Annotated in this window: 49 protein-coding genes (2 of these 49 only partly in view); 23 read left to right on the top strand and 26 right to left on the bottom strand. The window is 64.7% G+C overall.

The features are described from left to right. Positions 1–1,257, bottom strand: the 5' portion of a protein-coding gene (locus KUF59_RS02185; protein ID WP_212456138.1) for a xanthine dehydrogenase family protein molybdopterin-binding subunit. Its footprint begins 927 nt before the window's first position; 1,257 of the gene's 2,184 nt are visible here — the first part of the coding sequence; the start codon lies at positions 1,255–1,257; its stop codon lies beyond the left edge, outside the window. Between the two features lie 10 nt (positions 1,258–1,267). Further along, positions 1,268–1,717: a (2Fe-2S)-binding protein gene (locus KUF59_RS02190; RefSeq protein WP_212456137.1), complete on the bottom strand. Its 450-nt coding sequence runs from the start codon at positions 1,715–1,717 to the stop codon at positions 1,268–1,270. A 354-nt stretch (positions 1,718–2,071) separates the two neighbouring features. On the opposite strand from KUF59_RS02190, the gene KUF59_RS02195 reads away from it, so the two are divergent. Continuing rightward, a complete protein-coding gene (locus KUF59_RS02195; RefSeq protein WP_212456136.1) occupies positions 2,072–3,643 on the top strand; it encodes an alkaline phosphatase family protein in 1,572 nt (523 codons plus the stop codon). A gap of 139 nt (positions 3,644–3,782) precedes the next feature. On the opposite strand, the gene KUF59_RS02200 is transcribed toward KUF59_RS02195, so the two are convergent. Next, positions 3,783–4,997 carry an EAL domain-containing response regulator gene (locus KUF59_RS02200; protein WP_212456135.1) on the bottom strand — a complete coding sequence of 405 codons (1,215 nt, stop codon included), beginning with the start codon at positions 4,995–4,997 and terminating at the stop codon, positions 3,783–3,785. A gap of 563 nt (positions 4,998–5,560) precedes the next feature. Continuing rightward, a complete protein-coding gene (locus KUF59_RS02205; RefSeq protein ID WP_212456134.1) occupies positions 5,561–6,724 on the bottom strand; it encodes a hypothetical protein in 1,164 nt (387 codons plus the stop codon). A gap of 342 nt (positions 6,725–7,066) precedes the next feature. Between KUF59_RS02205 and KUF59_RS02210 the strand changes: the two genes are divergently transcribed. Beyond that, positions 7,067–7,690 carry a helix-turn-helix domain-containing protein gene (locus KUF59_RS02210; RefSeq protein WP_212456133.1) on the top strand — a complete coding sequence of 208 codons (624 nt, stop codon included), beginning with the start codon at positions 7,067–7,069 and terminating at the stop codon, positions 7,688–7,690. 57 nt (positions 7,691–7,747) lie between these two features. Here the strand turns inward: KUF59_RS02210 and KUF59_RS02215 are convergent, their stop codons facing one another. The 4 genes from KUF59_RS02215 to KUF59_RS02230 all read right to left on the bottom strand — a co-directional run bounded on the left by KUF59_RS02215 (position 7,748) and on the right by KUF59_RS02230 (position 10,333). Then, the gene (locus tag KUF59_RS02215) at positions 7,748–7,993 is read right to left on the bottom strand and encodes a hypothetical protein (protein ID WP_212456132.1); all 246 of its coding nucleotides are present in this window, start codon (positions 7,991–7,993) and stop codon (positions 7,748–7,750) included. Positions 7,994–8,158: 165 nt separating this feature from the next. Further along, entirely contained in the window at positions 8,159–8,536 is a 378-nt protein-coding gene (locus KUF59_RS02220) for an Hpt domain-containing protein (RefSeq protein ID WP_212456131.1), read from the bottom strand. A 219-nt stretch (positions 8,537–8,755) separates the two neighbouring features. Further along, on the bottom strand, positions 8,756–9,463 hold the full coding sequence (locus KUF59_RS02225) for a Crp/Fnr family transcriptional regulator (RefSeq protein WP_212456130.1): 708 nt from the start codon (positions 9,461–9,463) through the stop codon (positions 8,756–8,758). Between the two features lie 198 nt (positions 9,464–9,661). Beyond that, a complete protein-coding gene (locus KUF59_RS02230; RefSeq protein WP_309501010.1) occupies positions 9,662–10,333 on the bottom strand; it encodes a Crp/Fnr family transcriptional regulator in 672 nt (223 codons plus the stop codon). Positions 10,334–10,761: 428 nt separating this feature from the next. On the opposite strand from KUF59_RS02230, the gene KUF59_RS44165 reads away from it, so the two are divergent. The 7 genes from KUF59_RS44165 (at position 10,762) to KUF59_RS02265 (ending at position 17,206) form a co-directional block, all read left to right on the top strand. Further along, positions 10,762–10,965 carry a response regulator gene (locus tag KUF59_RS44165; protein ID WP_408918059.1) on the top strand — a complete coding sequence of 68 codons (204 nt, stop codon included), beginning with the start codon at positions 10,762–10,764 and terminating at the stop codon, positions 10,963–10,965. A 626-nt stretch (positions 10,966–11,591) separates the two neighbouring features. After that, complete coding sequence (locus KUF59_RS02240; protein ID WP_258768114.1) at positions 11,592–14,399, top strand: hybrid sensor histidine kinase/response regulator; 2,808 nt, start codon at positions 11,592–11,594, stop codon at positions 14,397–14,399. 28 nt (positions 14,400–14,427) lie between these two features. Continuing rightward, positions 14,428–14,901 (top strand): chemotaxis protein CheW, encoded by a 474-nt coding sequence (locus KUF59_RS02245; RefSeq protein ID WP_212402408.1) that lies wholly within the window; start codon positions 14,428–14,430, stop codon positions 14,899–14,901. Between the two features lie 33 nt (positions 14,902–14,934). Then, entirely contained in the window at positions 14,935–15,321 is a 387-nt protein-coding gene (locus KUF59_RS02250) for a response regulator (RefSeq protein WP_212402409.1), read from the top strand. 44 nt (positions 15,322–15,365) lie between these two features. Beyond that, a complete protein-coding gene (locus tag KUF59_RS02255; protein WP_212456127.1) occupies positions 15,366–16,250 on the top strand; it encodes a CheR family methyltransferase in 885 nt (294 codons plus the stop codon). Further along, a complete protein-coding gene (locus KUF59_RS02260) occupies positions 16,247–16,564 on the top strand; it encodes a PilZ domain-containing protein (protein ID WP_212456126.1) in 318 nt (105 codons plus the stop codon). Before KUF59_RS02255 ends, KUF59_RS02260 begins: the two co-directional genes overlap by 4 nt. A gap of 138 nt (positions 16,565–16,702) precedes the next feature. Continuing rightward, positions 16,703–17,206, top strand: a complete 504-nt coding sequence (locus tag KUF59_RS02265; protein WP_212456125.1) for a response regulator — start codon at positions 16,703–16,705, stop codon at positions 17,204–17,206. Between the two features lie 18 nt (positions 17,207–17,224). Here the strand turns inward: KUF59_RS02265 and KUF59_RS02270 are convergent, their stop codons facing one another. Further along, entirely contained in the window at positions 17,225–17,545 is a 321-nt protein-coding gene (locus KUF59_RS02270; RefSeq protein ID WP_212456124.1) for a hypothetical protein, read from the bottom strand. A gap of 151 nt (positions 17,546–17,696) precedes the next feature. Between KUF59_RS02270 and KUF59_RS02275 the strand changes: the two genes are divergently transcribed. Continuing rightward, the gene (locus KUF59_RS02275; RefSeq protein ID WP_212456123.1) at positions 17,697–18,332 is read left to right on the top strand and encodes a response regulator transcription factor; all 636 of its coding nucleotides are present in this window, start codon (positions 17,697–17,699) and stop codon (positions 18,330–18,332) included. Positions 18,333–18,417: 85 nt separating this feature from the next. Here the strand turns inward: KUF59_RS02275 and KUF59_RS02280 are convergent, their stop codons facing one another. The 3 genes from KUF59_RS02280 to KUF59_RS02290 form a co-directional block, all read right to left on the bottom strand. Beyond that, complete coding sequence (locus tag KUF59_RS02280) at positions 18,418–21,924, bottom strand: PAS domain S-box protein (RefSeq protein ID WP_258768115.1); 3,507 nt, start codon at positions 21,922–21,924, stop codon at positions 18,418–18,420. Positions 21,925–21,991: 67 nt separating this feature from the next. Continuing rightward, positions 21,992–22,423, bottom strand: coding sequence for a response regulator (locus KUF59_RS02285; RefSeq protein WP_212456120.1), 432 nt, complete (start codon positions 22,421–22,423; stop codon positions 21,992–21,994). Positions 22,424–22,570: 147 nt separating this feature from the next. Next, positions 22,571–23,299, bottom strand: a complete 729-nt coding sequence (locus tag KUF59_RS02290) for a GntR family transcriptional regulator (RefSeq protein ID WP_212456119.1) — start codon at positions 23,297–23,299, stop codon at positions 22,571–22,573. 94 nt (positions 23,300–23,393) lie between these two features. Between KUF59_RS02290 and KUF59_RS02295 the strand changes: the two genes are divergently transcribed. From KUF59_RS02295 to KUF59_RS02320, 6 genes are all read left to right on the top strand, one after another. After that, on the top strand, positions 23,394–24,410 hold the full coding sequence (locus KUF59_RS02295; protein WP_258768116.1) for an ABC transporter substrate-binding protein: 1,017 nt from the start codon (positions 23,394–23,396) through the stop codon (positions 24,408–24,410). Beyond that, positions 24,410–25,171: an ABC transporter ATP-binding protein gene (locus KUF59_RS02300; RefSeq protein ID WP_258768117.1), complete on the top strand. Its 762-nt coding sequence runs from the start codon at positions 24,410–24,412 to the stop codon at positions 25,169–25,171. Before KUF59_RS02295 ends, KUF59_RS02300 begins: the two co-directional genes overlap by 1 nt. 11 nt (positions 25,172–25,182) lie before the next feature. After that, entirely contained in the window at positions 25,183–26,046 is an 864-nt protein-coding gene (locus KUF59_RS02305) for an ABC transporter permease (protein ID WP_258768118.1), read from the top strand. Continuing rightward, entirely contained in the window at positions 26,043–27,779 is a 1,737-nt protein-coding gene (gene araD, locus KUF59_RS02310) for an L-arabinonate dehydratase (RefSeq protein WP_258768119.1), read from the top strand. Before KUF59_RS02305 ends, araD begins: the two co-directional genes overlap by 4 nt. Before the next feature lie 123 nt (positions 27,780–27,902). Then, positions 27,903–28,622 (top strand): ribonuclease activity regulator RraA, encoded by a 720-nt coding sequence (locus KUF59_RS02315; RefSeq protein WP_212456112.1) that lies wholly within the window; start codon positions 27,903–27,905, stop codon positions 28,620–28,622. 79 nt (positions 28,623–28,701) lie between these two features. Continuing rightward, entirely contained in the window at positions 28,702–29,793 is a 1,092-nt protein-coding gene (locus tag KUF59_RS02320; RefSeq protein ID WP_212456111.1) for an SMP-30/gluconolactonase/LRE family protein, read from the top strand. Positions 29,794–30,005: 212 nt separating this feature from the next. On the opposite strand, the gene KUF59_RS02325 is transcribed toward KUF59_RS02320, so the two are convergent. Then, entirely contained in the window at positions 30,006–32,111 is a 2,106-nt protein-coding gene (locus KUF59_RS02325; protein ID WP_258768120.1) for a S9 family peptidase, read from the bottom strand. A gap of 250 nt (positions 32,112–32,361) precedes the next feature. Between KUF59_RS02325 and KUF59_RS02330 the strand changes: the two genes are divergently transcribed. After that, entirely contained in the window at positions 32,362–33,795 is a 1,434-nt protein-coding gene (locus KUF59_RS02330; protein WP_212456109.1) for an MBOAT family O-acyltransferase, read from the top strand. Beyond that, positions 33,795–34,901 (top strand): hypothetical protein, encoded by a 1,107-nt coding sequence (locus tag KUF59_RS02335; RefSeq protein WP_212456108.1) that lies wholly within the window; start codon positions 33,795–33,797, stop codon positions 34,899–34,901. Before KUF59_RS02330 ends, KUF59_RS02335 begins: the two co-directional genes overlap by 1 nt. A 166-nt stretch (positions 34,902–35,067) precedes the next feature. Here KUF59_RS02335 and KUF59_RS02340 read toward each other — a convergent pair whose 3' ends face one another. The 3 genes from KUF59_RS02340 to KUF59_RS02350 all read right to left on the bottom strand — a co-directional run bounded on the left by KUF59_RS02340 (position 35,068) and on the right by KUF59_RS02350 (position 39,114). Beyond that, positions 35,068–36,255, bottom strand: a complete 1,188-nt coding sequence (locus KUF59_RS02340) for a pyridoxal-phosphate-dependent aminotransferase family protein (RefSeq protein ID WP_212456106.1) — start codon at positions 36,253–36,255, stop codon at positions 35,068–35,070. Positions 36,256–36,369: 114 nt separating this feature from the next. Continuing rightward, positions 36,370–37,095 carry a thermonuclease family protein gene (locus KUF59_RS02345; RefSeq protein WP_212456105.1) on the bottom strand — a complete coding sequence of 242 codons (726 nt, stop codon included), beginning with the start codon at positions 37,093–37,095 and terminating at the stop codon, positions 36,370–36,372. Between the two features lie 288 nt (positions 37,096–37,383). Beyond that, positions 37,384–39,114 carry a hypothetical protein gene (locus KUF59_RS02350; RefSeq protein WP_212456103.1) on the bottom strand — a complete coding sequence of 577 codons (1,731 nt, stop codon included), beginning with the start codon at positions 39,112–39,114 and terminating at the stop codon, positions 37,384–37,386. Positions 39,115–39,529: 415 nt separating this feature from the next. On the opposite strand from KUF59_RS02350, the gene KUF59_RS02355 reads away from it, so the two are divergent. Next, complete coding sequence (locus KUF59_RS02355; protein ID WP_212456101.1) at positions 39,530–40,378, top strand: caspase family protein; 849 nt, start codon at positions 39,530–39,532, stop codon at positions 40,376–40,378. Positions 40,379–40,552: 174 nt separating this feature from the next. On the opposite strand, the gene KUF59_RS02360 is transcribed toward KUF59_RS02355, so the two are convergent. The 3 genes from KUF59_RS02360 to KUF59_RS02370 all read right to left on the bottom strand — a co-directional run bounded on the left by KUF59_RS02360 (position 40,553) and on the right by KUF59_RS02370 (position 42,981). Further along, positions 40,553–41,443: an efflux RND transporter periplasmic adaptor subunit gene (locus KUF59_RS02360; protein WP_212456100.1), complete on the bottom strand. Its 891-nt coding sequence runs from the start codon at positions 41,441–41,443 to the stop codon at positions 40,553–40,555. A gap of 180 nt (positions 41,444–41,623) precedes the next feature. Continuing rightward, a complete protein-coding gene (locus tag KUF59_RS02365; protein ID WP_258768121.1) occupies positions 41,624–41,755 on the bottom strand; it encodes a hypothetical protein in 132 nt (43 codons plus the stop codon). Positions 41,756–41,871: 116 nt separating this feature from the next. Beyond that, complete coding sequence (locus KUF59_RS02370) at positions 41,872–42,981, bottom strand: lactonase family protein (RefSeq protein ID WP_212456098.1); 1,110 nt, start codon at positions 42,979–42,981, stop codon at positions 41,872–41,874. A 338-nt stretch (positions 42,982–43,319) separates the two neighbouring features. Here KUF59_RS02370 and KUF59_RS02375 point away from each other — a divergent pair, with 338 nt between their 5' ends. Beyond that, positions 43,320–43,442, top strand: a complete 123-nt coding sequence (locus tag KUF59_RS02375) for a hypothetical protein (protein WP_258768122.1) — start codon at positions 43,320–43,322, stop codon at positions 43,440–43,442. Between the two features lie 37 nt (positions 43,443–43,479). Here the strand turns inward: KUF59_RS02375 and KUF59_RS02380 are convergent, their stop codons facing one another. Beyond that, a complete protein-coding gene (locus KUF59_RS02380; RefSeq protein WP_212456097.1) occupies positions 43,480–43,839 on the bottom strand; it encodes a hypothetical protein in 360 nt (119 codons plus the stop codon). Positions 43,840–44,106: 267 nt separating this feature from the next. Between KUF59_RS02380 and KUF59_RS02385 the strand changes: the two genes are divergently transcribed. Then, positions 44,107–45,105 carry a LysM peptidoglycan-binding domain-containing protein gene (locus tag KUF59_RS02385; RefSeq protein WP_212456095.1) on the top strand — a complete coding sequence of 333 codons (999 nt, stop codon included), beginning with the start codon at positions 44,107–44,109 and terminating at the stop codon, positions 45,103–45,105. Between the two features lie 70 nt (positions 45,106–45,175). Here the strand turns inward: KUF59_RS02385 and KUF59_RS02390 are convergent, their stop codons facing one another. Further along, positions 45,176–45,892 carry a hypothetical protein gene (locus tag KUF59_RS02390; RefSeq protein ID WP_212456093.1) on the bottom strand — a complete coding sequence of 239 codons (717 nt, stop codon included), beginning with the start codon at positions 45,890–45,892 and terminating at the stop codon, positions 45,176–45,178. Positions 45,893–46,068: 176 nt separating this feature from the next. On the opposite strand from KUF59_RS02390, the gene KUF59_RS02395 reads away from it, so the two are divergent. Beyond that, a complete protein-coding gene (locus KUF59_RS02395) occupies positions 46,069–47,343 on the top strand; it encodes a Spy/CpxP family protein refolding chaperone (RefSeq protein ID WP_212456092.1) in 1,275 nt (424 codons plus the stop codon). Positions 47,344–47,598: 255 nt separating this feature from the next. Here the strand turns inward: KUF59_RS02395 and KUF59_RS02400 are convergent, their stop codons facing one another. The 3 genes from KUF59_RS02400 to KUF59_RS02410 all read right to left on the bottom strand — a co-directional run bounded on the left by KUF59_RS02400 (position 47,599) and on the right by KUF59_RS02410 (position 53,376). Next, positions 47,599–48,465, bottom strand: coding sequence for a hypothetical protein (locus tag KUF59_RS02400; RefSeq protein WP_212456090.1), 867 nt, complete (start codon positions 48,463–48,465; stop codon positions 47,599–47,601). A 213-nt stretch (positions 48,466–48,678) separates the two neighbouring features. After that, on the bottom strand, positions 48,679–51,126 hold the full coding sequence (locus KUF59_RS02405) for an adenylate/guanylate cyclase domain-containing protein (RefSeq protein WP_212456089.1): 2,448 nt from the start codon (positions 51,124–51,126) through the stop codon (positions 48,679–48,681). Between the two features lie 147 nt (positions 51,127–51,273). Beyond that, positions 51,274–53,376: an AsmA family protein gene (locus KUF59_RS02410; RefSeq protein ID WP_212456087.1), complete on the bottom strand. Its 2,103-nt coding sequence runs from the start codon at positions 53,374–53,376 to the stop codon at positions 51,274–51,276. A gap of 240 nt (positions 53,377–53,616) precedes the next feature. Between KUF59_RS02410 and KUF59_RS02415 the strand changes: the two genes are divergently transcribed. Then, on the top strand, positions 53,617–54,291 hold the full coding sequence (locus KUF59_RS02415) for a Crp/Fnr family transcriptional regulator (protein ID WP_212456086.1): 675 nt from the start codon (positions 53,617–53,619) through the stop codon (positions 54,289–54,291). Between the two features lie 13 nt (positions 54,292–54,304). On the opposite strand, the gene KUF59_RS02420 is transcribed toward KUF59_RS02415, so the two are convergent. Beyond that, positions 54,305–57,466 carry an efflux RND transporter permease subunit gene (locus tag KUF59_RS02420; RefSeq protein ID WP_258768123.1) on the bottom strand — a complete coding sequence of 1,054 codons (3,162 nt, stop codon included), beginning with the start codon at positions 57,464–57,466 and terminating at the stop codon, positions 54,305–54,307. Beyond that, positions 57,466–57,529, bottom strand: the 3' end of a protein-coding gene (locus tag KUF59_RS02425) for an efflux RND transporter periplasmic adaptor subunit (protein WP_212456082.1). The gene runs 866 nt beyond the window's last position; the window shows 64 of its 930 coding nt (coding positions 867–930); its start codon lies beyond the right edge, outside the window; the stop codon is at positions 57,466–57,468. Before KUF59_RS02425 ends, KUF59_RS02420 begins: the two co-directional genes overlap by 1 nt.

Genomic DNA, 57,529 nt, shown 5'->3' on the forward strand with positions numbered 1-57,529 from the left:
CGGCATCTGCTTGGCGACCGCGACCGCCTGGCGCACATAGTCGGTCATGCCGCGACGACCGAAACCCCCGCCGAGCATCTGCTTGTGCACGTCGACTTTCTCCGCTGGCAAGCCGGAAGCCTCCAGCGCTGCTGCGAAGGCGGCTTCGCCATTCTGCGTGCCGCACCACACCTCGCATTTGTCCGGCGTGTAGAGCACGGTGGCATTCATCGGCTCCATCGTGGCGTGGTTCTGGTAGGGATAGCTGTAGATGGCCTCCACCTTCTTCGCCGCGCCGGCGATGGCCGCCTTGGCATCGCCGTTCTTGTTGCCGACATAGGCCGGCTGCGCATCGTCGAGCCCCTCCGCCAGCCACTTTGCGATCGTCTCGCTGGAGACTTTTGCGTTGTCGCCTTCGTCCCAGACGATAGGCAGCGCATCTAGCGCCGTCTTGGCGTGCCACCAGGTATCGGCGACGACGGCGACCGCGCTCTCGCCGACTTTCACCACCTTCTTGACGCCCTTCATGCCGGCGATCTTGGCTTCGTCATAGCTTTTCAGCTTGCCGCCGAATACCGGGCAATCCTTGATCGCCGCGTTCAGCATGCCCGGGAGCTTGACGTCGATGCCGTAGATCATCGCGCCGGTGGTCTTGTCGGCGGTGTCGAGCCGCTTCAAGCCCTTGCCTGCGATCTTCCAGTCTTTTGGATCCTTCAGCTTGACGTCGGCCGGCGGTTCGAGCTTCGCGGCCGCTTCCACCACCTTGCCGTAGGTCGTGGTCTTGCCCGACGGCGTGTGGGTGATGACGCTGTTGGATGCCGTGCATTCGGACGCCGGCACCTTCCATTCGTTGGCCGCCGCCTGGATCAGCATCATGCGCGCGGTGGCGCCGCCCTTGCGGACATAGTCGTGCGAGGAACGGATGCCGCGGCTGCCGCCGGTCGAGAAGTCGCCCCAGACGCGCTTGCGGGCGACGCTCTGGCCGGGGGTCGGATACTCGGTCGTCACCTTCGACCAGTCGCATTCGAGCTCCTCGGCGACGAGTTGGGCGAGGCCGGTGAGCGAGCCCTGGCCCATCTCGGAACGGGCGATGCGGATCACCACGGTGTCGTCGGGCCGGATCACGACCCAGGCGTTGACTTCAGGCGAACCGTCGGCCGCGCGCACCACTGTCGGGCCGAAGGGAAGGTCGAGGCCGAGTGCGAGGCCGGCGCCGGCCGTGGCCGCGCCGATCACGAACGAGCGGCGATTGAGCTTCGGCATGATGTGCTGATTCATGGCTGCCTCCTCACGCGCTCGCGGCAGCATGGATCGCCTCGCGCACCTGCTGGAAGGTGCCGCAACGGCAGATATTGGTGATGGCTTCGTTGATGTCGTCGTCGGTCGGCTTCGGCTTCTCTTGCAAGAGCGCCGCTACCGCCATGATCATGCCGCTCTGGCAATAGCCACATTGCGGGACATCGCTGGCGATCCAGGCGAGCTGCACCTTGTGCAGGGCGCCATTGGCCCCGAGGCCTTCGATCGTGGTGATCTGCTTGCCGGCGGCCTCGGCGACCGTAACGCCGCAGGAGCGCATCGCGACGCCATCCACGTGCACGGTGCAGGCGCCGCATTGTGCAATGCCGCAACCGTATTTCGTCCCTGTCAGTCCCACATTCTCCCTGATAGCCCAAAGCAGCGGCGTGTCGTCTTCAACGTCCACATTGATCGTCTTGCCATTGATAGTGAGGCTTGCCATCGCGGTCCCCTGATTCGTCCGATCCACCGATCGGACTTCGCCACGATGTTGGACTCGAAACTGGAATCGCTCAAATCAAGAAAACGAATGCCGGGGTTGCGGCAACGTTTGGCTACTGCGGGGAATAGAAGCGAGCGTCGCCACATCGAGATGGCGGCGGGCAGCGGTGGTGGGCGATGCGAACCTGGCTGTTATGGGAAATCCCCACGTCCTGCCTTGACTCTATCTTTGGTTGTGGAACCATCGCGCCCATTGGATCGGGCGATGCCCGGTCGTCGAGAATTTTTGTTCGCGGCAGTCGCTTCTTTTCAGGTCGTTTCATGCGGGGCCGCCTTTTTCAGGGGGTGGGAAGCCATGGCGAAGATCGAGCACGTTTTCGTCCTCATGCTGGAGAACCGGTCTTTCGACCACATGCTGGCCTTTTCCGGGTTGCCTGGCGTCAACCCGCCGCCGTCGAACTTCCATTTTCAATCCGGTGCCGTGGATCAGTTGGACAGCGATCCGCCGCATGAGTTCGACGACGTCGCGGCTCAGATCGATTCCGGCGCGATGGACGGCTTTGCGGCAAGCGGCGGACCCGACACGATGAAGGGATTCGACGCAGGCTCGCTTCCGGTCCTGCTGGAACTCGCGGCCAACAACCTCTATTTCGACAATTGGTACTCCTCGATGCCGGGCCCGACCTGGCCAAACCGGCTGTTCGTTCACGCCGCCTCGTCCGGAGGGCTCGACAACAGCATGGGCACGCTGGACGTCGTGCGCGCCGTGACCAATCCCGGCTACGCGCTGCAGTTCGAGAACGGTCATGTGTTCGACCGGCTTGCGGCAAAGGGCGTGTCGTGGCGCGTCTATCATCACCATGGCAGTTTCGACTTCGACTTTCCCCAGGTGCTGGCGCTGAAGGGAATGGTCGACAACCGGAACGACCCGCGCTTCTTCCGGCACTTCAAGAATTTTGCCGCCGATGTCGCGAGCGGCGACGTTGCCGGCTACACCTTCATCGAGCCGAGCTACGGCCTGCCCTCGTTCAGGAACGGCAACTCGCAGCATCCCACTGGCACGATCAGCCTTGGCGAGATCCTGATCAAGAAGATGCATGACGCCATCTTCGGCCAGAAGGTCGGCGCGAGCAGCGCCATGCTCGTCACATGGGACGAGCATGGCGGCTTCTTCGATCACGCAGCGCCACCGGCGGCGACACCGCCCGGCGACAAGCCGCTGAACCACGACAGGGCCGGCAATCCGCGCAATTGCGCATTCAACGGTTTTGGCGTGCGCGTGCCGGCGGTGCTGATCTCACCGTGGCTTCCGGCGGGCCTGGGCTCGACCATCTTCGGCAGCAATGCGAGGTTCGATCATTCCTCGGTCGTTCGCGCCCTGCGATCGACGTTTTCGCTCGGTGGCAAGCTGACCAACCGTGACGAAGCCTCGCCGGACTGGAATGCGGCGCTGCTCGCAAAACCGAGAGGCGTCTCGCTGACCTTGCCGAAGGTCGCGGCGAAGGCGCTTCGCCGGCCTGTTCCCACCGCCAAGGAGGTCGTCCGGGAGGAGGTGGCGCCGGGCGGCAACGTGCTGGGCACCGCGCAGATCGTCGCCGACATCGATTGGCACACCGCCCAGCGCCTGCATGTTCCGCCGGTCATCGCCTCGCAATTCGAAGCGAGGATGGCGAAGGCCCACCGCGTCCTGTCCGCTCCCGCCTCCGTGTCCGATGCCGCCGTGGGCGAGGCTCATTTGTCGGTGCTGGAATATATCGCCGCCGTGAGAGACCGGGACGAGCGCCTGCGCAAGGCGGAGCAACGGCAGAGCGCGCCGCGCAAGCGATCGCAGTCCAAAGCCCCGCGCGCTGCGAAGGCACCGGCGAAAAAGCCCGTCCGGAAGACGGCGAAGAAGCTCAAGGCACGCAAGCGGCGAGGCGGGCGCTAAAGCGTTTTCAAGCGAAGTGGATACCGGTTCGCGTCCAGAAAACGCATCTAAACAAGAATTCTAAGGCCCCGTTCCGATTCCATCGGAACGGGGGCTTAGAGCGTCGGTCGCGGCACGTCGCGCGTAGCGCGGCGTGCCCTCACGCCCCTCCCATCACGGTCCGCGTCAGCGAACTCCGTGCGAACTTCTTCAGCGGCGCCGGCTTGCCGAACAGATAGCCCTGCACGAGGTCGAAGCCGATCTCGTTGGCGGCGATCAGGTCGGCGCGGCTCTCGATGCCTTCGGCGAGCGCGGGCACGCCGTATTCCCGGGCGAGTTCGACGATGTGGCGGCACACCGTGCGCTTGAGACGGTCGTTGCCGTTGCCGGTGACGAACTGACGGTCGGCCTTGAGCTTGACGAACGCGAATTTGTCGATGCCCATGAGTGCCGGCCAATTGGTGCCGACATTGTCGATCGCAACGCCGATATTGTGAAAGCGCACCTCGCGCGCGATCTCGTTCAAAGGCGCGATCTCCTCGATCACCTCGTCACTGCCGATTTCGATCGTGAGCCCGCGGAACGCCGGGTGTGTCGGCATGCGCCGGCAGAGATCGCGCACGGCTTGCGGGTCCCGCAGGAATGACGCGGGAAGGTTGATCGAGAGGTCGGTCGCGTTTTGCCGTTCCAGCAGATAGTGCCAGTCGGCGAGGGCCCGCTCGATCACGAACTCGGACAAGGCGCGAAAATGCGGATCGTCCGCGTCGGGGATGAAATAGGCCGGCGGCACCACGCCCCAGGTCGGGTGCCGCATCCGCACCAGAGCCTCGGCACCGTAGCGAACGAGTGTGCGCGCGTTGATCTTCGGCTGGTACCAGAGCTCGAGCCAGCCGGCATGCAGGGCCTCGCCGACATGCACGGCGGGACTTGGCGCCGGCTCGTCCGGCAGCAGCACCGCGACCCGGTCGCGCAGCGTCTCGGCCGCGAATGGCGTGGTCAGAGGCAGCAGCATGTCGAGGCCATATTCCGCGCCGACTTGCTGCACGGCCTTCAGGACGATCGACTCGGGGGCGCCGACGGAAAGAACCTTGCCGCCGAACTGCGCGCGGACCAGCGTTTCGAGGATTCTGCCGGGCTCCAGTCCGTCGACGGCGATGCCGAGCAGGACAAGGTCCGGCAGCTCGGTGGCGAGCACACCGGTGAGCTCATCGACATGGCCGCATTCGCTGGTGACGAAGCCGAGATCCTCCAGCACCTCACAGAGGAAAGCGCGCAAGTGCCGCTTGCTATCGACTATGCAGGCGCGCGGCGTGACCTTTCTCCGCCCAAAGGTCGCAACCTTCCGCTCGACGAGTTCGCCCAGCCCATCTTCCATCGTACACCACTCCCGTTCTGTGACGGTCTGATAACGGCGAGCGAGGCTTCAAATATGGAGAGCTTGAGATGATTGTTGAATTATCCGAGTAACGTTAAAGCGCGCATCACGTGTAAAATTGTACGAATGTTTTTGAAGAAGTTTTTGCAATTGACCATTGCCGCGCCGACTGCGTGGAAACCTAACGACATAACCGGTGGTCAGCGGGCGCCGATGAAGTCGAGGCGTCCAAGCGATCGGGCGGCGCCGCACGCAGCGCCGCCCAATTGAATAATAGCGGTATCTGTTGCCGGTTTCTGCCTTGTCGTTTTCCACCGCTTTGTTGTCGGTGGTGGATAAAACTCGAATTCGGTTGCATAAGGTCACAACGCAACTGTGAACCATCTCACAAGTGTCCTGCGACAGTCGCGCTAAGCCTTCCCCAAGGGCCGGGGAGCCGGCCGCCGAGGACCGCAGCAATGACGACGCGGCGCATGATGGTCTGGTGGTTCAGGATTGTGTTGTCGGGACGGTTTCTCGACCGCTTCCTCAGTCTGCCGCGCGCGTCGCGGGACTGATTCCCCTCAGGTCTGTCCGATCAGCTTCCGGAACACTGCAGCGCCGTCGGTGACGGCGTCGCGCCCCTTCCATGCGAGATAGGTCAGCCGTCCCGTTAGCGACTGGTTGCTGCGCAGGCGGCGCGAACCGAGAATGTGGCCGACATTGGCGGGGAAGCGGCTTACTTCGGCGGCCACGAGCGCTGCGATCGCATCCATCAATTGCTGCAGGCGGACGCCCCACTCCGACTGCTCGATCTCGTCGATGCGCACCTTCAGTGCATATTCGGTGTCGTAGATGTCGGCCAAGAGGTCGCGGGCGACCAGCACGCGGTTGTGCTTGAGCGCGACCCGCAGGGCCAGGCGCCTGTCGTCGAGCTGGTCCAGCACCATCGAAACCGCGATCGCATAGGGCGTTGCCGCCACGTCCGCGGCGCTCTTGCTTGCCGCGGCCTTGGTCGCGAGCCGGATCAGGTGCCAGTATGGCTGCAGACGCCGTGCCACCAGCGTGATCGCAAAGGGCAGGGCGTTCGGATGGGATTTCCTGATGACGTCCAGCAGCACCGTGACCTTCGTCACCTGGCTGTCGTCGAGCTTGCCGATCTGCTCCGGCAGCTTTGCATTGAATTTCATGAGCGCGTCATGCGAGCGCAACACGTGCAGCATCTTGATGACGTCGTCGAAAGCGGTCCGCGAGGCCGTATATTGCCCGAGCTTGGCGCGCGATATTTCCTCGCCGTCGGACGAGGCGAGCGTGTTTTCGAGAACCTTGACGACCTTGGTCTGGAAGCCCGAGGCGATCTTCATCGCTTCCTTGGGATTGTTGGCGTCGGTCTGGTCGGTGACGGCCTTGGTGTAGTCACGCGCCATGGTCGGCAGCAGGTCGCGGCAGATCCATTCCCAGATCGGGGTCAGCGTGTTGCGCGAGATCCGGCCTGCATTGGCGTGCTCCGGTGCGCCGTCGATCAGAAAGCGTTCGAGCGGCGTGAAGAAGTAGCGCGACGGATTGCTGGCGCGGGCCAGTGTCGATCCGTCCTTGCGGAATTCGGCGCGCAGCTTGGACTGGATGTCGGACGAGCCCGGCATGTCGATCCCGCACAGCTCCAGCCGCTCGAGCTCGCTGAGCAGACAGCTCCGCGACAGCGGCGTCAGCTTTTGCAGAAACTCCCAAAGCCGATCGATCTCGTTCATGGCACGCAATCTTCCGCAGCGTTTCCCGTACGGCTACCCAGCCCGTCACGTGGAGGCATTTGCGCGCTCGCAACTACGGCTAAGAGAAGCAAGCCGCCGTTAATTAATCCGTAAAATGCGGGAACCGCGGGGACCGGATCACCCAGGCGGGCCCCAGGAGAGGTTTCCGCGAAAGCCTAAGAATTAGGCAGTTTTCACAACCGGGACGTGGTCTTACCCAAGTATTCGCAAGCACTAATTGCGTCACCGCCGCGAGTCTTACGTAAAACTGCTCGATTTACCGTAGTCTTACGGAGCAAAAAGTTAACCACGATTCGGCCCGGGTTCCGTTAAACGAATCACATGGGGCATCAGCAAGATACGGCCGCTGATTCGCGGCCGTCGAATTGGTACGACGACAGCTCTTCTCCGCACGGAGAGCTCGAACTCTCCCGGCTGAACGGCGCGCGCGCCCAGACGGTTGACGAAGCCGCCGCCGTGATGGCCCGCGAGCTCAACGGTCCGCTGACCGCGCTTCTGCTCTACATGGGCGAGATCAAGCATCACAGCGATCAGCTTGTGTCGGCGTCGGGCGACCGTGCTTATATCCAGCGCGTGGTGGAAAATGCGTTGACCCAGACCGAGCGTGTCTGCGCGCTCGTCAAGCAGTTCGTCGGCCCGCAAAGGAACGACCTGGCCGCCGTTTCCGTGACCGCAGAGACGGATGCGAAATCCGGCCGCGTGTCGCCGGGCCCGCGTCCCGTCGGCGTCGAATTGTCGAAGCTGTCCGGCCAGAAGCGGCTCACCAAGCGCGAGCGCGAGGTGCTCCGGTTGATCAGCGAAGGCTATTCCAACAAGCAGGGCGCGCTGCGGATGCAGATCAGCCCGCGGACGTTCGAAAGCCACCGGGCAGAGGCGATGCGCAAGCTCGGCGCGCGCAACACCGCGGACCTGGTTCGCGCGGCGCTGCTGCATTTGATCGATTGAGACAGGTTTGAAGAGGGGCTTGACCCCGCCGGATCGCGGCGCGCGGCTCGGCTGTTCTCAGTACAGATCTTCCGCGAAAGGACGGATGCGCGAGCCCGGTCGCAACGCCTTGGGCTCTTCCTTTGCGCTCGGGATGATCGTGATGGTCCAGCGGGGAGGAATGGCCGATTCCTGCTCCAGCACCGAACGCACGAAGCCGGTCACCGTTTCGCTGCCCGATTTCACCGTCGCCATGCGGCCGTTGAACTGTGCGATGCGGAAGCGGCGGACTTCTTTCTGGTCCGCGGTTTCATAGGTGAACATGGAGGCCCTCCTGGTCTCGCGCGACTATCGCCACCTATGATTAGCCATGTGTGAAAATTCTACGCCGTAGAAGTACGGCGGGGTGCGCAGGGATCGTCGGGGCTCCAGATTCTTGTTTCGACGCGTTCTTGACGCGAACCGGTATCCACCTCGCTTGAAAACGTTCTATCTCGCCGGCTCCTGCGCCAGCGCCGCGGCATAGGCCGCGTCGACCCGGTCCAAGAGGCCGCAATATTCGACGTCCGACAATCTCTCGACGCTCGTCTCGAGCTGCACGGCGAGTGCGGCCAGCCGGCGATAGCCGAAGGTTCGCGCGGAGCCCTTCAGCGAATGCGCCTCGCGTGCGATGCGCGTGCGATGCTGATCGAGCGCGAGTTCCCGGAGCAGCTTCAGGCGCGCATTCGTATCGGCCCAGAACACGTCGCGGACCTCACACGCGCCGCCGTGGCCGATCTCTCGCACCAGTTCCTCGAACGCAGCAGGCGCGCGCGCAGGCTCGGTGTCGGCGGCCGGCGCCGGCGCGCCGGTGATGGTGTTGAGCATGGTCTTGTCCGTCCTGATCTTGGCCCTGATTCTTAGCACTGATTCTTAGCACTGATTCTTGGCCGGCCGCCGCCCGCGAGGCGGAGGCTTTTCCGGCTCGCACGTCTACGCCGCGAAGATTTCGGTTGTCGTAGGGATTAGCCCGGCTTTTTCCGCCGCGTATCAGCGCGGCGTTTACCACGCGCGCCACAGCGGCCGGGCGGCCGCCGCGGTTGGCGATCATGGCGGCCCGAGCAGCCGTTCGTATTGCATCTTGACCGTCGCGTAGCATTCGCACGCCGTCTGACGCAGTCCGTCCAGATTGTTGATCTGGATATGTCCACGGCTGTAGTGGATGTAGTTGGCATGCTGCAGCGTGTTGGCGACCAGCGACACGCTGTTGCGCCGCGCCCCGATCATCTGCGCCAACGCCTCCTGGGTCAGCAACAGCCGGACGTCGCCGGACAGATCGTGGGTTTGCAGCAGGCACCGCGACAGCCGCGACTCCACCGGATGAGAGGCGTTGCAGCCGGCGGTCTGCTGGACCTGCGCATAGACGGCGAGGCCATGGCGGACGAGCAGGGTGCGCAGGCTCGCGCTCTGGTCGGCGGCCGCACGCAACTGATCGAGGTCGAGCACCGACGCCGCTCCGGCGACCAGCACGATCGCGGTGTTCAGCGCGGGCGCTTCGCCCATCGCGGAGTGAGCGCCAAGCAGGCTGTCGCGTCCGATCATGGCGACCTGCACGTGCTCGCCCTTGGCGAGGTTCACCACCAGGGAGATGACGCCTCGATGCGGAAAGTAGGCGCGCTTGAGGATTTCGCCCGTTTCGACCAGCACGGCTTCGTGCGGCAGGTCGACGGTGCGCAAATGCGCACGAATCAATTCATAGTCGTCCGCCGCCATGGCGGACAGGAAGCCGTTTGGTGGACGCACCATCGATTCCATAGCCGCCGCCTCCCGCCTATCCTGGCTGACGAAGCGCCTCTTGCCGCGCAAGTCCCGTCCGCCCTGCGCAGGCTAGGTTCCATCATGTGACCGTTGGGATATATTGGCAATTGGGACATTTAGCGCAGTTCCAGGCCCGCCGCTGCGTATGTGCACGTTGGCATGCAGACGAGTGGCAGATAGCCGGTGCGCGAGGCTTCATGGCCCGGTCATCAACAGGCGCTCGTACTGCATTTTGACCGTGTCATGGCACTCACAGGACATTGCGGCCAACGCCTCGGCATCGATGATCTCGATCTGGCCGCGGCTGTAGCGGATAATGCCGGTCTGCTGGAGGGTGTGCGCAACGATCGAGACGGCGTTGCGGCGCACGCCGATCATCTCCGCGAGAAGTTCCTGTGTCAGCGGCAGGGCTGCGCGGTCGCAGAGGTCGCGCGCGCGCAACAGCCAGCGCGACAACCGGGCCTCGACCGGGTGCAGCGTATTGCACAGCAGCGATTGCTGCACATGCGCCAGCAAGGCCTGCTCATGCCGGGCGACCATGCGATGAAATCGCGCGCTTGCGTCGGCGGCATTCCGGAACACGGCAAGATCAAGCACCGCCGCCGTGCAGGGAAACAGCACGGTTGTGTCGGTCAGCGCCAGGCCGTCGGCGAGCGCTGCGCCGCCGCCGATGACGCTGTCACGTCCGAGCAACGCTACCGCGATGGTTTGTCCCTCGGCGAGGCTGACCGTCATCGACACGGCGCCGTCATGCGGGAAGTAGACCTGTTTCTGCCGGGCACCCTGCTCGCCGAGGATTGTCGCCCTGGCCATTGCGACGGTCGAGAGGTGAGGTTGCAGCAAGGCGAAGTCAGCCGCGTCGAGCATCTGCAACAATTGGTTTGGCGGTCGGCCGCTTGCTGTCATGCGATGCTCAACGCTGGTCTTTCTGTTCGGTTGCAATATGTCTTGGATGTAAGGTACAAGTTGTGTGTCGGTCTATATTTATTTTAGAGGGCAGACGCCCCGTCGCATTTGCGGCGGAAATGTGGACAGCGTGATTCGCGAAGCCGGGCGGCGGTGCCTGGGTCGCACGCAATGGGCGGGAGAAAACGGCAAGGGGGCCATCATGAGCTGCATGCTGCCTGACGGCAAGCGACGATGCTGCGGGCTCCCTGGCGTCTTGATGACGCGGGCCATCTCGGGCGGCTGCCGCCGATTTTCATTCAGCGGTCATCATTCGTATTCCGCGCGACGTTCTCGTTGGAGGGCATGCGCGACATCCAGCATTTCGACTCCAGCCAAGGGAGAACGGCGTGCCCCACGGTTCAATTGTTGGATCGCCGAAGCAGGAAACTCAAACGGGGACAGCAGGTCTGCGCCATATTCTCGTTGTCGACGACGACCCGATGGTCTGCATCGCGATCGAGATCTATCTCCAGCGCAATGGTTTTCGGGTTACGAGCGCTGGCGACGGTGAGTCCGGGCTCCGCCTTCTCGAGCGTGGCGGATCGACCTGATGCTCATCGACATTTCATGCCGCATATGCGCGGTTTCGAGTCGGTCAACTCGGCGCCGCGCGCTGCCTGCGCAAGCCCTTCACACCGGCCGCGCTGATGGCCGTGATCAATGAGTGCCTCTCCGAGTCCGTCACCGCTAGCCACGCCACGCACGCCAAGCGACTAGGTTAGCGCGCCAGCATCCCGTCGTCCTCTGGGCTAAGAAATTGTTTACCGCGAATGCATTGCGCGCGCCTCTGCTGCCATGCGCAGTTTGCCTGCCGGCGGCGCGCCGGCGAACGCCGACGATTTGATTCGATTTGCGCAGCCTCCGCGCAGCGCCTTCGATCGTCACGCCTTTTTCTATTGCTCCACTCTATCGTCGTCAGGAGGGCTACGCGCGGCCGATCCTGCACGCGCGGTTGCGGCGCATTTGCCGGAAAGCATCGGCCGGCACGGTCAAATGCTTCAGTTGTCTTCAATATCCGTATTAGCACGGAGGTTGAAATTAACGGGACCGTGAAAGGGAGTGTCTAACCATTCAGGGGAGAGCACCCCGTTGCTTCTCGATGGTAGCTCAGGCGTCGCCGATTTCTCCGCTTGGCAACGATGCCGGCCGCGAAGTCCAGGTTTGTAAGGCGTATTTCATGGATGATCTGTTGCGGGAGTTTTTGACGGAGACCAGTGAGAGCCTGGACACCGTGGACAACCAGTTGGTGAAGTTCGAGCAGGAGCCGAACAACGCCAAGATCCTGGATAACATCTTCCGCCTGGTTCACACCATCAAGGGGACCTGCGGCTTTCTGGGCCTGCCGCGGCTGGAAGCGCTTGCGCATGCCGGCGAGACGCTGATGGGCAAATTCCGCGACGGCATGCCGGTGACCGCGGAAGCGGTGACGGTGATTTTGTCGTCGATCGACCGCATCAAGGAGATTCTGGCCGGGCTGGAAGCGACCGAAGCCGAGCCTGAAGGTGCCGACCGCGACCTGATCGAGAAGCTGGAAGTGATGGTCGAGCAGGGCATGGCGGCCATGGCGGCAGGTCACGCTGCTCCCGTTGCCGAAGCCCCGCCGCTTGCGCCGGAGATGCCGGCCGCCGGCGAGGCCAAGGGCAAGGAGATGACCCAGGGCTCGCTGGTCGACCAGACGCTGGAGCGTCCGCTGCGTCCGGGCGAAGTGTCGCTCGACGAGCTCGAGCGCGCCTTCCGCGAGACCGCGATCGAAGTGCCCGCACCTGTTGCCAAGGTCGAGGTGAAGGCCGCGCCCGCCACGGAGGCGCCGGCGCCCGCCGCCAAAGACGCTGCCAAGGACACAGCCAAGGACACCAAGGCGCTCAGGGAGAGGGCCGCCGCCAAGAAGTCGATGGCCGACGAGACCCTCGTCGAGGGCGACCGCGTCGCCAACCAGTCGATCCGCGTCAACGTGGATACGCTGGAGCACCTCATGACCATGGTCTCCGAGCTGGTGCTGACCCGCAACCAGCTGCTTGAGATCTCCCGCCGCAACGAGGACACCGAGTTCAAGGTGCCGTTGCAGCGCCTCTCCAACGTCACCGCCGAGCTGCAGGAAGGCGTCATGAAGACGCGCATGCAGCCGATCGGCAATGCCTGGCAAAAACTGCCCCGCATCGTCCGCGACCTCTCATCCGAACTCGGCAAGCAGATCGAGCTCGAGATGCACGGCGCCGACACCGAGCTCGACCGCCAGGTGCTCGACCTGATCAAGGATCCCCTGACCCACATGGTGCGCAACTCCGCCGACCATGGGTTGGAGACCCCGGCCGAGCGGCTGGCCGCCGGCAAGGGCGAGCAGGGCACCATCCGCCTGTCCGCCTATCACGAGGGCGGCCACATCATCATCTGCATCGCCGACAACGGCCGCGGCCTCAACACCGAGAAGATCAGGGCCAAGGCGCTCTCCTCCGGTCTCGTCAGCGAGGCCGAGCTCGAGAAGATGAGCGAAGCCCAGGTTCACAAGTTCATCTTTGCACCGGGCTTCTCGACCGCGGCGGCGATCACCTCGGTGTCGGGGCGCGGCGTCGGCATGGACGTGGTGCGCACCAATATCGACCAGATCGGCGGCACCATCGACATCAAGAGCGTGGCCGGCGAGGGCTCCTCCGTCACCATCAAGATCCCGCTGACCCTGGCGATCGTCTCGGCCCTGATCGTGGAGGCCGCCGGCGACCGTTTTGCGATCCCGCAGCTCTCGGTGGTCGAGCTGGTGCGGGCCCGCGCCAACTCCGAGCACCGCATCGAGCGCATCAAGGACACCGCGGTGCTGCGCTTGCGCAACAAGCTGCTGCCGCTGATCCACCTCAAGAAGCTGCTCAAGATCGACGATGGCGCGGCCTCCGATCCCGAGAACGGCTTCATCGTGGTGACGCAGGTCGGCAGCCAGACCTTTGGCATCGTCGTCGACGGCGTGTTCCACACCGAAGAAATCGTCGTCAAGCCGATGTCGACCAAGCTGCGTCACATCGACATGTTCTCCGGCAACACCATTTTGGGCGATGGCGCCGTCATCATGATCATCGACCCCAACGGCATTGCCAAGGCGCTCGGCGCCTCCGGCTCCTCGGCCCATGACATGGCCGACGAGAACGCCGCCCATCACATCGGCAACGGCGAGCAGACCACCTCGCTGCTGGTGTTCCGCGCCGGCTCGAGCCAGCCTAAGGCGGTACCGCTCGGCCTCGTCACCCGTCTGGAGGAGCTGCCCGCCGACAAGATCGAGTTCAGTAACGGCCGCTACATGGTGCAGTACCGCGAGCAGCTGATGCCGCTGGTGGCCATGGACGGCGTCACCATCGCCGCCCAGGGCGCGCAGCCGATCCTGGTGTTTGCCGATGACGGCCGCTCCATGGGCCTCGTGGTCGACGAGATCATCGACATCGTCGAGGAGCGGCTCAACATCGAGGTCGGCGGCTCAGGCGCAGGCATTTTGGGCTCGGCCGTGATCAAGGGCCAGGCCACCGAGGTGATCGACGTCGGCCACTTCCTGCCGATGGCCTTTGCCGACTGGTTCACCCGCAAGGAGATGAAGCCGTCGCTGGCCTCGCAGTCGGTGCTGCTGGTCGACGACAGCGCCTTCTTCCGCAACATGCTGGCGCCGGTGCTCAAAGCCGCCGGCTACCGGGTCCGCACCGCGCCGACCGCGCAGGAGGGCCTCGCCGCGCTGCGTTCGCAAAGCTTCGACGTGGTGCTGACCGACATCGAGATGCCCGACATGAACGGGTTCGAGTTCGCGGAAGTTATCCGCGCCGACCACAATCTCACCGCGATGCCGATCATCGGGCTCTCGTCGCTGGTGTCGCCGGCGGCGATCGAGCGCGGTCGTCAGGCCGGCTTCCACGACTATGTCGCCAAGTTCGACCGTCCCGGCCTGATCGCGGCGCTGAAGGAGCAGACCGCGACCGCGGCCGGCGCCTCCGAGCTCAGCCGGGCTGCGGCCTGACTACGGATAGGGACCAGGGAACATTCCAATGAGCAGCAAGACCCAATCCGCCGAAGGCGCCATGGTCGAATACGTCACCGCGATGATCGGCGGGCAGTTGTTCGGCCTGCCGATCTCCCGCGTCCAGGACGTGTTCATGCCGGAGCGCGTCACCCGCGTGCCGTTGTCCTCGCGCGAGATCGCGGGCGTGTTGAACCTGCGCGGCCGCATCGTCACCGTGGTCGACATGCGCGCCCGGCTCGGCCTGCCGAGGCCGGAGGACGGCAAGATCCCGATGGCGGTCGGCGTCGACCTGCGCGGCGAATCCTACGGCCTCATGATCGACCAGATCGGCGAGGTGCTGCGCCTGCCCGAGGACGGCAAGGAGGAAAACCCCGTCAACCTCGACCCCCGCATGGCCAAGCTCGCAGGCGGCGTCCACCGCCTCGACGGCCAGCTCATGGTCGTCCTCGACGTCGATCGCGTCCTCGAACTCGAAACCAAAGTGCAGATGGCCGCGTGAGCCCAGAGAACAATTGAAGCCGGAGAGCCAAAAATGAAGACATGTTTGGTCGTCGATGATTCAAGCGTCGTGCGCAAGATCGCGCGTCGAATCCTGGAAGGCCTCGAGTTCCAGGTGACCGAGGCCGAGGACGGCTCGAAGGCGCTCGAGATCTGCCAGCAGCAGCTCCCCGACGCGGTGCTGCTCGACTGGAACATGCCGATCATGGATGGCTTCGAGTTCATGGGGCACATGCGGCGCCTGCCCGGCGGCGACCAGCCCAAGGTGGTGTTCTGCACCACCGAGAACAACGTCGCTCATATCGCCCAGGCACTCAGCGGCGGCGCCAACGAATACATCATGAAGCCGTTCGACAAGGACATCATCGCCGACAAGTTTGCCGAGGTCGGCCTGATCCCGGTCGGACAAGCGTTTGCCTGAGTATTCTGGCCTGAGCGTTCCCAGTAATTTGTGAGAGGCGTTCCGTGACCCCGACCGAGTATGAGTATCTGCGTAAGTTCCTGAGGGATCATTCAGGTCTCGACCTGTCCGCAGACAAGCAATATCTGATCGAAAGCCGCCTGCTGCCGCTGGCGCGCAAGTCCAACCTGTCCGGCATCGGCGAGCTGGTGCAGAAGCTCCAGGCCGGCTCCAGTGCGCTGATCACCAGCGTGGTCGAAGCCATGACCACCAACGAGACCTTCTTCTTCCGCGACAAGGTCCCGTTCGATCACTTCCGCGAAACCATCATGCCCGAGATCCTCAAGGCGCGTGCGGCCCGCAAGAGCGTGCGGATCTGGTGCGCTGCCGGTTCGACCGGCCAGGAGCCCTATTCGCTGGCGATGGCGCTGAAGGAAATGGGCGCGGCGCTGACCGGCTGGCGCGTCGAGATCATCGCCACCGACCTTTCGCAGGAGGTCTTGGAGAAATCCAAGGCCGGCATCTACAGCCAGTTCGAGGTGCAGCGCGGCCTGCCGATCCAGATGCTGGTCAAGTACTTCAAGCAGACCGGCGAGGCCTGGCAGATCAATCCCGAGCTGCGGGCGATGATCCAGCACCGCCAGCTCAACCTGCTGCACGACTTCTCGCAGCTCGGCACGTTCGACGTGATCTTCTGCCGCAACGTGCTGATCTATTTTGACCAGGACACCAAGATCAACATCTTCAACCGCCTCGCCCGGCAGATCGAGGGTGACGGCTTCCTGGTGCTGGGCGCCGCGGAAACGGTGGTCGGACTGACCGACACTTTCAGGCCGATTGCGGAGCGGCGCGGCCTTTACAAGCCCAATGATGCGCGCACAGCGGGCGCCAAGCCCGCCGCCGCCACCATGGTGCCCCGCACGCCGGTCATGGCGGGGTTGCGCGCATGAGCGAAGATGGCAAGGGCGTAGAACGTGTGACCTTCAGTCGCGGCTATGATGTCTGCATCATGGCCATCGACGGAACCTGGCGTCGCGACTGCAAGCTCAACGCCATTTCCGACACCGACGCGATCCTGACCGTCGAGGGATCGATCCAGGGCTTGAATCTGAAGGAGTTCTTCCTGCTCCTGTCATCGACCGGGCTCGCCTACCGCCGCTGCGAGCTCGTGCGCGTGAACGGCGCCGAGATGGACATCCAGTTCCTGCGTGGCAAGAACAAGAAGAAGCGCGGCGCCGCCGCCGGTCACGACGCAACGGTCTGACCCGCGGCCCTTCGGTCCGATTACTTAAGACGTTGCGTCAGATTTGCTGAAAACATCCGAGCGAATTCGGTGCACGGCTTTACCCGGTCTAAGCGCGTGCCGTGTATCCATTGCCCGTCTCAATGTCAGGGTACGGCAATGCCAAGAAGTTCCTTCTCCTCCATCCCATCAAACCTGCTGGACGCGACCGAACGCCGCGCATTGCAGCTCCTCGTGGTCGACGACGACGCCACGCAGCGCAGCCTGATCAGCGTCGCGGCCAAGCAGGCCGGCCACGAGGTGACGGTGGCGCCGTCGGTTGCGGATGCGATCGGCAAGCTTCGCAGCGCGCGGTTTGACTGCGTCACGCTCGACCTCGTCCTGGAGGATGGCGATGGCATCGACGTGCTGCGCGAGATGGCGGAGGCGAAGTTCGCGGGCTCCGTGATCGTGATCAGCGGCATGGACGGTCCGCGCCGCTCTGCCGCCCGCCGCTTTGCCCGCTCGGTCGGCATCGAGCTCCAGAGCCTGCCGAAGCCGCTCGATCTCGCAGCCCTGCGCATCAGCCTCGCCAATCTCGGCAAGACGGCGATGGGGCTGCCCGCGACCCATACCTGGGGCGGCGTGGCCGCGAACGCGATCGTGGAACGTCACCGCGCCTGAGGCGTGTTCCTCAGGCGATCAGATACGGCCGCCGCCGGGCGGCCAAGTCGCCGCGGGGGGCTCGTCAGCATCCGTCAGGCATTGCAAGGCCACGTCGAGTCCGGCCTTGCAGGCGCCGAGCGCAGCGCTCGCGGTGGCATAGCGGGGCGTGAGGTCGTCGAGCACGACGACGTCGGTGGAACCCGCCCGGTCGCCGGCCTCGCGCATCATCGCCGCCTCGATCAGGCGCATGCTGCCTTCGACCTGCGCGATAAGATTGCGAAGCTCCGCCGCGATCAACTGACGGCTGTCGCTGTTTGGCACTGCGACGAGAGGTCCCGTGGCTGCATAATTTTGCATGGATATTCTCCGTCAATCGTCATTAGTCGCCATGCCGCTACTTGTGCGCTAAGTCTATGTCCCGTACAAATACGGGTGGGCCGAATCCGCGCCGAACGCCATGAACGGAAGGCGCGGACGCGAGTTCTCTACTGCCGAATGGATGTGGCACATGGCCGATAAATCCCCTCGTGGCGAGATCTTTGTAGTCGACGACGATCCTGCCGTCCGCGACACCTTATCGATGGTCTTGAAGGCGGCCGGCTATGAGGTGATCTGTTTCGCCGATGGAGCGGCGCTGCTCTCCGTTGCGCGAAACCGCACGCCGGCTGCGATCCTGCTCGACGTGCACATTCCCGGAAAGTCGGGGCTCGACATTCTCAGGGAGTTGCACGGCGAAGACTATCCGGCGCCGATCTTCATGATCTCGGGGCAGGGCGACATCGCCATGGCCGTGAGCGCGATCAAGAACGGTGCGCTCGATTTCATCGAGAAGCCGTTCCGTGGCAGCGAGATCGTCAGCCGGCTCGACGAGGCGATCGGCGCATATGCACGCCGGCAGGCGGAGAACGCCTCGCCGAAATTCGGCTCGCTGCATTTCCCGGGGCGCGAGCCCTTGACCCGGCGCGAGCGCGAAGTGCTCGAGCAGTTCGCCTCCGGTGCGTCGAACAAGGAGGCCGGCCGCACGCTGGGCATCAGTCCGCGCACCATCGAGGATCACCGCGCCAACATCATGAAAAAGCTCGGCGCCAGGAACGCCGCCGACCTGATCCGCATCGTGATGACCGCGGCGCAGCGCGCGTCGTAGCCTGCACTCACCGCACCAGGGCCTGTTTCCGGCTTCGAGACTCCGGATGGCGCTATTCGCACGCCCGCAATGACGTTGCTTTGGCTCAGCCGTCCAGCGCCTTGCGCAGGATCCGTGCGAGGTCGGATTTGCGATAGGGCTTTGCCAGCAGCAGCACGCCGGTGTCGAGCCGGCCGTGGTGGATGATGGCGTTTTCGGTGTAGCCGGAGGTGTAGACCACCTTGAGGTCCGGCCGTGTCTTCTGGAGTTCGTCTGCAAGCTCCCGGCCGTTCATCTTGCCGGGCATGATCACATCGGTGAACAGCAGATCGAACGGCTTGCCGGTGGCGACGATCGCGAGCGCCTCGGCGGCGTTCGCGGCCTGGAGCGTGGGGTAGCCGAGCGCCTGCAGTTGCGCGAGCACATAGTCGCGCACCAGCCGGTCGTCCTCGACCACCAGGATCGTCTCGTTACCGCCCTGAATCGCCGCCGGCGTTATGCCTTCGCTGCTTGCGGCCGGCGTGACGCCGGGTGGCAGATACATCTTGATCGTAGTGCCGTGGCCTTCCTCGCTGTAGACCCTGATGTGTCCGGTCGATTGCTTGATGAAGCCGTAGACCATGGACAGTCCGAGGCCGGTGCCCTTGCCCACGCCCTTCGAGGTGAAGAAGGGGTCGAACACCCGGTCCAGCAGTCGCGCAGGAATGCCGCTGCCGGTGTCGCTCACCGCGATCAGCACATAGTGACCGGGACGGATGTCGTTGACGCTGGCGTAAACCTCGTCGAGATACGCGGCACCGGTCTCCAGGATCAGCTTGCCGCCCTCGGGCATGGCGTCGCGCGCGTTGAGCGCAAGGTTGAGCAGCGCAGTGGTCAACTGGTTGGGGTCGACCGTCGCCACGCAGCTCTCTTCCTCGAACACCGATTCGATCTGGATCTGCTCGCCAAGCGTGGGCCGCAGCAGCTTTGCGGTGTCGACGATCAGCGCGTTGACGTCGACCTCGCGCGGCTGCAGCGGCTGCTTGCGCGCGAAGGCGAGCAGGTGCTGGGTGAGTTCGGCGCCGCGTCCGGCCGCCTCGTCGATCATCTTGGTGATGGCCGCAAGCTGCGGCTCCTTCGCCACCGCCTCCGCCAGAATCTCGATGGTGCCGGTGATCACGGTGAGGATGTTGTTGAAGTCATGGGCCACGCCGCCGGTGAGCTGGCCGATCGCTTCCATCTTCTCCGAGTGACGCACGCGCTCTTCGGCGGCGATCTTGTCGGTGAGGTCGCGGATGAAGCCGTTGAATACAAAGCCATCGCGTCGTTTCAGCTCGGTAATGCTGAGCTCGACCTTGATTTCGGTTCCGTCACGGCGCACGGCCTCGATTTCGAACCGGCGGCCGAGGATTGCGGCTTCCCCGGTAGCCAGGAAATGCTTCATGCCGGCCGCGTGCGCGGACCGCCTGGCCTCCGGTATGATCAATGCGGCGAGCTTCCGCCCGATCGCCTCGTTGCGCGGCCAGCCGAAGATATTCGCTGCCTGCGAGTTCCAGTCCAGAATCGTTCCGCTTTCGTCAATCTGCACAAAGCCGTCGAGCGCGCTCTCCACGATGCCACGCGCCAGTCGCTCGCTTTCGCGCAACGATTCCTGGGCGAGCCGGGCTTCCGTCATATCGCGCCCGACGAAGTAGAAGCGTTGCACCTGCTCGGAATAGGTGCCGAGCCAGGACAGCCAGACCTCGCGCCCGTCCTTGTGCAAGCAGCGCGTGTCGGCGAGCTTCGGGCGTTCGCCGCGCCGCAACGCGCGCATCTCCTCGCGGGAGCGCTCCAGATGATCGGGATGGATGAAATCGGCGCCGCTGCGCCCGACCATCTCCTCAGGCCGATAGCCGAGAATGGCCTCGCTGCTTGGGCTCATCTGAGCGATGGAGCCTCTGGTTTCCATGATCAGGATCAGGTCCTGCGAGGTGTCGAAGATCCGTCGCCGCTCCTCGAGCTGCTGCGCCAGTGCCCGCTCGGTCAACCTTGCCGCGGTGACGCTGCGGGCGGCTCCGGAGGCGCCGATGATCTCGCCGGACGAGCCCCTGATCGGCGAGAGACTTAAGGATATCTCCACCGGGCTGCCATCCTTGCGCAGGCGCACGGTCTCGTGGAGTTCGATCCGCTCGCCCCTGGCGATCCGTCGCAAATTGTCCTTGGCATCCTTGCCGAGATCTGGAGGCAGGATGATTGCGGTCGGCCTGCCGACCGCTTCCTCCGCCGAATAGCCGTACAGGCGTTCAGCCGCGCCGTTCCAGCCCGTGATGATGCCGTCGAGCGATTGCATCACGATCGCGTCGTCGGAGGATTCCACCGCGGCGCTGAACAGCCGCTCGCGGGCGGCATGGTGGTCGCGCGCGACTTCGGTGCGACGCCGCTCGAGGATCTCGCGCTGAAGCGCTGCGGTCTTTGCCTTGGTTTCCTCGAGCATTCGCGCGAAGGCCCGCGCCAGCACGCCAGTCTCGCCCGGGGCGTCGACGGGAATGGTGACGGTATCGCCGCGACCGATGCCCTCGACCGCGGCGGTAAGCTGTCCGATCGGCCGGGTCAGCGTGCGAGCGAGGAATACCGCGAGTACGCCGGCGGCCAGGACCGCAATGCCGCCGACCGTCAGCGATGTTTTCTGGATCGCCGCGGGTACGCGGTTGAACACCAGGGGAGGCACGGTCTCGATGATCGCCACCCATTCCTTGCCGACGAGCAACGACGGTGCGATCGCCGCGCCGCCCGTCTGGCCCGACGCGTCGGTGACGAGCTGCGCGAATCCCTCCGACTTCCCAACCGAGGCCGCAAAATAGGGAAAGTCGTTCAGCCAGTTGTTGGGCTGGCCGTGCATCGAACCGAATTCGCGCGTGCGATCAGGATGCACGAGATAGTCGCCACGTGCGTTCACCAAATAAACCTGTTCGCCCCGATCCGGTGTGGAGCGGACGCGGTCGAGCATCGTGCGCATGTCGATATTGGCAATGATGATGCCGAATGGCTTGCCGTCCGGTGCGAACAGCGGCGTCGCGACCCGCAAGGTCGGGATGTGCAGGGCCGTGGTGCCGCCCTGGTGGCTGGCGAGTTCGAGTGGCGAAACGTAGACTTCGCCCGGCGCAAGCCGGATCGTTTCCTGGAAATAGATCCGTTCGCCCTTGCGCTGGAGCTCGCTGCTGGTGGCGACACGCACCGCGCCGTTCGGGCCGGAGCGGTCGACCCGGACCAGTTCGCGCTCGCCGTCGTCGAGACCGATGACGCGAAACTGGGCATAGGCCGGCTTGGCCTCGATCTCCGCGACGAGTCGTGCTGCGAGGCGGTCGCGCCAGGTTTGCTCCGAAACGCCGTCGACCGCATCGGTGCCGCCGGCCAGATGGGCGCGGATCAGGCCGTTGATGCCAGCGGCGGAGCGATAGCCAAGCAGATCGCCCCGGGCGCCCGCAACGTAGGACTCGAGGTCGGTTGCCAGGAGGCGCGCATGGGTTTCGACCCGCTCCAGCACCCGCGGGATCACAGCCTGCTTGAGGCTGTGATATCCCAGCCAGCCGACCGCGGTCACCGTGGCGGCGACCAGAAGGACGATCGCAATCGCGAGCCGGGTTGCGAGCGTCATTCGGTCCTTCACGCTGCTTCGGGTCCGGTCCTGTATGTTGCGTTGTGCCCCAGCATCCATGTCCATGTTATCGGCAGCCGCTGTTGCTATCGGGATCCCGCAACGATGTTGCGGCCTTGCCGCTTCCCAAGCAGCCATCGACCGCCGCCAGCAACGCATCCGCCCTGAACGGCTTCTGAAGGCTCGCAACCGCGCCGAGCTTGGTCGCCATCTTCAGGAAGTCGGGTTCGGCATAGGCGTCGGGCGTCACCGAGCGGCCGGAAATGACGATGATCGGGATTGTCGGCCGATGCGCCCGAATGTGGCGCATCGTCTCAAGCCCGTCCATTCCGGGCATGAATATGTCGAGGAACAACAGGTCGAATTGATCGGTCTCAAACCGCGCGAGACCCATGCGGCCGTCGCCGGCGACCGTCACGCGATGTCCGGCCCTTTCCAGCAACAGCCGGATGGTGATTTGCACGGCCGGATCGTCATCCACGATCAGGATGTTGGCCAAGTCTCAGCCCTCCGAGCACCGAATTGTTGCGCGGAAACCGCTCAACCTGCAAGCACTTCACGATCAAAAGGGTTCCGCCGGTCGCGGTTTCAGCTCGGAACTTGATGGATCAATGCATGCCGGGAGGCTAAGCGCCGGCGCCGGGTCTCAATCGCTGAGATATTCCGGGTGGCGCTCGCGGATTTTGGCGAGTTCGCTCAACGTGCCCGACAGATGCGTGCGCAGATGCTGCTGGGCGGCATCGCCATCGCCGGCCTCGATCGCACGGGTGATCAGCTTGTGGTGGCGCAGGATGTTCTGGGCCTTGCCGGGCGAGGGCAAATGCAGCCGGCGCAGCCGGTCGATATGGCCGCTACGGCTGCGAACCAGCATCCAGAGATCCTGCTTTTCCGCGGCGGCGTAGAGCTCGGCGTGGAAATCGTTGTCGGCGGCGATGAAGGCCTCGAAGTCGCCGGCCTTCGCAAATTGCTGCTGCAGCGCGATGGCGTGATCGAGGCGGATGATCAGGGACGTGTCGCGGCCGGCCGCGAGCAGGCGGACGATCTCCAGCTCCAGTGCCTGACGCAGGAAATGCGCCTGGTGCGCGCGATCGACGTCGATCCGGCTGACCACGGTGGCGTGCTGCGGAAACACGTCGACCAGGCCCTCTTCCTCGAGCCGCATCAAGGCGTCGCGCACCGGCGTCGAGCTGACGCCGAATTGGCCGGCGAGCTCCGCGCGCGACAGGGGCGCGCCCGGCGGAAGTTCCAGGGCGATGATCGCATTGCGCAGCCGCTCGAACACCTGCGGCGCGGCCTGCCGGGCGCGATCGAGCCGGGCGGCGGGCCTTGAGGCGGTCTTTGCGGCCGCGCGCGGCGCGGTGTGGGGTAAGTCCATTGATGGTCCCGCGGGCTTGCCTTTGATGCACTAATATATTAGTGCATCAGCAGGGTCAACGCGGCGCGACACGGACCGGAGGAAACACACAACAATGATCATGCATCTTCGCAGCCTGGCTGCTGTCACCCTGATCGTCGCAACCGCCTTGGCGGCGTCCGCGGCGCACGCGCAACAGAAATCCGAGATTGCGCTGTCGCGCCAGCCCGGCATCTTCTACATGCCGAGCCACATCATGGAGAAGCAGAAGCTGATCGAGAAGCACGCGGCTTCTCTCGGCGTAACGGGCGTCACCACCAAGTGGATCACGTTCTCCGGCGGCGGCGCACAGACCGATGCGCTGCTCGCGGGCGGCGTCGACATCCTCAACACCGGCACCGGCAATCTGCTGTTGCTGTGGGATCGCACCCGCGGCGGCGTGAAGGGCATCGTCGCGACCTCGGCGCAGCCGATGACGCTGATCAGCCGCGACCCCAATATCAAGTCGATCAAGGACTTTGGCCCGACCGACAAGATCGCGGTGCCGACCGTCAAGGTCTCGACCCAGGCGATCGTGCTGCAGATCGCATCCGCCGAGGCGTTCGGCGCCGACCAATGGTCGAAGCTCGATCCGAACACGGTGCAGCTCGGCCATCCCGACGCCTACGCGGCGCTCGCAAACCCCAAGCACGAGGTGCACAACCATTTTTCGATCCCGCCGTTCACGTTCCTCGAGCTCAAGAACGTGCCGGGCGCGCATGTCGTGCTGTCCTCGCCGGACGTGATGGGCGGGCCGCTGAGCCAGGCGCAGTTCTTCACCACGACCAAATTCGCCGAGGCGAATCCAAAAATCATCCAGGCCGTGCGCGATGCGACCAAGGAGGCGCAGGACCTGATCCGCAGCGACACCAAGCAGGCGGTCGAGATCTACAAGGAGATCACCGGCGACAAGACCTCGGTCGAGGAGCTGCTCGACCTCCTCAAGGAGCCCGGCATGATGGAGTGGAATCTCGAGCCGCAGGGCACGATGAAGTTCGCCGCCCATCTGTTCAAGACGGGGACGCTGAAGACCCAGCCGAAGGCCTGGACCGACTACTACCTTCCCGTCGCGCATGACCTGAAGGGCAACTGATGGCGCTGCTCGACGTCAGCGGGGTGACGCTGCGCTACAAGACATCAAGCGCCGTCGTCACCGCGACCGAAAAGGTCTCCTTCACCGTCGACAAGTCCGACCGCTTCGTGCTGCTCGGGCCGTCCGGCTGCGGCAAGTCGACCCTGCTCAAGGCCGTCGGCGGCTACATGATTCCGAGCGAAGGCCGCATGAGCATCAACGATCGCGAGATCCACGGTCCCGGTGCCGACCGCATGATGATCTTTCAGGAGTTCGACCAGCTCCTGCCCTGGAAGACCGTGCTCGCCAACGTCATGTTCCCGCTGCTGACCGCGCGGCGGTTGCCGCGCAAGGAGGCCGAAGCGCGGGCGCGGGCCTATATCGAGAAGGTCGGGCTCACCCGTGTGGTCGACGCCTATCCGCACACGCTCTCCGGCGGCATGAAGCAGCGCGTCGCGATCGCGCGCGGCATGGCGATGGAGCCGGACATCCTGCTGATGGACGAGCCGTTCGCAGCGCTCGACGCGCTGACGCGCAGAACCTGCCAGGACGAGCTGCTCCAGCTCTGGAGCGAAACCAAGTTCACCGTGCTGTTCGTGACCCATTCGATCGCGGAGGCGATCCGCATCGGCAACCGCATCCTGCTGCTGTCGCCGCATCCGGGCCGCGTCAAGGCCGAGGTCGTCGACGTCGACAAGGTCTCCAGCCAGGACGGCGGCGCCGGGCGGCTGGAGAAGGAGATCCACGATCTCCTGTTCGCGACTGACGCGACGGCGCATTGAGGGAGCCTCTCATGAGCGAAGCGAGAATCTTGCTGCGTGATGCGCCGATCGCCGCCGTCGGCGGCGCGGGCGAAGTCGAGCGCAAGCTGAGCGTGCCTGAATTGTTGTGGAACGACGGCTTTGTCCGCAAGACCGTCATCATTCTGTTTCTGGCGGCAGTCTGGGAGGCCTATGGCGTCTATCTCGACAATCCGCTGCTGTTCCCGACGCTGCACGACACCTTCGTCACGCTGTTCGACCGCGTGAAGGACGGCACGATCCCGATGCGGGCCTGGACTTCGCTCAAGGTGTTGTTCATGGGCTACTCGGCCGGCATCGTGCTCGCCGCCATCTTCACCGTGCTCGCGATCTCGACGCGGATCGGCACCGACTTCCTCGAGACCGTCACGGCGATGTTCAACCCATTGCCGGCGATTGCGCTATTGCCGCTGGCCCTGATCTGGTTCGGACTCGGCAATGGCAGCCTCGTGTTCGTGCTGATCCATTCGGTGCTGTGGCCGGTCGCGCTCAACACCCATTCCGGCTTCAAGAGCGTGTCGAACACGCTGCGCATGGTCGGCCGCAATTACGGCCTGCGCGGGCTTCCCTATGTCGCAAAGATCCTGATCCCGGCGGCGTTCGGCTCGATCCTCACCGGCCTCAAGATCGGCTGGGCCTTTGCCTGGCGCACCCTGATCGCGGCCGAGCTGGTGTTTGGCGTGTCCTCAGGGCAGGGCGGCCTCGGCTGGTTCATCTTCGAGAACCGCAACCTCCTCGATATTCCTGCGGTCTTTGCAGGCCTCTTGACGGTGATCATCATCGGGCTCTTTGTCGAGAACCTGATTTTCCGCGCCATCGAGCGGAACACCGTCCAGAAATGGGGCACCCAATCATGACCAAGAAGAAGACGCCCGACCAGCTCCGCAGCGCGCGCTGGTTCGCGCCCGACGATCTCCGCTCGTTCGGCCACCGCTCCCGCACCATGCAGATGGGTTACGCGCCGGAGGAGTGGAAGGATCGCCCGTGCATCGCGATCCTCAACACCTGGTCGGATGCGCAGCCCTGCCACATGCATTTCAAATCGCGGGTCGACGACGTCAAGCGCGGCATCCTGATGGCCGGCGGCCTGCCGATCGAGCTGCCGGCGTTGTCGCTGTCGGAATCGCTGCTGAAGCCGACCACCATGCTTTACCGCAATCTCTTGGCGATGGACGCGGAGGAGCTTTTGCGCAGCCATCCCGTCGACGGCGTGGTGCTGATGGGCGGTTGCGACAAGACCACGCCTGCGCTTTTGCTCGGCGCTACCTCCATGAACATCCCGGCGATCTATCTGCCCGCAGGCCCGATGCTGCGCGGCAATTGGAAGGGCAAGACGCTGGGCTCGGGCTCCGACGGTTGGAAATACTGGGACGAGCGGCGTGCCGGAAAGATCTCCGACAAGGACTGGGTCGATATCGAGGCCGGCATCGCCCGCAGCTACGGCACCTGCATGACCATGGGCACGGCGTCGACGATGACGGCGATCGCCGAAGCCATCGGCATGACGTTGCCGGGCGCCTCATCGATTCCCGCGGCGGACGCCAACCATATCCGCATGGCCTCCGAATGCGGCCGCCGCATCGTCGAGATGGTCTGGGAGGACCTGACGCCGAAGACGATCCAGACCCGAAAGGCCTTTGAAAACGCCATCGCAGTGGCGATGGCCATGGGCTGCTCGACCAATGCCATCATCCATCTGATCGCGCAGGCCCGCCGCGCCGGGCAGGACATCGGGCTCGACGATTTCGAGACCGCGAGCCGCAAGGTGCCGGTGATCGCAAACGTGCGTCCGAGCGGCGATGCCTATCTCATGGAAGACTTCTTCTATGCCGGCGGCCTGCCGGCGTTGATGGGTGAGATCAAGCAGCATCTGCACCTCGATTGCATCACGGTGACCGGCAAGACGCTGGGCGAGAACATCGATGGCGCCGAGGTCCACAACGACGACGTGATCCGTAGCGTCGACAATCCCATCTACAGGGAGGGCGCGCTTGCCGTCCTCAAGGGCAACCTCGCGCCCGATGGCTGCGTGATCAAGCCGAGTGCGTGCGAAACGCGCTTCCTCAAGCACACCGGTCCCGCGCTGGTGTTCGACGATTATCCGTCGATGAAGAAGGCGGTCGACGATCCCAACCTCGACGTCACCGCGGACCACATTCTCATCCTGCGCAATGCGGGCCCGCAGGGCGGTCCGGGCATGCCGGAATGGGGCATGCTGCCGATCCCGACAAAACTCGTGAAGCAGGGCGTGCGCGACATGGTGCGCATCTCAGATGCGCGCATGAGCGGCACCAGCTACGGCGCCTGCATCTTGCACGTCGCCCCCGAATCCTATGTCGGCGGGCCGCTGGCCCTGGTGCAGAACGGTGACCGCATCACGCTCGACGTCGCCGCCCGCACCATCAACCTCGATGTCAGCGAAGCCGAGCTCGCAAAGCGCCGCGCCGCCTGGAAGCAGCCCGAGCGCCGCTTCGAGCGCGGCTATGGCTGGATGTTCTCAAAGCATATCAAGCAGGCCAATGACGGCTGTGACTTCGACTTCCTGGAGACCGGTTTTGGCGCGCCCATCGGCGAGCCGTCGATTTATTGACGCTGTCGTTCCGGGGCGATGCGTAGCATCGAACCCGGAACCTATTTCACCACAGCGTGTGCGGCCCGATGGATTCCGGGTTCGCGCTACGCGCGCCCCGGAATGACAAGAGAGTTGAACGAAATGACAAAACTCAGCGACGCCACCCGAAACAAGCTCAAATCCGTCTCCACCGCCACTGTCGCCACCGCGCTGTTCAAGCGCGGCCTGCGCATCCAGATGATCCAGGATGTGCACCCCGTCGGTCCGGACCAGCCGACCATGGTCGGCGAAGCCTTCACGCTGCGCTACATGCCGGCGCGCGAGGATCTCAACACCATCGACGTCTTCAAGGACCGCTCCCATCCGCAGCGCAAGGCGGTTGAGGATTGTCCGGCAGGCAGCGTGCTTGTCATGGACAGCCGCAAGGACGCGCGTGCGGCTTCCGCCGGCGCGATCCTGGTGACGCGGCTGATGAAGCGCGGCGTCGCCGGCGTCGTCACCGATGGCGGCTTTCGCGATTCCGCCGAGATCGCAAAGCTCGGCATCCCCGCCTATCACCACCGTCCCTCGGCGCCGACCAATCTGACGCTGCACCAGGCAATCGAGATCAACGTCCCGATCGGCTGCGGCGACGCGCCGGTGTTTCCCGGCGACGTCATTCTGGGCGATGCCGACGGCGTGATCGTGATCCCCGCGCATCTCGCCGACGAGATCGCCAACGAGACGTTTGAGATGACCGCGTTCGAGGACTTCGTCACCGAGGAGGTCGGCAAGGGCCGCGGCATTTTCGGTCTCTACCCGCCGACCGATCCGCAGACGCTCACCGACTTCGCTGCCTGGCGCAAGAAGAACGGCCGCTAGAACAGGCCGCGCTCAAATCATTCTACGTCGAGAAACAGGGCCGGCACTGCCGGCTCCAAGCCAACCAGGGGGAACTCCAATGAATCTGACACGACGCAATCTGTTGGCCGGTGCTGGGGCAGCCGCGGCTTCCACGCTGCTCGCCCGCACCGCCGGCGCGCAGTCTTTCCCATTCACGCCCAATCAGCGCTATCCCGATCCCGCTGTCCAGATCCTGGATCCCGCCTTCGCAAAATACCGGCTCTATTCCTCGACGGTCGAGCAGGTCGCGACCGGCATGCGCTGGGCCGAAGGCCCGGCCTATTTCCCGGAGGGTGGCTATCTCCTGTTCTCCGACATTCCCAACAACCGGATCATGAAGTTCGACGAGAAGACCGGCCAGACCAGCGTGTTCCGCGCCAACGCCAACTACGCCAACGGTAATACGCGCGACCGCCAGGGCCGCCTCGTCACCTGCGAGCACTCGGTCACCCGCCGCATCACCCGCACCGAGAAGGACGGCAAGATCACCGTGCTGGCCGACAAGTTCGAGGGCAAGCGGCTGAACGCACCGAACGACATCGTGGTGAAGTCCGACGACAGCATCTGGTTCACCGATCCCTTGTTCGGCATCAACGGCGAGTGGGAAGGCAAGAAGGAAAAGGCCGAGCAGGTCACCACCAACGTCTACCGGATCGCCAAGGACGGCAAGCTCAGCGCCGTCCTCACCGACCTCATCAATCCGAACGGTCTGGCCTTCTCGCCTGACGAGAAAAAGCTCTACATCGTCGAGTGGAAGGGCACGCCCAACCGCAGCATCTGGAGCTACAACGTCAGCGACGATGGTACGTTGAGCGGCAAGACAAAACTGATCGACGCCGCCGACCAGGGCTCGCTCGACGGCTTTCGCGTCGACCGCGACGGCAATCTCTGGTGCGGTTGGGGCAGCAACGGCGCGCTGCAGAGCGAGCCGACGGACATTGGCGGCCGCAAGGTCTTCCAGCTCAAGGGCAAGTCGGAGGATCTCGACGGCGTCATGGTGTTCAACCCCGAAGGCAAGCCGCTCGCCTTCATCCGCCTGCCCGAGCGCTGCGCCAACCTATGCTTCGGCGGCCCCAAGAACAACCGCCTCTACATGGCAAGCTGCCACTCGATCTACGCGCTGTACGTCGAGGCCCACGGGGCGGTGTGAGTTTGGGTAGCGCTGGCAGCCGTTTGGTTAGCTCTCACCAAACGCTCCATTGTCGTCCTGGCGAAAGCCAGGACCCATTACCCCAGGGAGTAGTTTGACGAAGACTGTTAGTTTTTCGCTGTAGCGCGGTACTAGCACTGCGCCCGATCGATAGATCACGCGGTATGGGTCCTGGCTTTCGCCAGGACGACGATGGAGGAGGCGCCCTGCGCTCACGCCTCCGCCATCCCGACCGCCCACAGCGCGAACGCGTAGACGATCGCGACCTCGTCGAGTCGGTCGAAGCGGCCGGAGGCGCCGCCGTGGCCGGCGCCCATGTTGGTGCGGAGCAGGACGGGACCGCCGCCGGTCATGGTGGCACGCAGGCGCGCGATCCATTTCGCCGGCTCCCAATAGGTGACGCGCGGATCGGTCAAGCCGCCCATCGCGAGGATCGCCGGATAGTCCTTCGCTGCGACATTGTCGTAGGGCGAATAGGACAGAATGGTGCGAAAGTCCTTCTCGCTCTCGATCGGGTTGCCCCATTCCGGCCATTCCGGCGGCGTCAGCGGCAAACTGTCGTCGAGCATGGTGTTGAGCACGTCGACGAACGGCACCTCGGCCACGATGCCGGCGAACAATTCGCCGGCACGGTTCGCGACCGCGCCCATCAGCATGCCGCCGGCCGAGCCGCCATGGCCGACGATGCGTTGTGCACTGGTGTACTTCGCCGCGATCAGTGCGCCGGCGCTGGCGGCAAAGTCGTCGAACGAATTCGTCTTCTTCTCGCGCTTGCCGTCGAGATACCAGCCCCAGCCCTTGTCGGCGCCGCCGCGGATATGGGCGATCGCGTAAACGAAGCCGCGATCGACCAGCGACAGGCGATTGGCGTTGAAGGACGCCGGCATCGCCATGCCGTAGGAGCCGTAGCCGTAGAGCAGCAGCGGCGCGGTGCCGTCGAGCTTCAACCCGCGGCGATAGAGAATCGAGACCGGCACCAGCGCGCCGTCATGCGACGTCGCCATGATGCGGGTAGTGACGTAGTCGGCGGCATCGTGGCCGGAGGGAATCTCCTGCCGCTTGCGCAAGGTGCGCGTCCGCTTCGCCATGTCGTAGTCGTAGACCTCCGACGGTGTCGTCATCGACGAATAGGAGAAGCGCAGATTCGTCGTCTCGAATTCGTAGGAGCCCATCGTGTCGAGCGAATAGGCGGCTTCATCGAACGCGATGGCGTGCTCTTCCTTCGTCGTGAGGTCGCGGATCACGATCGCCGGCAGCGCGTTCGCACGCTCCAGCCGCACCAGATGGCCGGCATAAAGATCGAGGTCGATGATGTAGATACCGGCGCGGTGCGGGATCAGGTCGCGCCAGTTGGTGCGCTCGGATGCGGCCAGCGGCGCGGTGACGATCTTGAAGTCGATGGCGTCATCGGCATTGGTGAGGATGAACAACTCGTCGCCACGGTCGGCAAGCGAATATTGCACGCCCTCCTCGCGCGCAGCGACCAGCCGCGGCGGAGCGTCGGGATTGGCGAGATCGATCAGCCGCTGCTCAGATGTCTCGTGGTCGCCGCCCGCGATCACGCAAAAGCGGCCGCTGGTGCTCTCGTGCAGATGGGTGAACCAGCCGGCATCCTGTTCCTCATAGACGAGGCTGTCCTCGGCCTGTTTGGTGCCAAGCCGGTGCCGCCACACCTGCATCGGGCGGTGGTTGTCGTCGAGCTTGACGTAGAAGAAGCTTTTTGCGTCCTTGCTCCAGACCACGCCGCCATCGGTCTCCTCGACGACGTCGTCAAAGTCCGTGCCCGTCGCCCAGTCGCGCACGCGGATGGAGAAATATTCCGAGCCCTTGGTATCCGCGCTCCAGGCCTGGAGCTTGTGGTCGGGCGAATGCCGACTGCCGCCGAACTTGAAATATTTATGGTCCTTAGCGAGCGCGTCGCCGTCGAGAACGATGTGGCTGTCGCCGCCGTCGCGCGGCATGCGGCCGAACAGCTCGTGCTGGCCGCCTTCGCGGAACTTTCGGAAATAGGCGAAGGCGCCATCCGGCGAAGGAACACTGGAATCGTCCTCCTTGATCCGTCCGCGCATCTCCCGCACCAGCGTCTTCTGGAGCGGTGCGGTGTGGCCGAGCAGGCTCTCGGTGTAGACGTTCTCATCCTCGAGATATTTGCGGATATCGGGATCGAGCACCGCGGGATCGCGCAGCACCTCCTGCCACTTCTCGTCCTTCAGCCAGGCATAGTCGTCAGTGACGCTGATGCCGTGCCGGCTGAACGAATGCGGCCGCCGCGGCGCGACGGGGGGCTGGGAAGGCTGGCTCTTGGTCGCTTGTGTCACTCGGTCCTCGTTGCTTCTCGCCGGAACTCAGCTCGTCATGCGCGGGTTTGCTCCGCGCATCCATCAAAGACGTGTCTTGAGTCGATGGATTGCCAGGTCAAGCCCGGCAATGACGGCCGTAGAAGGCGGTCGATCGCGGATAATATGGCGACGTGCGCACGAATTGCCAGCGCGGCTTGCGCCAACTCGCCGGGTTGTTGAGGGGCGGCTTGTGTGCTTAAGGGGCCTGTCCCGCCGCCGGTCCAGCCTGATGCTGTTCAATTCCTATCCCTTCATCCTCCTGTTCTTGCCGGCCGTGCTCGTCGGCTATTTCTGGCTTGGGCGGCGCAGCAATCTGACGCCGGTGGTCTGGCTGGCGCTGGCCTCGCTCGCCTTCTACGCCATCGGCAGCTGGCAGTTCGTGGGCTTGCTGCTGGCGTCGATCGCCTTCAACTATGGCGTGGGCTGGCTCTTGATTGCGGCCAAGCTCAACCCCGCGCAGCGTCGCGCCGCGCTCATCGTCGGCGTCGCCGGTGATCTCCTCGTGCTCGGCGTCTTCAAATATGCCGGCTTCGTCGCGGAGAACCTCAACGCGTTGTTCGGCACGGGCCTCACGCTTCACATCCTGCTGCCGGTCGGCATCTCCTTCTACACCTTCACGCAGATCGCCTTCCTGGTCGATGCCTGGCGCGGCCAGGTGGCAACTTATGTCTTGCCGCATTACGCGCTGTTCGTGACGTATTTTCCGCATCTGATCGCAGGGCCCATCCTCCACCACAAGGACATGATCCCGCAATTCGAGCGGGAGGAGACAAAGCACCCGCAGGCGCATCTGATTCTGTGCGGCCTCATCATCTTTGCGATCGGCCTGTTCAAGAAAACCTGCCTTGCCGATGGCATCCAGCCTTTGGTCGCGCTCGCCTTCGATGCGCGCTCGCCGACCTTCGACCAGGCCTGGCTCGGCGCGCTCGCCTACACCTTCCAGCTCTATTTCGACTTCTCCGGCTATTCCGACATGGCGATCGGCATATCCTTGATGTTCGGCATCTTCCTGCCCGTCAATTTCAACTCGCCTTACAAGGCCACCAGCATCGTCGAGTTCTGGCGGCGCTGGCACATGACGTTGTCGCAGTTTTTGCGCGACTATCTCTATATCCCGCTCGGCGGCAATCGCCGGGGGCGCGTGCTGCGCTACGTCAATCTTGTCATCACGATGCTGCTCGGCGGGCTCTGGCACGGCGCGGCCTGGACGTTTGTCGTCTGGGGCGCGCTGCACGGCGCCTATCTCTGCGTCAATCACGCCTTCAACGCATTGGTGCCGAAAATGCCGTCCGCTCTCACGCGGCCCGCGCGTGTGGCAGGATTTGCCCTGACATTCCTCGCCGTCGTGGTGGCCTGGATATTCTTCCGCGCCGAGCGGATCGAATGGGCCTGGCGGATTCTTCTCGCCATGACCGATCCCACGCAGATCGCCTTCGGGCGCGAGGAGATTGCGGCATTGGTGCTGGTGTCAATCTACGCCGTGCTGGTCTGGTTTGCGCCGAATACGCAAGAGATCATGGGCTACGATCATCGCAAGCGCGCGGTCGGTGTCGACATCGCCGTCGAGACCAGCCCGCTGTTGATCTATGGCGCAGCCGCCGCCCTGGCGTTCGGCATCCTCGGTATCCAGAGCCACAGCGAATTCATCTATTTCAGGTTCTGATGCGCAAGCCGTTCACACAGGTCAAACGGCTGCTGCTGGCGAGCGTCGCCTTTGTGCTCGCAGCTAGCGCGCTCAACTACGTCGTCGATCCGCTCCAGCTCTTCCGTCCCTCACGTCTCGTGCCGGCGGCCTATTCCGTCGATACGCGCATGCAGAACGCCGGGCTGCTCGCGAGCCAGTCGTTCGACACCGCCTTCATCGGCTCCTCGCTCGCGATCCATTTTCGCCAGAGCGACATCGATCGCGCGCTCGGCGTCCGCTCGCTCAAGCTCGCGATGACCGGCTCCAATTCGCGCCAGCAGGGTTTTGTGCTGGAAGACGCGATCGCGCGCGGCGCAAAGCGCGTGGTGTGGGAAATGGACGACTGGATCTATGTCGATGCGCCCGCCATCGACGATGACCCCTATTTCTCCGCCGATCTCTATCGCAGGACTGCCAAGGGGCTCGCGTCGTATCTCCTCAGCACGGCGACGACCAAGGAATCGCTGGTTTCGCTGCTGCGCGCGATCCCGCCGCTGCATGCGCCGCTCGCCAGCGTCGCGCCCTATCTTCCCGTCAAATTCGCGCTGTCAGATGTCGACGACATCTACGCGCTGCCGCGGAATTTCGACGTCAGCGCCGGCTACAACGCCAAGCGAACGCTCGCCGCCTTCGCCTACATCACCGATCCCGTGCGCAGCCACTTCCTCGGCATCGGCTATGATTATGATGCGATGGTCGGCCATTTCCAGCGCGACGCCGTAGGCCTGATCGCGCGCCATCCCGACGTGACGTTCGATATCTACTTCCCGCCCTATTCGATCCTGCAATATGTCGCGATGCGCGACGCTTCGCCGGCGGCGTTGAAGACCGTCTACGAGATCACCGCGCTCGTTGCGACCCGCCTGTCGCAGCTCCCCAACGTCCGCCTCTACGACTTCCGCGCGATCAAAGAGGTCACGCACGACCTCGATAATTATGGCGACGTGATCCACCATTCGCCGGTGGTGGATGCGAAGGTGCTGACATGGCTGGCGGAGGGGAAGTATCGCGTCGATCCGAGGGCGCCGCTCGCATCACTCGACGCGCTGAAGGCGCAGGTTGAGGCGTATCGCGTGCCGCGGTGATGCTTTCCCCTCTCCCCTTGTGGGAGATTGTGGATCGCCGCGTAGCGGCGAGACGGGTGAGGGGTCTCTCTCCGCATGCCAATCTCTCGCAGTTTAACTTGCGGAGCGAACCCCTCATCCGGCGCTTCGCGCCACCTTCTCCCACAAGGGGAGAAGGAAGAAGATCTTACGCCTCGACCGTCTCGCCGAGATACGTCGCCGCCGCCTCGAGCCCGCCCTTGCCGTGCGGAATCTTCAGCGCGTTCAGCGCGACCTCGATGACCCCCAGCGTGCCGAGCAGCATCGGCGCGTTGACGTGGCCCATGTGCGCGATGCGGAAGGCCTGGCCGGAGAGATCGCCGATGCCGGTGCCGAGCACGACGCCGCATTTGTCCTTGCAGTAGCGTTGCAGCACCGCAGGATCATGGCCATTGCCCATGGTCACCGTGGTCACGGTGTTCGAGCGCTCGCTGGCCTCCGCGATGTTGAAGCCGAGCACCTGGCCCTCCGACCATGCACCGACCGCGCGGCGCGCGGCCTCTCCGAGCAGGCTGTGGCGCCGGAAAGCGTTTTCAAGCCCTTCCTCGTGCAAGAGATCGATCGCCTTGCGCAACGCGAACAGCAGATGCACCGGTGCAGTGCCGGCATATTTGCGATAATTCTCGGTGCCCTCGCGCTCGCTCCAGCTCCAATAGGGCGTCGACATGTTTGCCGTCTTGTGCACGTCGAGCGCGCGGTCGTTGGCGGCGACGAAGCCGAGGCCCGGCGGCGTCATCAGGCCCTTCTGCGAGCCGGACATCGCGACGTCGATGCCCCATTTGTCCATCTCGAACGGCATGCAGCCGAGCGAAGCGACGGTGTCGACCATGTACAGCGCGGGATGACCGCTCGCCTTGATCGCCTTGCCGATCGCCTCGATGTCGTTCTGCACGCCCGAAGCCGTATCGACCTGGACGACGACGACGGCTTTGATCTTGTGCTCCTTGTCGCGGCGCAGGCGCTCCTCGACCTCGCTCGGCCGCACCGCGCGGCGCCAGTCGCCCTTCAGCACCTCGACGTCGGCGCCCATCAGGGCCGCCGCATTGCCCCAGCCGATCGCGAAGCGGCCGCTCTCCAGCACCAGCACCTTGTCGCCGCGCGACAAAACGTTGCTCAAGGCGGCTTCCCAGGCGCCGTGGCCGTTGGCGATGTAGATGTAGGACTTGCCCTTGGTCGCGAACAGTTTCGAGATGTCGCTGAGCAGGCTCTCGGTCAGGTCGAGCATCTCTTCGGAGTAGATGTCGATCGCCGGACGGTGCATCGCCCGCAGCACCTCGTCGGGCATCGTGGTGGGCCCGGGGATGGCCAGAAATTCCCGGCCCGCGCGAACGGTCATTGTTGTTCTTCCTTGGTCATGAAGACGATCTGGTGGGTCGCTGGATTACGCTTTTACGCGCGGGGAACGCTCAAGAAAAGCACGGAAAAGCAGGGCATTCGGTCGGACCATGCGCTATCGCCGGGTCTCGCGGCAGCCGGCGGCTTCCGCATCCTCGACCGAGCAGAACCAGCGGGTGCCCTTGCTGATGCGCATCTTGATCTGCGTGTACCAGCGGCTGGTCGGGGTGTGGTAGATGCACTCGCCGGCGCTGTTGACGTTGCCCTTGATGGTGCAGTCGGGCGAGGGCGCGACGTCGCCGGAGGCCGAGGCGAGCAACACCGCGTGGGCGCCATCCGGTGGCTTGGTCGCGCCGAGGATCGTCGTCTTCTTGTTGCGCACGCGCCAGTCCCAGGGCGCGATGAAGGCGCCCTGCCACATGCCGGCTTTTGCTTCGCGCGCGGCGGCTTCGTCGGCTTCGTAATCCTTGGAGATGCGGACAAAGGCGAGAGCCCAGCCATTCTGCACCAGCCACTTCTGGATGTCCTCGCCGCCGACCTCGCAGCGCGCCACGGTACGGCCGCGCCGGTCGATCGACCTGGTGTGGCAGAGCCAGGTCTTGCCCTCGGTCTGCTTGATCAGCGCCTCGCGGGCGGCGACGCCGCAGGTCCATCGCTCGCCCTTGGTATTGAGGCAGAGCTGGTCGGCTGATGGCGCGTCGATGCCGCCGAGCCGGATGCGGGTGTTGCCGATCACGACGGAATCGCCGTCGCGGACCTTGGCCACGCCGGTGATGTCGGCGGCATCGGCAAAGGATGGCAGCAGCAAAAGAAAGATCGCGAGCAGGAGGCGTCGAAGCATGCGGTCCCGTCAGGTGAAATCAGCGCCGATTGACCGCGCAATTGTGGTCGGGATTCGGCGAAGGTCCAGCCGCTGCCTAACCTTTGGGCTTTCAACTTCCCGCGATGAAGTCCCCATCCTCCCCTGGAGGGGGGGAGGATCGGTTCGCATGGAATGCGAACCGAGGTGAGGTGACAGTCTTTCCGCGTCGAGCACTGCCCGAGTGGAGAGATCACCCCACCCCGCTCGCGCTCCGCGCGATCGACCCTCCCCCTCCAGGGGAGGGTAAGGACGCTGGTGATCCCTTTTCTACATACGCCCCGTCATCGCCTTGCGCGCCAGTGCGAGGCCCATCAGCACGAAGGCCGAGGTCACCTCGGGGCCGCCGACCAGGATCCGCGTCGGCGTCTTCATCTTATTCCACTCATAGGCGCGGAACGGGCCGCGGCGCCCGCCCTCGCCGAGCTCTGTGACGATGCAGTTGAGCGCCGGCGCAAACGTCCTGACGTCGGCGCCGAGATGGCCGAGCGCGATCAGGGCGAGAGCGGCGTCGAACACGTTGATCTCGCCCGCCAGCATCTCGCCCTGGACGTAGGACAGCACACGGGTGCGGATCAGGTCGAAGGCGCCGTTGGGATCGATCGCCTGCTGCGCCGCAAGGGGCAGCGCGAGATAGGCGGCATAGCAGCGGCCGAAATAGGCGCTGTAGAGCTCGGGCAGATAGTAGATGTGCGAGCGCGGATTGGCGAAGGCGCCGCTCTCCGCAAGCCGCTTCTGGAAGGCGATGATGCGATGCACGGTCGCAAGCCGCGCCGGCGTCTCCAGCACCTTCCAGCGCGCGAGATTGCGGAAGGAGACTTCGAGGATGTCGAGGTTGAGCGTCGGATCGAGATCGTTGCCGTAAGGACGTTCGCCTTTGACGTTGTCGATCCAGGTGGCAACACCGCCCTCATAGTCGATGTTGTCGTTGAGCGGCACGGTGACGCGCGGCTCGTTGGTGCCGGCGCGCACCTGGTAGCCTTCGTAGAAGTCCAGCAGCGGCTGGTCGAGGATCGGATCGCGCGAGCCCGCCTGCGTGGCCGCGGAGAAAGAGCAAGCGGTGGTGTCGCAGTCGGGCACGTAGACGCCGAAGCCGAGATCCTGCTTGATCTGCGCGAAGAAGCGCGAGAAGCGCGGATGCGGCGCGGGCGCCAGCGCCGTAATCACGTCGAAGCGCCGTCCGTCCTGCGCCTTCACCTCTTCGCGGCTGATGTTGATGCAGAAGTCGACCATGTCGTCGATCGCGCCTTTGGCGGCGGCGGCATCGGCGGGCGAGGCAAGGCCGGTCTCGACATAGGAGAGCAGCGCCTCGATGAAGAACGCGTCGTAATAGGCCGAGCGGTGGCGGATCTGCACCGGCTCCCACATCGGCTCGGCGATGCCCTTCCAGGGCGGGTGGATGATGCCGCGCGCGCTCGAGCGCGCGATGAAGACGCGGGCGAGGTTGAACAGCAGCGAGGAGTTCTTGTAGCCGCGCGCGTTCAGTCCGGTCAGCGCCATGATCAGCTCGCGCCCGCGGAAGTCGGGATCGCCGATCAGGTTGAAGGCGGCATAGGTCGGCAGGAAGCCGCTCTCGCGGTAGGACCGGAGCAGATGATGTGCGCAGTCGCGGATCACGCTGTCGATGACTGACAGCGCGGGGGCGTCACGGTTGAAGGCGATCTTCGGCGGGCGCGGATGGTCGAGGTCGATGCTGTCGACGAGGTCGGCGACGGGTGCTCCGACCGCTGCCCAGTCCGGCTCCTGGTCCTCGCGAGCCCGCCGCAGCGCCTCGCGCAACCGGCCGAGCCGGGCCTCGTCGCGCAGTTCGGGCAGGCCGGCCCGGTTGAGCAGCATCCGCAGCGCGGGATTGCCGAGTGCCGTCTTGTAGAATTTTGCGAGATGCGGGTCGCCGGTCACCGGTCCCGCCAGCACGGGATCGCAGACATCATAAAGGGAGGGGCCGTCCTTCCGCGCCGTCAGCGCGCGGTAGGCGTGACCTGCAAAGTAATGAAAGCTCATAAAATACCTGGTCGCGCGGGGCCTTGCCCAGGTTCTCCGGCCCGTTCCCAGCAACGCGCCAACGCCCCTGCAAGTGTTTGAAAACATACACGGAATCGTAGGGATTACAAATGTGATTAACGTCACAGCGAAATCCGGCACGCCGCCTGCATGATGAGAGCTGCAAGGGGGCCGGAGAGGTGAAAAAATGCCCCGTTCCGACGCATCAGATTAACTAACATCTTCAACGGTTTAGCTGAAATTCTGGGCAATCTATTGCCGGGGAGGTGGGTTCGGGTTAAAGGTTTCTTTGGTGCGGCGCCGCAAATTGCGCGCAATTCGGGGAGACATCCCCGGCCAATCCCTCAAACCTAAAGACGCTATCGCGCTACTCACCATGTGTGCGCGCCTTTGGCACTGACAGGAATGAACCGAGATGAATGTAAGGCAGCTCGATATTTCCCGACGCACGATCGCGGTAGCCGCGGCCCTCATCGGCACGGTCTCGCTCGCGATCGGCGCCCATGCTGCCCTCAACATGCGTGCGCTCGATGCCGCCAAGGCCGTCTCGACCGAGCAGATCACCGGTTCCATCGGCCATGCCTCGCGCCTCGCGCTGGTCATCGGCAATGGTCATTATCCCGACGCATCCGCGCCACTGACGCAGTCAATCAACGACGCCCGCGCGCTGTCGGCATCACTTCGCAAGAACGGTTTTGACGTCGACATGGTCGAGGACGCGACCAAGGACGACATGGTCCGTGCCGTCAACCGCCTGAAGTCGAGGATCAAGGCCGACAGCGTCGTCATGCTGTTCTTCGGCGGCTACGGCGTGCAGGCCGGCCGCCAGAGCTACATGTTGCCCGTCGATGCCGTGATCTGGAAGGAAAGCGACGTCCGCCGCAACGGCGTCTCGATCGAGAGCGTGCTCGAGATGATGAAGGAGCAGGGCGCGAAGGCCAAGCTCGTCGTCGTCGACGCGTCCCGCCGTAACCCCTATGAGCGCCGCTTCCGCTCCTACAGCCACGGCCTCGCGCCGATCGCTGCACCCGACAACGCACTGATCCTGTCGTCCAACACGCCGGGCAAGGTCGCCGACGACGTCAGGGGCGAGCACAGCGTGCTGGTCAGCGAGCTCCTCAACAATCTCAAGACCAAGGGCACCGCCGAAGGCGTCTTCAACAAGACCCGCGTCGCGATCTCGCGCGCCTCCGAAGGCGACCAGGTCCCGAGCGTCTCGTCGTCGCTGCTCGAAGACGTCCGCTTCAACGAGGCCGGCGGTTAGTTCGGATCTTGTAGGGTGGGTTAGCCTTGCGATTGCGCGAAGCGCAATTCGCTGGGTGTAACCCACCTCTTCTCTTTCTTTCCGCGCCGGCAGAAGTGGTGGGTTACGCCCAGCGGACTGCGCTTCGCGCAGCCGCAGAGCTAACCCACCCTACGAAATCCACGATTTCCTTCGCTACTTCTTCTCCGCGCTCGCCATCACCGGGCGCACGGGATCGCCTTCGCGCAGCAGCGCGCCGGCGCGGGCGACGACGATATCGCCTTCGTTGAGGCCTTCGCGGACCTCGACCTGGCCGCCGGCCAATAGCCCGGTCTCGACGCGCTTGGTCTCGACGCGGTTGCGCCGGATGACCTGCACCACGGTGCCGGCCGGGCTGTACTGTATGGCGGTCAAGGGCACCGCGACGTTGCAGCTCTGGCCGGTCTTGATCAGCGCGCGCGCGCTCGAATTGAGCAACAGCCGCCGCGGCGTCGCGATGCCGATATAGACCATGCCCTGCTGGATGTTCGGCTCGATGGTCGGGCCGATCCGCCGCACCTTGCCGTCGATATCGCCGGCGCCGACGATGCGCACGCTCGCCTGCTGGTTGGTCGCGAGCTTGCGGATGTCAGAGGTCGACACCAGGCCGACGAGATCGTATTCGCTGCGCGCGACGATCGAGAACAGCGCCTCGCCCTTGGCGGATGCCGGCGCGCCGATCTGCGCGGTGGAGGAGGCGATCACGCCGGCAACCGGCGCGGTGACCTGAAGCGTCCCGCCCTCGGGCAGCGACAGCCGCGCCAGCACCTGGCCGGCGGTGATGGTGTCGCCGGCCTCCGCCAGCAATTCCGTCACCTTCAGCCCGGGTCGCTCGGGCCGCACCGAAGTCTCCTCGCGCGCGATGATCGTGCCGGTCGCCTCCACGATGTCGGAGAAGCAGGATTTTGCCGCCTTCAGCACCGTGACGGCCGGCCCCTTCGCGGGCTCCTCATCGGCAGCAGGCGCGGCCTGCAGACCAAGGAGAAGCGCGCCGGCGAGCGCGGTGGGAAACAGGTATTTTGGCAAAGGACGGCTGAAAGGACGCATCGGGACTTCCGCTCAAATAACGCTTGATCGATAGCAGATGGCGGCGCGGCGGGCCATGGGTGGGTCCGGCCTTACGAAACGCAGTGCCGCATCGTCCGCGCGGGGAGCGCGGGGTGCTCTCAGTTTAGTCGGGGCAGGTGGGTTGAGGTTCGCGGGCGCCGGCGGGATCGCGACCCCGGCCTATTTTTCGCCGAGCGGCCGGCCGGTCGTCCGGCTGATCAGATGCAGCCGCGTGCAGGCCGGGCAGACCACCGAGACATGCGTATCGGCGGCCTCGCCAGCCGCGGCGGTCAGCCGGTGCTGCACGTTCATGCCGGTTCGCGGGCATTTGAAGACGATCTGGCGGTCCATTGGGACGGGACTATGACGTCAGATTGCCGCACCCGAAACTACGGTTCACTACGTAGGTCGGTTCAAGGTTTTCCCGCTCAGGGCAGGTTAACCAGCTCCACCCAGTTCGGTTTCTTGCCGGTCGGGTAGGACTTCAGCTTGGTCAGCGCGCCCGTGGTCTGGTCGATGGCATAGACCGTCATGCTGTCCGAGAGCTCGCCGACGGCGGCGAGGTAGCGGCCGGACGGGTCAATGTTGAAGCCGCGCGGCTGCTTCTCGGTCGGCACGCTGCCGACAGCGGTGAGCTTGCCGGTGGCCGGATCGACCCTGAAGGCTGACAGCGTCGACGTCGTTCGCTCCGAGGCATAGAGGAAGCGGCCGTCGGGCGTGATGTGGATGTCGGCAGCCCAGGGCTTACCGTTGAAGCCTTCCGGCAGCGCCGTGGTGCGCTGCATCTCGTCCCATGCGGCGCCCTTCGTCTCATAGGCGAAGGCTGCGACGTCGCCGTTCAGTTCATGGAGGAGATAGACGTATTTACCGTTCGGATGAAACACGAAGTGCCGGGGTCCCGACTTTTCCGGCACCTTGGTCAAAGGCGGATCGTTCGGCGTGAGCTCGCCGGTGGTGGCGTTGAGCGCGAAGGTCAGCACCTGGTCGGAGCCGAGATTGGTCGCGAACACGAAGCGGTTGTCGGGGGAGGCGAGGATTGCGTGCGCATTCAGACCGGTCGGGATCACCTGCAAAGGCTGGCCGGCGACGCCATCATTGGAAATCGGATTCACAGCGATCTTGTTGCCGCCATAGGAGGCGCTGAACAAAAATTTGCCACCGCGGTCGGTCGCCACATAGGCCATGCTGTCCGCGAGCGGTCCGTTGCCGATGTGCTTGAGCATGCCGGTCTTCGCGTCGATCGCAAAGCTCACCGCGGTGAACGGCTGCGAGCGGACGCCAGCGATCAGCACGCGCTTGTCGGGGCTGACGGCGAGCGGGGTGGAGGATCCCGGCTTCTCGATGCCGGTGAACGGCGCGGTCTGCACAGCCATCATCTCGCCATTGCCGTCGAGGCGAAACACGCTGATGTCGTTGCTGTCGGCATTGCCGACATAGGCGAAGGTCTCGGCCATGCCTGCACGGGCTCCGAAGATGAGGGCAATCGCAGCAAGCGGCAGAGCCAAGGACACCTTCAAGGCGCGGATAGACGTGACCATTGGGCTTCCTCCAGCTTGCATTTGCCATGGGCGGGTTCGCTTCCCTTTGCCATGGCGGTTTGCACGCGAGGATAGCTGGATGGTTGCCGTTCGACCAAAAGCAATTTTGGATCGATCGATGTCGAAATTGCATCGGTTCGCCTGCGCCACCCCCGGTGGGTGGCGCGGTGGCAAAGCGCCACACCGCCCGACCGATCGGCCGCCAATGCCGACCAACGACAATGAGCTCGGCCGGGCGGGGCGGGGTGCGCCCACACGCCGCAGCAAGGCTGGAACGGCTCCGTAACCGGACTGTTCTAGTCTCCTGCAGGCGGGGGGCATTTTTCGGAGGCCGTCACGTGTTTTGGATTTATTGGAACACCGCCTGGTCGATCATCATCAGCGGCATCATGTTCGCGACCATCGTCGCGCATCCCAACGCGGAATTTGCCGAAGTCCGCGCCGCGCGCCAAGACAAGTAAACACCAAGACAAGCAAGTACGCTCCGCGCTGTCTGGCTTAGATCATGCTGCCCGGCATGAAGCAGCGAATCAGTGCGCGGCCATTGACATAGTACGGCCAGACCATGGTGCGGCCGACGCGGTTGGGCTCGGTGATCACGGCGTCATTGGGCACGTCGATCCACTCGCCCATCAGCCGCACCCGATAATGTCCGTCGCTGGTATCCCAATCGACGTCGTCGAGCGCGGTGCCGTCGGCATCGGCGCAGCAGGGGCCGCCGGCCTTGCTGCGCAGGCTCTCGAACCAGCCCTTCAAGGGAGAATTGGCATAGCGGCCGTCGTCGCGGGCCTGCGCAAGCGGGGCCCCGATCACGGCCGCGGCCGCAAGCAGGGCGAGTAGCGGGTGGCTGATGGGCATCCTTTCACCTCGACGGTTTGGCACGCGCGATACCGCCCGGGCGCTCGCCCGGCGCGCACGTGATGCATGTTCGGCTGATGCCCTCCGGCCGGCGGTTCCGGCCCTCAGCGTCCGGATAACCCGGAGCCTGACGGTTTGATCCTATTGCGGCGCGGGTGCCCGCTTCGGTCAGGCCGCGTGACCGTTCGCTCCGGCGAATTACCGGCTTGATGGCGGAGGCGATTCAGCGCAGGGTTGCCCCGATCCGTCGTGAAGGGACTGGGATTCATGGTGATCGCATCGAAGGCGGTAATTGGCGCGCTGTCGTGTCTGGCGGTGGCTGCAGGCGGCACCGCGTTCGTCTATTACGGCACCGATATCGGGCGCGCGCCGGTCGACACCAAGCGCGAGGCGAAGGCCGAGGCCGGCAGCATGGCGAAGGCTGAAGTCAAGCCGGTCGCCAAGGCCGAGACCAAGACTGAAGCCAAGGTCGATACAAAACCCGACGCCAGCACGCCGCGCAATCCGCAGATCGCATCCGCTGCGCCCGATGCGCCGGTCGCGGCTCAGCCGCCGAAGTCAGGCAGCGCGGCCGTCGCCGCGCTCGGCGAAGCGAAATCCGCGTTGGCCGATCTTCCCGCGGCGGCGCCGCCGCCGGTTGCGGAGGATTCGGGTCCGCGCTTCGACGTCGCGCGCGTCGACGAGGATGGCGAGGCGGTGATCGCCGGCCGCGCCGCGCCGGGCGCGCGGGTGGACCTGCTTCGCGACGGCGAGAAGCACGATACGGTCACGGCCGATGCGAGCGGCCTGTTCGTGATGACCCCGCCGAAGCTGCCGCCCGGCAATTACAAGCTGACGCTGAAATCGACGGCGCCGGACGGCGCGGTCGCGCAGTCGAAGGCCGGCGTGCCCGTGGCGCTCAATGCGCCGCCTGCACCGGGGCGCGCCGATCTGGCGAAGGCAGCACAAGGGCCGGCGAAGCAAGCCGCCAAGGAAACGACAAAGGAGTCGACTGCCGCGAAGGACGAGAGTCCGACCGGCGCGCTCGCGCTCGCCGCGGCTCCGCCGGCTGAGAAGGGCCCCTTGCGGGCGAAGATCGATTCGACGGGATCGACCGCGAGCAGCCGCGTCGTCTCCCGCGGCGATAGCCTCTGGATGATCAGCCGCCGCACCTATGGCGACGGCGCCGCCTACGCGCTGATCTACAACGCCAACCGCGACAAGATCCACGACCCCGACCGCATCTATCCCGGCCAGACCTTCGTGCTGCCGCGCAAGGGAAGGTAAGGAGACTTCGCTCCGCTTGCGCGATCTTCGCCTCGCCCCCGCTTGCGGGGAGAGGCGAAGAAAGGGCGGCTCACTCGTCCCCGTTCTCCTCCGGAAAAGGCTTGCCCGCGATCGCCCGCGCATTGTTCTTGGCGAACGCCGCCGGCACGTCGAACTTGCCGCTTTGCAGATCGTAGCGGCATCGCCAGCCGGTGAGCTCCTTGACGCCATTCCTGGGATGCTTGGCCTCGATCACGCCCGCCAGCGAAATCACAAGGTAGCGGTTATCAGGCCATGTGACGCCCATCCAGCGATAGGCATCCTCGGTGCCCTTCAGCAGCGCGGCAAAGATGTGGAAGTTGGGTGGCGAGATCTTCCTGCCATCCGGACCGTTCTTGAAGAACGCCCAGGCAAGGTCGCTGAGCGGCTCCTCCGTCGCGGCCTCGAACCCGCTCTTGCCCTGGTGGTAGAGAAAGAGCTTTTGATAGCCGGCGCCGATCTTTTGCATCCGCACCAGCCATTGCGAGTCGCTCGTGAAGCGGAAGCCGGCAGGATAATCCAGCTCGGGCTTCAGCTCGGTCATGTCAGTGCCGCGCCGTGCCCAGATCTGCCATTTGATGTCGAAGTCCTTCGTCTCCTTGATGTACTGCTCGAGTTTGATTGCGCCGTCAGGAGACGTGAAGGCGAAGTCGGGGTCGTCGCTCAGCTTGTAGTCCGGTCCGGGACCGGAAGCGGCCAGCACGGACGAGGCAAAGGCAAGCAGGACGAGCAGCACCAGTGGCAGGGCAAAACGGCGGAGAGTATTCACGAGCAAAATCCTTAACCTGCGACGATGCGACCTCGAATATTGGACACCGTGACCCCATTACAGGTTCAGTACGGGGAACTTTCGGTTTCTTTCGGAGTCATCTTGGTGACGCGATCCGGCTTGGTTTGGAGGAGGGCCAAGTGGGAGGACAGGTGCGACAAGGATCGAAAAAGCGAATGAAGACGGCCGCCGGCGGCCTGATTCTGGTTGTCCTGGCGACGCTGCTGCCGGCTGTGGCTGAGGCAGGATTTGGCTTTCGCGGCGGTCCTGTTGGCGTCGTGCGTTCAGCGATGGGCCGAGTGCTGTCGATCGCCGGCGTCCGTCATGCGCGGATGGCCGCGCGCCATCGCTACGTTCGCGCCGCCGCAATGCAGCCACGGGATATTCGTCCCGCGACCCGGCCAACCATACGCATGCAAGCCACGGCGATGGCCGCGCTCGCGGGCTGGCAGGGCGGCCGCAGCACACAAGGCTGGTGGCAGCACGCCGACGGTACGTATGGCTGGGTCGGTCCGCTATTCTGGCCGTTTGCCTATGGCGATCTCTACGACACGGTTGCGACCGGCAACGCCATGAGCGTCTGGTCCTATGGCTATCGCGACATCAACGCCGCGATCTTCACGCCCTATGCCGCGAGCGATCTCGTGGCTTACGAAGCCAGCAATCCATCAGGCCGGCGTGGCCGCAAATTCCCGTCGACGCAAGAGCTCTGCAACGCCGACACCGGCGATTTCGCGTCGCTCCCGCCCGAGCGTATCGAGCGGGCGATCCAATTGAGCGAGGCGCAACGCGCGGGCCTCGACGAGCTCAACGCCACCTGGGCCTCGGCCGGCGAGACCATCCGCGCCGCGTGTCCCGCTGACACGCCGGCGACCGCGCTCGACCGCGTCAGGATCATGCAGCGCCGCCTGGAGGCGATGGTCAAGGCGCTCGCCGCCGTGCAGCCGCCGCTGCAGAAATTCACGAGCCTTCTCGACGACAATCAGAAGGCAAAGCTCAATGCGCTCGCGGTGGATCAGCCCAATGCCGCGCCCGCCCGCACCCACAGGGCTCGTCACGCCGTCGCCCGTGAGCCGCAACCTTCGCCTGCAGCAGCCTGCCAGGCCGCGCAGCAAAAACAGGCCGAACTCTCCCTCGAGCAGCAGGCCGCCCAGTTCGAGACGGTGAAATGGCCGATCGACGAGATCGCCGCGAATCTGCATCTCGACGCGACAGGGCGAGCCACCCTCGACGTGCTGCAGGACACGGCGCTCCGTTCGCTGGAGTTCCCGCCCTGTCCGCCCGAATCGCTCAAGACGATGCCCGCCCGCCTCAATGCGACCAAGGCACGGCTGGAAACCCTGCTGCAATCCGTCAAGGACACCAGCGACGCGCTGGACGATTTCTACGTCGGCCTGAGCGACGAGCAGAAGGCGGGATTCGAGGCGATGGGACCGAAGCGCGGGGTGTGACCAAGCGGGCGTTGCCGCGAGCAACATCGTCTCACCGTCACCCCCGCGCAACGGCCAAGCCGTTGTCGCTGGAGGTGCCGGAGCGAAGCGAAGGCCTCGAAGGGCGACGGCCCGGCTGCCGCCTCGGCCGTTCATCCTTCGAGGCTCGCCAGGCGGTGCAATGCACCGCAAGGCTCGCACCTCCAGCGACAATGGCTTCCCCATTGCGCGGGGATGACGGGTCTGGCAGTGGTTTGCGTTGAGCGACGATAACCATCACCCGCACGCCCAATCGAACTTCATCTCCTTGAAGTCGAGCTGCGCGTTGCCGCCGCCGAAATTGTACCCGCCAAAATATTCCTCGAACTCGATGTAGAACGGACTCATGGCCGGTACGGCCTGCGAGGGGCGCATGGTGCCGCCGAGGTGATTGTGGGCGTGGTCCTTGCCCCATTCGTGCAGGCGGTAGTTTTCCGGTCGCTTGTCGGGACCGTCATAATAGTAATACGGCTGATAGCCGGTCGGCTCGCCACGATAGTTGAATTCGTCGCGCGGCGCCTTGCCGGCGTTGGGATCGCTCACGCGCGGCTGACGCGCGATCGCACGAGTCTCCGTGAGATCGTCGCGCGGGGCGTTTGCGAACATCTTCCTGGCATAGGGCAGCGCATTCTCGACGAAGGCGGCGGCGCCGCCGATATCGAGCCAGCGCGGCCGCTCGGCCGTGGCGAGCGACAGCGGCGCGGGCGGCGTCGCGAACGCGCCGTCATATTCGGCCTTGCTGATCAGGATCGCAGCATATTCGTAGTCGAGAATGTCGGTCATGCGCGAAAGCCGGGGATGCGCAAGTCGCGCCATCACGGCGTCGCGGATCTCGGGGTCGTCAGGCGCGCCGCCGTCATTGTGGTCGGCCGCGGTCGCAAAGAACGAGACGGCGACGATGTCCTCGCCATGCACGCGATAGTCGCTCGGCAGCTTGAGGGTGAAGCCGTGCATTAGGGGATAGCCGGTCACAGGATCGAGCGGCCATTGCTCCGTCGTGATGCCCGGCGGCAGGCCGAACACCCAGCCATCATCACGTGCGCGGTCTGCGCTCCGGTCCAGCATCTGCAGATCATACGCGCGCGAAGGCAATGCAAACGCCACGGGTTGCTCCATCCGACATTGCGAGGCGACCGTTAGTCGTGGCGGGGAAAGATGTGGTTCGGATAGGTGCCGCAATTTCAACTGTCATCGCCCGCGAAGGCGGGCGATCCAGTATCCCAGAGGCTGTGACGTATACGGAGAAGCCGCGGCGTACTGGATGCCCCGGTCAAGCCGGGGCATGACAGTCGAGTTACTGGGGAGCGGCGAGCAGCCTCACATCCTCCGCCGCGCCGCCGACGCATCCACCACGTTGTCGACCTCCTCGCGCCAGCCAAGAATCTCCATCGCCAGCACGGGATGATTGAAGCCCTTGAGCTGGAGATCGTCGAGCGGGCGCGCCTCGACCCAGGGTTCGACGATGCCGTAGACGCGGCGGGAGACCACGATCTGGTTGGCCTTGGCTTCGTCGCACAGGCGCGAGGCGAGGTTGGTGACGCTGCCGATTGCGGCATATTCGAGCCGCTGCTCGAAGCCGATCTGGCCGAGCGTGGCGTAGCCGAGCGCGATGCCGAGGCCGAAGCCGAGCGAGTGGCCGCGGTTCTTCCATTTCTCGGTCAGCGCGCCGATGGTGTCGCGCATCTCCACCGCCATCTTCACCGCGCGCTTGGTGTGATCGGGGAATTGAATGGGCGCGTTGAACAGGATCATCACGCCGTCGCCGGCGTAGCGGTCGAGCGTGCCTTCGTAGCGGAAGATCAGTTCGCCAAGCGCTGCGTGATACTCGCGCAGCACGTTCATCGCTTCTTCCGGCTCGGTCGCTTCCGTGAAAGCCGTGAAGCCGCGCAGGTCGCAGAACACGACCGTGACCTCGCGGCGGTGGCTGTCGAGCAGCGCATCATGTCCGTCGGACGAGGCGATGAGCTGCGCCACCTGCGGCGCGAGGAAGCGTTCGAGCCGCTTGATGCGTTCGATCTCCCCTAACTGTTTTTCGACCCGCTCTTCCAGCGATCGGTTCCAGTTGCGAAGCTGCTCGGTCTGTTCCTGGAGCTTTGCGGCCTGCTGCTGCACCGTCTCATGCGCGGCTTCAAGCTCGCGGCCCTTGTGGTCGACCTCGGTGAACAGCCGCGCATTGCGCATCGCGAGCACCGCCTGGTGCGCGAAGGTGCGCATCAACCCGGTCACGCCTGCTGCAAACTCACCGCTGGCACGGCGCAGCACCACCAGCGAGCCGAGCGTGCCCTGCTGGTCGACCAGCGGCACCACGAGCACCGAGTGGAAGCCGGCATTGACCGCGACGTCGCGCAAGGGTTGCTCGGCGGCGTGATCGAGATCGGCAAGCGCGATCGGCTCGCCGCTCTCGGCCGCGTCGCTCAAAATGTTGCTGCCTTCGTCGATCGTGACATGCGCGCCGTCGGCGGATTTGTCGATGCCGTTGGCCTCGACCAGGTTGAAGCGGCGCAGCTCTGCGTCGTAGCCGTAGATCAGCACCGCATCGGCATGGGTGATCTCGATCGCGCGGGCGGCGATCGTCGGCAGCACCGCGTCGAGATCGAGCGAGGATGCGACGGCGCGGCCGACTTCTTCGAGCACCTTGAGTTCGTTGATCGACTGCGCGAGGTCGCGCGTGCGCTCTTCGACCTTGGTCTCCAACCCCGAATAGGTCTCCTGGAGCTGGCCCGCCATGCTGTTGAACTGGTTGGCGAGCTGCTCCAGCTCGTCCGACGTCTTGACCTCGATGCGGTGGCTGAAATCGCCCTCGCCGAGCCGGTTGGCGCCGTCGCGCAGCGCGTTGATCGGGATCAGCATGCGCCGCGCCAGGAAGGCGCCGGCGAGGATCGCGACCATCAAGCCCATGCCGATCAGGAGCCCGACACGCACGAGCTGGTCGCGGATCGGCGTCAGCGCCTGCGCGGTCGGCTGTTCGAAGATCACGGCCCAGCCAAGCTTTGGCACTTCGGCTGCCGCCGTCAGCACCGAGTGGCCGTTGAAGTCGGTGCCCGACGAGATCGGCTCGCGGTCGGGCGCGTTGATGGCGGCGACCTGCGGCAGTTTTGACAGATCCTTGCCGATGTCGGGACCTTTCGCCGACGTCGCCAGCACCTTGCCGTGCGGATCGACCACATAGGCGAAGGCCGATTTGCCGACCTGGGCGTCGGACAGGAAGTCGGAGAGGAAGTCGAGGTCGATCTCGGCCATGGTCACGCCGGACTTGAAACCGGAATGCGCCACCGAAATCGACATCAGCGGCCTGTGGTCGGAGAAGTAGGCAGGCGCATAGACCACGCCGCGGGCCACCGCGTCGGTAAAGCGCATGTCGCGCGAGAGATCGTTGCTGCTGCCGCCCGAGATCGAGACGCGCGAGACACGCTGCACCACGCGGCCTTCGCCGTCGAGCTGCGAGAGCTGGTTCACGGCCGAGACCTGGTTCAGGAGCGAGGCATAGTCGGCGCGGCGCTTTTCGATCGTGTCCTGCGAGGCGCGCGTCACCCAACTGATCTGGCGCTCCAGCTCGGAGATCGATTGTTCAATCCGCTTGGCGGTGGCCTGCGCCTTCTCCTCCATGCCGTCGGTGAGGGTCGTCTTGGTCGCGCGATAGGAAATCCAGGTCTCCATCGCTCCGTTGACGGCGAGCACGAAGACGACGAGGCCGACGAGGGAGACGACATATTTGGCGAACAGGCCCTCGCGCAGAAACCGGCTCTTGTCTTTCGCTCCTGCCATCCGGATCCTCATGCGCCGCAGCTGACGCCGGCGCCAAGGGCTGTCTCAGCCCAAAATCGTTCTACCACAGTTTGGGCCCCTCAACCGGCCGCCGGCCGGCGTGGTTACCCATTGGCAAGAGCCACGGGACGGGTTTTTGCGCTGATTTCAGCGGTTGAACAGTTGCCGCAGCAGGTCGTTCATGGGCTGGCTGTCCTGTTGCGCCAGCGGTGGCTCGGCTTGGGTGGGGGCTTGAACGGGGGCTTGGGTGGGCGGTGCGGGCGAGGCCTGCGGCTCGGGCGCAGTCGGGGTGGCCGGCATGCCGCGGCTGCGGCTCGTACCGGTGCTGGGGCTGGTGCCGGGGCTCGTGCCCGGGGCAGCGCCGCCTTGTCCTGAGAGGCCCTGCTGGATCAGATTGCCGATCGCCTCGCCAAGCGGCCCGCCGAGCGGATTGTTCTGCGCCGGCTGTTGCGGCTGCCCTTGCGAATTGGTGGAGGGGGCGGTGCTGGTGGTACCTCCGGGCGCGTTGCCGCCAAGCCCGAGGCTGCCCAAGATATTGCCGAGGCCTCCGCCGTCGGGGCCGAACAGGCCCTTGCCCATCTCGCGAAGCTTTGCGTAGGCCGCGTCGGGATTGTCGAGCATGCCCGCCATATCCGGATAGATGCGCGGCTGCGACCAGGAGCCGTCGATCATCACGGGAATGCCAAAACCGACCGGATTGAGCGTGGAGCCCTGGCCCTGGGTCGTCATCACCAGTTTCGGCTCGACGCGAAACGCCATCAGCTTGGTGCCGAGGTCGATCGTGCCCACGCCGGTGACGCGCACCAGCGGTCCGACCAGATTGAGATCGGTCGTCACCGCCTGGCCCTTGTCGATGCGGAAGGAAGCGGAGAGCTGGGTGAGGTCGGTGCTCTGTTCCTGGCTGTCCTGCCAGCCCGAGAGCGTGCCTGAGGTCAGCGAGCGGATCATCTGCGCGACGTTGATGCCGCGGATGGCGCCGTCCTGGAAATTGGCGAACACCGTGCCCTGCATGTTCGCCATCAGGGCGCGCTGGCTGATGCCGGCGGAGCGCACCGCGATCTTCGCCTGCAGCTTGCCGTCGAGCCGGTCGAAATCGGCAAGCCCCTTCAGAAGCGGCAACGCGCGCACGCCGACGATGTCGGAATGCATGGCAAAGCTCGGTGCGCCGCTGGTCGCGTCCAGAATCACTTCGCCGGAGACCTGGCCGTCATAGGCACCGAGATTGGCCGTACCGGCCTTCAGCACGCCGCCGGCCAGCTTGACGTCGAGCGCCAGCGGCGCGAAGCGCGCCTCGCCGACGGTGGCTTCGCTGGCCGAGATCCGCACCTGCGCATCGACATAGTTGAGGCCGGAGACGTTGATCGGCTTGTCGCTCCAGGGCTGTGAGGGCGCACCGCTCGCCGGCTTCGCCAGTGGAATATCGAGTTGCTGGAAGGCGAGGTCGAGCTTCACCAGCGGCTTGCTTGCGATGTCGACCGAAGCCCAGCCGTTGAAGGCGCCGTTGCCGAGCGCGCCAGTGAGGCTGTTGATCATCACCAGCGGTCCGTTGAGCCGCACCTCGGCGTGGCCGGCGAGCTGCGATCGCAGCAGATCGGGCATGTCGATCGCAAAGTCGAGCGGGATCGATTGCCTCTCGATCGGCGGTGCCGGCGTCGTCGCCTTGATGTCGAACTTGACCGGGTAGTCGCCGGCGCGCGCCGTGCCCTTGAAGTTCACCTTGCGGTCGGCGCCGATGGTGGCGTCGGCATTGATGGCACTGAGGCGGTTCTCGATGCGGTCGCGCACGGCGGCGAACGCCACTTCGCCATCGCTGATCCGGATGCGATCGATGGTCGCGCCGCCGGCGTCCAGCGGCATTGCCGGCTTCGATGCGGTCGCATTCGGCAGGCGCTCGCGCAGCAGCTGCTGGTAGAGCACGGGATGGGTAATCACCAGCTCGCTGATCTTCGGCCGGCCCGACCAGGCGCTCGACAGCGACATGTCGGCCTGCACGCTCTCGACCGTCAGGCGGCTGATGCCGCTGCGATCCTTCGGGTCCTGCAGCGTGAGATCGTTCAGCGTCACGTTCAGCGTCGGCCACAGGCTGATCTTGGTCGTGCCCGCGATCGTCAGGCGATAGCCGGTCGCGCTCTCGACCTTTGAGGCGATCGCCGAGTTCAGGAAGCCCGAAGGGATTCCGACCATCAGGACGAGCGCGATGACGATGATGACCGCGGCGATCGTAGCGCCGGCGAATTTCACAACTCTCATGTCGACTTTCCAAAAACGGAGTGCGGCGTCGAACCCGGCAAGGTGCCACACCCGCCCGTTGCCCATCAGCTTATCCCGGGAGGGGAAACCGCTCCAAGCCGCCAAAAATAATCCGGGGGTGCTGCAAAGTTATGTGACTTATGACACACTTCTTCCCGCGGGTTTTCCGCGATTCTGATCGCGATGGTTCCCAAGGGTATAGCCAAAGGAAGTGTCGCTGGAAGCGCAAAGGGAATTGCAATGAGCAAACAGGCCGAATTTGCGGTCATTCTGAAGATGAACCCGATGTTCGCGGATCTCGGCGCGGACGAATTGCAGCGGCTGTCCAACCTCTGCCACACCCAGCATCTGGCGAATGGCGAGGTGCTGTTCCAGAAGGGTGACCCCGGCGATGCGCTGTTCGGCGTCCGCCGCGGCCAGATCCGGATCGAGACCGGCGCCTCCGACGGCAGCCGGCTGACGCTGAACTTCATGGGGCCGGGCGACCTGTTCGGCGAGGTCGCGGTGTTGGACGGGCAGAACCGCACCGCGGATGCGACCGCGGGCGAGGCCAGCGAATTGTTCGTGCTGCGGCGCGAGGATTTTCTCGCCTTCCTCGAGCGCGAACCGAAGGTCGCGATCAAAATCATCATGCTGCTCTGCCAGCGCATCCGCTGGCAGAGCGAGCGCATGGAGGAATCCATGCTGCAGCCCCTGCCGGTGCGGCTGGCCCGGAGGCTTTGTGCGCTCGCGGCCGATTACGGCTCCGAGGTGCATATCTCGCAGGAGCAGCTCGGCGTCTTCGTCGGCGCGGCCCGCGAGAGTGTCAACCGCCAGCTTCAGTCCTGGCGCAAGGAGGCGATCCTCGACCTCCAGCGCGGGCGGATATTGCTGAAGAACATGACCAAGCTGACGTCGATCGCGCGGAACGAGTAGGAGCCGCTAGCTCCTACTCCGCCGCCGGGTGGACGAGGCCCTTCGGCGCGGGCGTCGCGGCTGTTGGCGCCGACCCGGCCGGTGCAGCATGCGCCGTGTCGTGGTCGGCATCCGCGCTGGGCACGATCAGCCGCTTGCCGAAACGCCAGATCAGCGCGCCCAGATCGTCCATCACCATGAACATCGCGGGCACGAAGACCAGCGACAGCACGGTCGAGAACAGGAGGCCGCCGATTACCGCGAGCGCCATCGGCGAGCGGAACTCGCCGCCGGCGCCGACCGCCAGCGCGCTCGGCATCATGCCGGCCGCCATCGCGATCGTCGTCATCACGATCGGGCGCGCGCGCTTCATGCCGGCGTCGATCATCGCCTCCTCGCGCCGCTTGCCGGCATGGATCGCCTCGATGGCGAATTCCACCAGCATGATCGCGTTCTTGGTGACGATGCCCATCAGCATCAAAATGCCGATCCACACCGGGGTGGTGAGCTGCTTGCCTGTCACCAGCAGCGCGGCGATGGCGCCGCCGATCGACAGCGGCAGCGAGAACAGGATGGTGATCGGCTGCAGGAAGGTGCCGAACAGCAGCACCAGCACGGCATAGACCATCATCAGGCCCGCGGTGATCGCAGTGGCAAAGCCCTCCGACAGTTCGTTGAGGCTCTCGGCGTCGCCGGACGGCGAGACCCTCACGCCCTTCGGCAGGCTCTTCATGACCGGCAGTTCGTAGATCTTCTTGGTGGCATCGCCGAGCGCCGCGGAGCCGACGAGGTCGGCGGCGACGGTGGCTTGCCGCTCGCGATCGTAGCGGCTGATGCTGGTCGGGCCCTGGTCGAGCTTGACGTCGGCGATGACCGAGAGCGGCACGCCGCCCTTCTCGCCGTGCTCGCCGAGCGGCACGCGCAACTGCTCGATCGTCTTCAGATTGCCGCGCGCGGCGTCCTCGAGCTGGACGCGGATCGGCACCAGGCGGTCGCCGACGTCGAACTTTGCAAGCGCCGGACCGACGTCGCCGATGGTCGCGACGCGGATGGTCTGCGACAGGCCTTCGGTCGAGACGCCGAGCCGCGCGGCGAGATCGGCGCGCGGCTGGATGCGCAGCTCGGGCCGCTCCAGCGCGGTTTCCGAGATCACGTTGGAGATGGTCGGAATCCGCTTCATCTGCGTCGCGAGCTCGCTGGCGACGTTGTTGACGATGTTGGCGTCCACACCGGTCACGACCAGCGAGATTGCGCGCAGGCCGTTCTCGTCGAGGAACCAGAAACGGATGTCGGGGACGTTCTCCAGCTCCTGGCTGATCGAGAATTCGAGCTCGCGCTGGGTGATCTTGCGGTCGTGCTTCGGCGTGTAGTTGATGATCAGGGCGGCGCGGCGCACCTCCTGCGTCCCGGGCGGGACGCGGCCGCCGTCGACGAAGATGCTTTTCACCTCGGAGCGCTTGCGCAGTTGCGCGACGATGTCCTCGGTGACCTTTTCGGTGTAGGCGAGCTGGGTGCCGGGCGGCAGCTCGATCGCAAGCAGCGAGCGCGCGCTGTCCTGCGCCGGCAGGAAGCCCTGCGGCAGCAGCGTGATGCTCCAGATCGAGGCGGCGAAGACGCCGAGGCCGATCAGCACGGTGATGAAATAGTGCCTGACCGACCACGCCACGATGCGGTGGTAGGTCCGCAGCACGCGGCCCGGCGGCGGCTCCTCATGCGTATGGTGTTTGAGGAAATAGGCCGCCAGCACCGGTGTGACGAACCGCGCCGCGAGCAGCGAGAAGAACACCTGCACCGACACCGTGATGCCGAACTGCTTGAAGAACTGTCCGGCAATGCCCGACATGAAGCTCGCGGGCGCGAAGATCGCGATGATGGTCAGCGAGATCGCGATCACAGCAAGGCCGATTTCGTCGGCGGCCTCGAGCGCAGCACGGTAGGGCGATTTGCCCATGTTCATGTGCCGCACGATATTCTCGATCTCGACGATGGCATCGTCGACCAGGATGCCTGTCGATAGCGTGATGGCGAGGAAGCTGACGAGGTTGAGCGAGAAGCCGAGGAGGTCCATCGCCCAGAAGGCCGGGAAGATCGACAGCGGCAGCGAGATCGCAGCGATGATGGTGGCGCGCAAATCGCGCAGGAACAACAGCACGATCACGACCGCGAGGATGGCGCCCTCGAACAGGGTCGAGATCGCCGCTTCGTAATTGCCCTTGGTGTATTCGACCGAGGTGTCGATCAGCTTCAGGTCGACGTCGGGATAGGCCGCCTTCAGCGCATCGATGCGCTTCTGCACGGCGGCCGCGACCACCACGTCGCTGGCGCCCTTGGAGCGCTTGATGCCGAGCGCGACCACCGGCTCGCCGTTGAAGCGGGCGAAGGTGCGGCGGTCCGCGATGGTGTCGGTGACGGTGCCGAGGTCGTCGAGCCGCACCTCGCCGCCGCCGAACAGCGGGATCATGGTGCCGGCGAGGTCGCTCAGCGTCTTGGCGCCGGCCAGCGTCCGGATCGCCTGGTCGTTCTTGCCGATTTCGGCGCGGCCGCCGGCGACGTCGACATTGGTGCCGCGCAGGCTCTGGCTGACATTGACGGCGGTCAGCCCCATCGCCTGCAGCCGATCCGGATCGAGCGAGACCAGAATCTCGCGCTCGACACCGCCGATGCGCTCGACCTGGGCAACGCCGCGCACGCCCTGCAGCGCGCGCTTGACCACGTCGTCGACGAAGTAGGAGAGCTGCTCCGGCGTCTTGCCGGGCGAGATCGCGGCGTAGGTGACGATCGGCAGGCCGATCACGTCGACGCGCTGGATCAGCGGCTCGGTGACGTTCTGCGGCAGGTTGGAGCGCACGCGCGTGACGGCGTCCTTGACGTCGTTGAGCGCGCGATCGGTGTTGGTCTCGAGCGCGAACTGGATCGTGGTCAGCGACAGACCGTCTGTTATCGACGAGGTGATGTGCCGGACGCCTTCGACGCCGGAGACCGCGTCTTCGATGGTCTTGGTGACCTGGGATTCAAGCTCCGCAGGCGCGGCGCCGAATTGCGAGACCGCAACCGAGATCACGGGGATGTCGGCCGAGGGCAGCCGCGTCACCGCGAGCTTGGTGAAGGAGACCCAGCCGAGGATCAGCAGGATGATTGAAAAGACGACGGAAGGCAGGGGATTGCGGATCGACCATGCCGAGATATTGAGAGCCATCAGCGTACCCGCGATCGATCGATTTCATCGGCGAAGACAGTCTTGATCTGGTCGCCATCGTGC

Source organism: Bradyrhizobium arachidis (assembly GCF_024758505.1).
In the GTDB taxonomy this organism is placed as follows: domain Bacteria; phylum Pseudomonadota; class Alphaproteobacteria; order Rhizobiales; family Xanthobacteraceae; genus Bradyrhizobium; species Bradyrhizobium manausense_C.

Coding starts and splice junctions, on each gene's coding strand:
- KUF59_RS02290 (WP_212456119.1), bottom strand. CDS start 23,299: ATGGACTTACCCCACACCGCGCCGCGCGCGGCCGCAAAGACCGCCTCA.
- KUF59_RS02230 (WP_309501010.1), bottom strand. CDS start 10,333: ATGCTCGACGCGGCTGACTTCGCCTTGCTGCAACCTCACCTCTCGACC.
- KUF59_RS02195 (WP_212456136.1), top strand. CDS start 2,072: ATGGCGAAGATCGAGCACGTTTTCGTCCTCATGCTGGAGAACCGGTCT.
- KUF59_RS02240 (WP_258768114.1), top strand. CDS start 11,592: ATGGATGATCTGTTGCGGGAGTTTTTGACGGAGACCAGTGAGAGCCTG.
- KUF59_RS02220 (WP_212456131.1), bottom strand. CDS start 8,536: ATGCTCAACACCATCACCGGCGCGCCGGCGCCGGCCGCCGACACCGAG.
- KUF59_RS02350 (WP_212456103.1), bottom strand. CDS start 39,114: ATGAGCTTTCATTACTTTGCAGGTCACGCCTACCGCGCGCTGACGGCG.
- KUF59_RS02190 (WP_212456137.1), bottom strand. CDS start 1,717: ATGGCAAGCCTCACTATCAATGGCAAGACGATCAATGTGGACGTTGAA.
- KUF59_RS02380 (WP_212456097.1), bottom strand. CDS start 43,839: ATGCCCATCAGCCACCCGCTACTCGCCCTGCTTGCGGCCGCGGCCGTG.
- araD (WP_258768119.1), top strand. CDS start 26,043: ATGACCAAGAAGAAGACGCCCGACCAGCTCCGCAGCGCGCGCTGGTTC.
- KUF59_RS02410 (WP_212456087.1), bottom strand. CDS start 53,376: ATGAGAGTTGTGAAATTCGCCGGCGCTACGATCGCCGCGGTCATCATC.
- KUF59_RS02385 (WP_212456095.1), top strand. CDS start 44,107: ATGGTGATCGCATCGAAGGCGGTAATTGGCGCGCTGTCGTGTCTGGCG.
- KUF59_RS02295 (WP_258768116.1), top strand. CDS start 23,394: ATGATCATGCATCTTCGCAGCCTGGCTGCTGTCACCCTGATCGTCGCA.
- KUF59_RS02330 (WP_212456109.1), top strand. CDS start 32,362: ATGCTGTTCAATTCCTATCCCTTCATCCTCCTGTTCTTGCCGGCCGTG.
- KUF59_RS02365 (WP_258768121.1), bottom strand. CDS start 41,755: ATGAACGTGCAGCACCGGCTGACCGCCGCGGCTGGCGAGGCCGCCGAT.
- KUF59_RS02395 (WP_212456092.1), top strand. CDS start 46,069: ATGAAGACGGCCGCCGGCGGCCTGATTCTGGTTGTCCTGGCGACGCTG.
- KUF59_RS02315 (WP_212456112.1), top strand. CDS start 27,903: ATGACAAAACTCAGCGACGCCACCCGAAACAAGCTCAAATCCGTCTCC.
- KUF59_RS02210 (WP_212456133.1), top strand. CDS start 7,067: ATGGGGCATCAGCAAGATACGGCCGCTGATTCGCGGCCGTCGAATTGG.
- KUF59_RS02280 (WP_258768115.1), bottom strand. CDS start 21,924: ATGACGCTCGCAACCCGGCTCGCGATTGCGATCGTCCTTCTGGTCGCC.
- KUF59_RS02345 (WP_212456105.1), bottom strand. CDS start 37,095: ATGCTTCGACGCCTCCTGCTCGCGATCTTTCTTTTGCTGCTGCCATCC.
- KUF59_RS02275 (WP_212456123.1), top strand. CDS start 17,697: ATGGCCGATAAATCCCCTCGTGGCGAGATCTTTGTAGTCGACGACGAT.
- KUF59_RS02205 (WP_212456134.1), bottom strand. CDS start 6,724: ATGAACGAGATCGATCGGCTTTGGGAGTTTCTGCAAAAGCTGACGCCG.
- KUF59_RS02200 (WP_212456135.1), bottom strand. CDS start 4,997: ATGGAAGATGGGCTGGGCGAACTCGTCGAGCGGAAGGTTGCGACCTTT.
- KUF59_RS02270 (WP_212456124.1), bottom strand. CDS start 17,545: ATGCAAAATTATGCAGCCACGGGACCTCTCGTCGCAGTGCCAAACAGC.
- KUF59_RS02245 (WP_212402408.1), top strand. CDS start 14,428: ATGAGCAGCAAGACCCAATCCGCCGAAGGCGCCATGGTCGAATACGTC.
- KUF59_RS02250 (WP_212402409.1), top strand. CDS start 14,935: ATGAAGACATGTTTGGTCGTCGATGATTCAAGCGTCGTGCGCAAGATC.
- KUF59_RS02265 (WP_212456125.1), top strand. CDS start 16,703: ATGCCAAGAAGTTCCTTCTCCTCCATCCCATCAAACCTGCTGGACGCG.
- KUF59_RS02415 (WP_212456086.1), top strand. CDS start 53,617: ATGAGCAAACAGGCCGAATTTGCGGTCATTCTGAAGATGAACCCGATG.
- KUF59_RS02335 (WP_212456108.1), top strand. CDS start 33,795: ATGCGCAAGCCGTTCACACAGGTCAAACGGCTGCTGCTGGCGAGCGTC.
- KUF59_RS02300 (WP_258768117.1), top strand. CDS start 24,410: ATGGCGCTGCTCGACGTCAGCGGGGTGACGCTGCGCTACAAGACATCA.
- KUF59_RS02355 (WP_212456101.1), top strand. CDS start 39,530: ATGAATGTAAGGCAGCTCGATATTTCCCGACGCACGATCGCGGTAGCC.
- KUF59_RS02320 (WP_212456111.1), top strand. CDS start 28,702: ATGAATCTGACACGACGCAATCTGTTGGCCGGTGCTGGGGCAGCCGCG.
- KUF59_RS02215 (WP_212456132.1), bottom strand. CDS start 7,993: ATGTTCACCTATGAAACCGCGGACCAGAAAGAAGTCCGCCGCTTCCGC.
- KUF59_RS02360 (WP_212456100.1), bottom strand. CDS start 41,443: ATGCGTCCTTTCAGCCGTCCTTTGCCAAAATACCTGTTTCCCACCGCG.
- KUF59_RS02420 (WP_258768123.1), bottom strand. CDS start 57,466: ATGGCTCTCAATATCTCGGCATGGTCGATCCGCAATCCCCTGCCTTCC.
- KUF59_RS02405 (WP_212456089.1), bottom strand. CDS start 51,126: ATGGCAGGAGCGAAAGACAAGAGCCGGTTTCTGCGCGAGGGCCTGTTC.
- KUF59_RS02260 (WP_212456126.1), top strand. CDS start 16,247: ATGAGCGAAGATGGCAAGGGCGTAGAACGTGTGACCTTCAGTCGCGGC.
- KUF59_RS02225 (WP_212456130.1), bottom strand. CDS start 9,463: ATGGAATCGATGGTGCGTCCACCAAACGGCTTCCTGTCCGCCATGGCG.
- KUF59_RS02370 (WP_212456098.1), bottom strand. CDS start 42,981: ATGGTCACGTCTATCCGCGCCTTGAAGGTGTCCTTGGCTCTGCCGCTT.
- KUF59_RS02340 (WP_212456106.1), bottom strand. CDS start 36,255: ATGACCGTTCGCGCGGGCCGGGAATTTCTGGCCATCCCCGGGCCCACC.
- KUF59_RS02305 (WP_258768118.1), top strand. CDS start 25,183: ATGAGCGAAGCGAGAATCTTGCTGCGTGATGCGCCGATCGCCGCCGTC.